Source organism: Haliscomenobacter sp. (genome assembly GCF_033763495.1).
In the GTDB taxonomy this organism is placed as follows: Bacteria; Bacteroidota; Bacteroidia; order Chitinophagales; family Saprospiraceae; genus Haliscomenobacter.
In genome coordinates this window covers 1-57671 of the sequence record NZ_JANRKL010000062.1, presented here as the reverse complement: position 1 = coordinate 57671, position 57671 = coordinate 1, and the positions used below count along the sequence as shown (strand labels likewise).

General features: G+C 45.3%; 48 protein-coding genes (1 of these 48 running past the window's edge). 25 read left to right on the top strand and 23 right to left on the bottom strand.

The window, feature by feature from the left end; genetic code table 11:
• The 8 genes from dnaG to SFV55_RS07060 all read left to right on the top strand — a co-directional run.
• Positions 1-979: the 3' portion of a DNA primase gene (dnaG, locus tag SFV55_RS07095; RefSeq protein ID WP_320028785.1), read on the top strand. It extends 965 nt beyond the left edge of the window; only the last 979 of its 1944 coding nucleotides appear in the window; the start codon falls outside the window, past its left edge; it ends in the stop codon at positions 977-979.
• A 131-nt stretch (positions 980-1110) separates the two neighbouring features.
• The gene (locus SFV55_RS07090; protein ID WP_320028784.1) at positions 1111-1455 is read left to right on the top strand and encodes a 2Fe-2S iron-sulfur cluster-binding protein; all 345 of its coding nucleotides are present in this window, start codon (positions 1111-1113) and stop codon (positions 1453-1455) included.
• A 29-nt stretch (positions 1456-1484) separates the two neighbouring features.
• Complete coding sequence (iscX, locus tag SFV55_RS07085) at positions 1485-1730, top strand: Fe-S cluster assembly protein IscX (RefSeq protein WP_320028783.1); 246 nt, start codon at positions 1485-1487, stop codon at positions 1728-1730.
• A gap of 6 nt (positions 1731-1736) precedes the next feature.
• Entirely contained in the window at positions 1737-2240 is a 504-nt protein-coding gene (locus tag SFV55_RS07080) for a KdsC family phosphatase (RefSeq protein ID WP_320028782.1), read from the top strand.
• A gap of 106 nt (positions 2241-2346) precedes the next feature.
• Positions 2347-3261, top strand: coding sequence for a geranylgeranylglycerol-phosphate geranylgeranyltransferase (locus SFV55_RS07075; protein WP_320028781.1), 915 nt, complete (start codon positions 2347-2349; stop codon positions 3259-3261).
• A 10-nt stretch (positions 3262-3271) separates the two neighbouring features.
• Complete coding sequence (locus SFV55_RS07070) at positions 3272-3844, top strand: Maf family nucleotide pyrophosphatase (protein WP_320028780.1); 573 nt, start codon at positions 3272-3274, stop codon at positions 3842-3844.
• An 18-nt stretch (positions 3845-3862) separates the two neighbouring features.
• Positions 3863-5764: an ATP-dependent DNA helicase RecQ gene (locus SFV55_RS07065; protein WP_320028779.1), complete on the top strand. Its 1902-nt coding sequence runs from the start codon at positions 3863-3865 to the stop codon at positions 5762-5764.
• Positions 5761-6858 carry a glycosyltransferase gene (locus SFV55_RS07060; protein WP_320028778.1) on the top strand — a complete coding sequence of 366 codons (1098 nt, stop codon included), beginning with the start codon at positions 5761-5763 and terminating at the stop codon, positions 6856-6858. Before SFV55_RS07065 ends, SFV55_RS07060 begins: the two co-directional genes overlap by 4 nt.
• A gap of 76 nt (positions 6859-6934) precedes the next feature.
• Here the strand turns inward: SFV55_RS07060 and SFV55_RS07055 are convergent, their stop codons facing one another.
• The 6 genes from SFV55_RS07055 to SFV55_RS07030 all read right to left on the bottom strand — a co-directional run bounded on the left by SFV55_RS07055 (position 6935) and on the right by SFV55_RS07030 (position 13361).
• Positions 6935-7129 (bottom strand): hypothetical protein, encoded by a 195-nt coding sequence (locus tag SFV55_RS07055; protein WP_320028777.1) that lies wholly within the window; start codon positions 7127-7129, stop codon positions 6935-6937.
• 45 nt (positions 7130-7174) lie between these two features.
• The gene (locus tag SFV55_RS07050; RefSeq protein WP_320028776.1) at positions 7175-7483 is read right to left on the bottom strand and encodes a hypothetical protein; all 309 of its coding nucleotides are present in this window, start codon (positions 7481-7483) and stop codon (positions 7175-7177) included.
• A gap of 128 nt (positions 7484-7611) precedes the next feature.
• Positions 7612-9039 (bottom strand): hypothetical protein, encoded by a 1428-nt coding sequence (locus SFV55_RS07045; RefSeq protein WP_320028775.1) that lies wholly within the window; start codon positions 9037-9039, stop codon positions 7612-7614.
• 21 nt (positions 9040-9060) lie between these two features.
• Positions 9061-11277 carry a DUF5916 domain-containing protein gene (locus SFV55_RS07040; protein ID WP_320028774.1) on the bottom strand — a complete coding sequence of 739 codons (2217 nt, stop codon included), beginning with the start codon at positions 11275-11277 and terminating at the stop codon, positions 9061-9063.
• A 75-nt stretch (positions 11278-11352) separates the two neighbouring features.
• Positions 11353-12390, bottom strand: coding sequence for a helix-turn-helix domain-containing protein (locus tag SFV55_RS07035; protein ID WP_320028773.1), 1038 nt, complete (start codon positions 12388-12390; stop codon positions 11353-11355).
• Between the two features lie 239 nt (positions 12391-12629).
• Positions 12630-13361 (bottom strand): head GIN domain-containing protein, encoded by a 732-nt coding sequence (locus SFV55_RS07030; RefSeq protein ID WP_320028772.1) that lies wholly within the window; start codon positions 13359-13361, stop codon positions 12630-12632.
• A gap of 274 nt (positions 13362-13635) precedes the next feature.
• On the opposite strand from SFV55_RS07030, the gene SFV55_RS07025 reads away from it, so the two are divergent.
• Complete coding sequence (locus SFV55_RS07025; RefSeq protein WP_320028771.1) at positions 13636-14034, top strand: hypothetical protein; 399 nt, start codon at positions 13636-13638, stop codon at positions 14032-14034.
• 129 nt (positions 14035-14163) lie between these two features.
• Here the strand turns inward: SFV55_RS07025 and SFV55_RS07020 are convergent, their stop codons facing one another.
• From SFV55_RS07020 to SFV55_RS06995, 6 genes are all read right to left on the bottom strand, one after another.
• Complete coding sequence (locus SFV55_RS07020) at positions 14164-15168, bottom strand: NAD(P)/FAD-dependent oxidoreductase (protein WP_320028770.1); 1005 nt, start codon at positions 15166-15168, stop codon at positions 14164-14166.
• Positions 15169-15324: 156 nt separating this feature from the next.
• A complete protein-coding gene (locus tag SFV55_RS07015; protein WP_320028769.1) occupies positions 15325-16050 on the bottom strand; it encodes a phosphoadenylyl-sulfate reductase in 726 nt (241 codons plus the stop codon).
• 145 nt (positions 16051-16195) lie between these two features.
• A complete protein-coding gene (locus SFV55_RS07010) occupies positions 16196-16861 on the bottom strand; it encodes a bifunctional precorrin-2 dehydrogenase/sirohydrochlorin ferrochelatase (RefSeq protein ID WP_320028768.1) in 666 nt (221 codons plus the stop codon).
• The gene (cobA, locus tag SFV55_RS07005; protein WP_320028767.1) at positions 16842-17702 is read right to left on the bottom strand and encodes a uroporphyrinogen-III C-methyltransferase; all 861 of its coding nucleotides are present in this window, start codon (positions 17700-17702) and stop codon (positions 16842-16844) included. The genes SFV55_RS07010 and cobA overlap by 20 nt, the downstream gene beginning before the upstream one ends.
• A 110-nt stretch (positions 17703-17812) precedes the next feature.
• A complete protein-coding gene (locus tag SFV55_RS07000) occupies positions 17813-19969 on the bottom strand; it encodes a HEPN domain-containing protein (RefSeq protein WP_320028766.1) in 2157 nt (718 codons plus the stop codon).
• A 446-nt stretch (positions 19970-20415) separates the two neighbouring features.
• Positions 20416-21930 (bottom strand): S8 family peptidase, encoded by a 1515-nt coding sequence (locus tag SFV55_RS06995; RefSeq protein ID WP_320028765.1) that lies wholly within the window; start codon positions 21928-21930, stop codon positions 20416-20418.
• Between the two features lie 231 nt (positions 21931-22161).
• On the opposite strand from SFV55_RS06995, the gene trxB reads away from it, so the two are divergent.
• The 5 genes from trxB (at position 22162) to SFV55_RS06970 (ending at position 28011) form a co-directional block, all read left to right on the top strand.
• Complete coding sequence (gene trxB, locus SFV55_RS06990; protein ID WP_320028764.1) at positions 22162-23106, top strand: thioredoxin-disulfide reductase; 945 nt, start codon at positions 22162-22164, stop codon at positions 23104-23106.
• A gap of 166 nt (positions 23107-23272) precedes the next feature.
• Entirely contained in the window at positions 23273-24352 is a 1080-nt protein-coding gene (fbaA, locus tag SFV55_RS06985; RefSeq protein ID WP_320028763.1) for a class II fructose-bisphosphate aldolase, read from the top strand.
• A gap of 190 nt (positions 24353-24542) precedes the next feature.
• A complete protein-coding gene (locus SFV55_RS06980) occupies positions 24543-24947 on the top strand; it encodes a hypothetical protein (protein WP_320028762.1) in 405 nt (134 codons plus the stop codon).
• A 610-nt stretch (positions 24948-25557) separates the two neighbouring features.
• Positions 25558-26955 (top strand): dihydrolipoyl dehydrogenase, encoded by a 1398-nt coding sequence (gene lpdA / locus SFV55_RS06975; protein ID WP_320028761.1) that lies wholly within the window; start codon positions 25558-25560, stop codon positions 26953-26955.
• 72 nt (positions 26956-27027) lie between these two features.
• Entirely contained in the window at positions 27028-28011 is a 984-nt protein-coding gene (locus tag SFV55_RS06970; protein WP_320028760.1) for a GTP-binding protein, read from the top strand.
• A 50-nt stretch (positions 28012-28061) separates the two neighbouring features.
• On the opposite strand, the gene SFV55_RS06965 is transcribed toward SFV55_RS06970, so the two are convergent.
• Complete coding sequence (locus SFV55_RS06965) at positions 28062-28763, bottom strand: RNA pseudouridine synthase (RefSeq protein ID WP_320028759.1); 702 nt, start codon at positions 28761-28763, stop codon at positions 28062-28064.
• 11 nt (positions 28764-28774) lie between these two features.
• Between SFV55_RS06965 and SFV55_RS06960 the strand changes: the two genes are divergently transcribed.
• Positions 28775-29614, top strand: coding sequence for a 1,4-dihydroxy-6-naphthoate synthase (locus tag SFV55_RS06960; RefSeq protein ID WP_320028758.1), 840 nt, complete (start codon positions 28775-28777; stop codon positions 29612-29614).
• Between the two features lie 289 nt (positions 29615-29903).
• The gene (locus SFV55_RS06955; RefSeq protein WP_320028757.1) at positions 29904-30071 is read left to right on the top strand and encodes a hypothetical protein; all 168 of its coding nucleotides are present in this window, start codon (positions 29904-29906) and stop codon (positions 30069-30071) included.
• A gap of 9 nt (positions 30072-30080) precedes the next feature.
• Here the strand turns inward: SFV55_RS06955 and SFV55_RS06950 are convergent, their stop codons facing one another.
• On the bottom strand, positions 30081-30944 hold the full coding sequence (locus SFV55_RS06950) for an AraC family transcriptional regulator (RefSeq protein ID WP_320028756.1): 864 nt from the start codon (positions 30942-30944) through the stop codon (positions 30081-30083).
• 184 nt (positions 30945-31128) lie between these two features.
• On the opposite strand from SFV55_RS06950, the gene SFV55_RS06945 reads away from it, so the two are divergent.
• From SFV55_RS06945 to SFV55_RS06930, 4 genes are all read left to right on the top strand, one after another.
• Positions 31129-34104: a TonB-dependent receptor gene (locus SFV55_RS06945; protein WP_320028755.1), complete on the top strand. Its 2976-nt coding sequence runs from the start codon at positions 31129-31131 to the stop codon at positions 34102-34104.
• Between the two features lie 35 nt (positions 34105-34139).
• Complete coding sequence (locus SFV55_RS06940) at positions 34140-35858, top strand: RagB/SusD family nutrient uptake outer membrane protein (protein ID WP_320028754.1); 1719 nt, start codon at positions 34140-34142, stop codon at positions 35856-35858.
• Positions 35859-36161: 303 nt separating this feature from the next.
• Positions 36162-37496, top strand: coding sequence for a Gfo/Idh/MocA family oxidoreductase (locus tag SFV55_RS06935; protein ID WP_320028753.1), 1335 nt, complete (start codon positions 36162-36164; stop codon positions 37494-37496).
• A 238-nt stretch (positions 37497-37734) separates the two neighbouring features.
• The gene (locus SFV55_RS06930) at positions 37735-38547 is read left to right on the top strand and encodes an SDR family oxidoreductase (RefSeq protein ID WP_320028752.1); all 813 of its coding nucleotides are present in this window, start codon (positions 37735-37737) and stop codon (positions 38545-38547) included.
• Between the two features lie 65 nt (positions 38548-38612).
• On the opposite strand, the gene SFV55_RS06925 is transcribed toward SFV55_RS06930, so the two are convergent.
• From SFV55_RS06925 to folD, 4 genes are all read right to left on the bottom strand, one after another.
• Positions 38613-43160: a hypothetical protein gene (locus SFV55_RS06925; protein ID WP_320028751.1), complete on the bottom strand. Its 4548-nt coding sequence runs from the start codon at positions 43158-43160 to the stop codon at positions 38613-38615.
• Positions 43161-43289: 129 nt separating this feature from the next.
• On the bottom strand, positions 43290-44132 hold the full coding sequence (prmA, locus tag SFV55_RS06920) for a 50S ribosomal protein L11 methyltransferase (protein WP_320028750.1): 843 nt from the start codon (positions 44130-44132) through the stop codon (positions 43290-43292).
• A 19-nt stretch (positions 44133-44151) separates the two neighbouring features.
• Positions 44152-44661, bottom strand: coding sequence for a hypothetical protein (locus SFV55_RS06915; RefSeq protein ID WP_320028749.1), 510 nt, complete (start codon positions 44659-44661; stop codon positions 44152-44154).
• A gap of 173 nt (positions 44662-44834) precedes the next feature.
• Entirely contained in the window at positions 44835-45713 is an 879-nt protein-coding gene (folD, locus tag SFV55_RS06910) for a bifunctional methylenetetrahydrofolate dehydrogenase/methenyltetrahydrofolate cyclohydrolase FolD (protein ID WP_320028748.1), read from the bottom strand.
• A 138-nt stretch (positions 45714-45851) separates the two neighbouring features.
• Between folD and SFV55_RS06905 the strand changes: the two genes are divergently transcribed.
• Positions 45852-47288: a glycoside hydrolase family 125 protein gene (locus SFV55_RS06905; protein WP_320028747.1), complete on the top strand. Its 1437-nt coding sequence runs from the start codon at positions 45852-45854 to the stop codon at positions 47286-47288.
• A gap of 97 nt (positions 47289-47385) precedes the next feature.
• Here SFV55_RS06905 and SFV55_RS06900 read toward each other — a convergent pair whose 3' ends face one another.
• From SFV55_RS06900 to dusB, 4 genes are all read right to left on the bottom strand, one after another.
• A complete protein-coding gene (locus tag SFV55_RS06900; protein WP_320028746.1) occupies positions 47386-48360 on the bottom strand; it encodes a hypothetical protein in 975 nt (324 codons plus the stop codon).
• Between the two features lie 10 nt (positions 48361-48370).
• Entirely contained in the window at positions 48371-49165 is a 795-nt protein-coding gene (locus tag SFV55_RS06895; protein ID WP_320028745.1) for an alpha/beta hydrolase, read from the bottom strand.
• A 74-nt stretch (positions 49166-49239) separates the two neighbouring features.
• The gene (locus SFV55_RS06890; protein ID WP_320028744.1) at positions 49240-50661 is read right to left on the bottom strand and encodes a CCA tRNA nucleotidyltransferase; all 1422 of its coding nucleotides are present in this window, start codon (positions 50659-50661) and stop codon (positions 49240-49242) included.
• An 11-nt stretch (positions 50662-50672) separates the two neighbouring features.
• A complete protein-coding gene (gene dusB, locus SFV55_RS06885; protein ID WP_320028743.1) occupies positions 50673-51674 on the bottom strand; it encodes a tRNA dihydrouridine synthase DusB in 1002 nt (333 codons plus the stop codon).
• A gap of 254 nt (positions 51675-51928) precedes the next feature.
• Here dusB and SFV55_RS06880 point away from each other — a divergent pair, with 254 nt between their 5' ends.
• A complete protein-coding gene (locus SFV55_RS06880) occupies positions 51929-52309 on the top strand; it encodes a lipocalin family protein (RefSeq protein ID WP_320028742.1) in 381 nt (126 codons plus the stop codon).
• A 24-nt stretch (positions 52310-52333) separates the two neighbouring features.
• Here SFV55_RS06880 and SFV55_RS06875 read toward each other — a convergent pair whose 3' ends face one another.
• Positions 52334-53050, bottom strand: a complete 717-nt coding sequence (locus tag SFV55_RS06875) for a DNA alkylation repair protein (protein ID WP_320028741.1) — start codon at positions 53048-53050, stop codon at positions 52334-52336.
• 144 nt (positions 53051-53194) lie between these two features.
• Between SFV55_RS06875 and SFV55_RS06870 the strand changes: the two genes are divergently transcribed.
• From SFV55_RS06870 to SFV55_RS06860, 3 genes are all read left to right on the top strand, one after another.
• Positions 53195-54529 (top strand): sigma-54 dependent transcriptional regulator, encoded by a 1335-nt coding sequence (locus SFV55_RS06870; RefSeq protein ID WP_320028740.1) that lies wholly within the window; start codon positions 53195-53197, stop codon positions 54527-54529.
• A gap of 397 nt (positions 54530-54926) precedes the next feature.
• Complete coding sequence (locus tag SFV55_RS06865) at positions 54927-55889, top strand: YitT family protein (RefSeq protein WP_320028739.1); 963 nt, start codon at positions 54927-54929, stop codon at positions 55887-55889.
• Between the two features lie 193 nt (positions 55890-56082).
• On the top strand, positions 56083-57285 hold the full coding sequence (locus SFV55_RS06860; RefSeq protein ID WP_320028738.1) for a hypothetical protein: 1203 nt from the start codon (positions 56083-56085) through the stop codon (positions 57283-57285).
• Positions 57286-57671: the final 386 nt, after the last annotated feature.

Sequence of the window (57671 nt, the reverse complement as noted above, 5' to 3'; positions counted from 1 at the left end):
GCTGGCCGAGGATATGAACGTGCGCCTGGTGCTCTTGCCTGACCAGGAAGACCCGGATTCGTACATCCAAAAGGTAGGCTCAGAAGCTTTTTTAGCTTACCTGAAGGAAAAAGGTAAGGACATCGTGCAGTTTGAAACCGAACTGCTGCTCAAGGAAGCGGGCGATGACCCCACCCGGCGGGCGGGTGTTTTGGGCCAAATTGCCAATACCATCTCCAAAATCAAAAATCCCCTGCGCCGCGACGAGTATGTGAAGGTGACTCGACAGGTACTGGGCGTCGACGAGGGACGAATGATTTTTGAGGTGAACAAACTGCTGCGCCGCGATTTGGAAAAACACCAGGCGCTGGAGGGTGTCACGCCGCCAAGTTCGGATGATTCATTCCCGACTGAGGAGTACCCCTCCAATCCCGTGATGGCTGAAGCGGAAATGAGTGTGGGAGATGAATTTCAGGAGAAACACATCGCCCATATCCTCATCAATGCGGGAGCTGAATGGTACGATCAGGTGCACAACACCACCGTAGCCCAATACGTGTGGATCAACATCGAAGACGTCATCGACTATTTCGACAGCAAGTTGTACAAAAAAGTAGTGGTCGAAATTATGCAGAGGGTTAACCAAGGACTAGACATCTCGGCACAATACTTCATCAACCACCCCGACACGGATGTACGTCAATTGGCCTCCACTGTGCTCACCAGCCCCTACGAATTTAGCGAAAATTGGGAGCTAAAACACGAGGTTTTCCTCAATCAGCGCAAGCCGGAGGACAACTACTTCAAAGACGCTGAAGCGGCGGTCAAACGCCTGAAACTGCGCAAACTTGGGCGGATCATTGCGGACAATCACGCCAAAATGAAAGCAATCAATCAGGACGATGTGGAACAGTTACTGCCGCTGATTAAGCTGGATCAGAAGTTGAAGGCGATGCGGAATCAGTTGGCGGGGGAATTGGGGATGGTGGTGGTGAAGTAATGCTATGAACCAAATCTATTTGTAAAATCGCCCTTCCTCTTTTTCTTTTCATCAAACTCTTCCCCGCATTAGTTGTTTACCAATCAACAAAGCACTACTTTTGCCCACGTTTTTACAAAACCTGCTTTTTAATGGCTACTGTCAAGTTTACTTTTGAAGATAAAAAAATAGCCCAACCAATTGTGGTGGAAGGAGTGGCGGAAGGCACCTCGATTTTGGAAGTAACCGAAGATCACGACATCCACCTGAATCACAACTGCGGCGGCGTGTGTGCATGCAGTACTTGCCACGTGTATGTGCTCAGGGGAGAAGATGACCTGGAAGAAATTTCCGACAAAGAGGAAGACTTCATTGACCGGGCCCACAACCCCCGCCTGAATTCCCGTTTGGGTTGCCAATGTGTAATCCTCGACGAAGAGGCCTACATTGAAATCGAAATTCCCGATCAGAGCCGGATCATTGGCCACGAACATTAATCTTAACCAGCCCTCAAATCCTCATCATAATGGCATTTGACCAATTTGACAACCTCCCCATCAACTGGGCGGATCACGAAGACATCGCAATGAAACTCTATGAGCGTTTTGGCGATGATTTTACAGAAGGAAAAATTTACCGCATCCGCTTTACCGACCTGATTGAATGGATTCTGGAAATCCCCAATTTTGCAGGCACGCGTGAAGGCTGTACCGAAGCACACCTGGAGCAAATTCAGGCCAAATGGGTGTATGAATGGCGCGACAATCAATAATCGAGCATGAATCACCTGGAAGTTTTCAGTACCATCCATACTTTCATTTTTGATGTTGATGGAGTTTTGACCAACAACGAAGTGCTCATTACCGAGAATGGAGAGTTGCTGCGCAAAATGAATGTCCGCGACGGTCTGGCCATCAAAATTGCCATCGAAAAAGGGTATAAAATTGCCATCATCACCGGTGGGCGTTCGGAAGGGGTCAAAAAACGCCTGGAAGCCCTGGGAATCAAGGACATTTATTCGGGCATCAGCGACAAACTGGAGGCCTTTGAGGAGTTTGTGGATACTTATGAACTAGACCCGGTAGGCATCTTGTACATGGGTGATGATTTACCTGACTACCCGGTTATGCGACGGGTTGGCTTGGCAACCTGCCCCAAAAATTCAGCGCCGGAGTTGTTTCCCATTGCCAACTACGTATCTCCCTACAGCGGCGGCGAAGGCTGTGTCCGGGATGTGATTGAAAAAGTTTTGCGTTTGCAAGGTAAGTGGTCTGAAGATTAAACAAAATAAGTGCGCAAAATAAGTAGTCTTAATCAATACATATTTTGTGCACTTATCTATATTTGTGGGGAATAGAATACTGGATACTTTCATACAAATGGTTCTAATGTCCCTCTTCCGCTTACTGAGGCTGCCCAATTTGTTAATTGTGGCACTGGTCCAATCCTTGCTTTACTTCTACTTATTGTTGCCCACATTTGCACAAGAGGCAATAAACCCACGACTGAAAACCCTTGATTTTTGCTTTTTGGTTCTGGCTACCCTCTGTACCACTGCTTGTGGTTACATCATCAATGATTTGTATGATTATGAGATGGATTTGCACAACCGCAAGTCCAAGGTCATCGTTAATGTAAAAATCAGCGCCAAGAGCTGCATTTGGATTTATGCCCTGCTGGGCTATTCTGGTTTTTTGTTGTCACTTTACCTCGCTTTTCGCATTGGACAAGTTTACATGATCAGTCTGTACATTTTGTCCTTTGGGTTGTTGTATTTGTACACCAAAACCCTCAAAAAACGACCTTTGCTAGGCAATATCTTGGTCTCGTTGTTTTGTGCAGGAGTGGCGGGTTTAGTCTGGTTGGCAGAATTACCAGGTTGGAGGGCCCTGCAAAATGTTGTACCACAAACAGCTCAAGCTTTGCAGTCGGTCATCATTTGGTATTGTGCCTTTGCTTTTTTGAGCACCCTTTTCCGTGAAATTGTCAAGGATTTGGAAGATAAAATTGGCGATGAGGCAGCGGGTTGCCGCACATTTCCCATTGCCGCAGGGGATAACGCGGCAAAATACCTGGCAATTTCCGTAGCAGCATTGTTGCTGATCTCACTTGGTGGCTTATACATTTATCAGTTTCCTGGTTTTAGTACTCGTTTTTTTCTTGGAGCATTGATTGGTGTAGTGGCCCCTTTGATTTATGCAATTTACCTGCTGCAAAAGGCACAAAAGCCCAGCGATTATCACCACATCAGCAATCTGGCCAAGGGCGTCATGCTGGCTGGAGTTTTGCTGCTCCTCCTTTAAAACCATTTGAATGAATCCATTGTCCCTAAACATTATCCTGGCTTCTACCTCACCCCGACGTAGTCAGCTCCTGCGAGAAGCAGGTTTCAATTTTACAATCAAAACTACCGAGGTAGAGGAAACATACCCACCTGATACTCCAGTAGATGAGGTAGCAGCGTATTTGGCACGCAAAAAAGCCTACGCTTCCCGCGAGTTTATCCAAGAGGACGAAATTATTCTGGCTGCCGACAGCGTGGTCATTCTGGATGGAATCATTTATGGCAAACCGATCGACGCAGTGGATGCCCGGCAGATGTTGCAAAAACTATCCGGGCAATTGCATCGGGTCATTACCGGAGTTTGTTTGTTGTCCAAAGAGCGGGAAAAAGTTTTTTCTGCCGAATCCCGGGTACAATTTGAACCATTGAGTGAAGCAGAGATTGATTTTTACGTCGAAAAATACCGCCCATTTGACAAGGCTGGCTCTTATGCCATTCAGGAATGGATCGGGCTTTGTAAAATCTCCCGAATTGAAGGTACTTTTACCAACATTATGGGCTTGCCAGTGGATCGGGTGTATCGGGAGTTACTGGATTTTTAAGTTGATCGAAATGCAGAAATGAGAGAACCCATCGATATTTTGCGCCAGTATTGGGGACATGAGCAATTCAGGCCCCAGCAAGAGCACATCATTCAGTCGGTTTTGGAGGGAAGAGACACCCTGGCACTGCTGCCAACGGGTGGAGGGAAATCTATTTGTTTTCAAGTCCCGGCCCTTTGCCAGGAAGGAATCTGCATCGTTATTTCGCCACTGATCGCCCTCATGAAAGATCAGGTGCAAAACCTGCAAAAAAAGGGCATTTCGGCTCTGGCCATCTACGCTGGAATGGCTTATCGAGATATTGACCGTTTGTTGGACAATTGTGTACACGGCGATGTAAAATTCCTTTACCTCTCACCCGAACGGCTGGTGAGCGACTTGGCTCGAGAGCGCATCAAACGGATGAAGGTCTCTTTTTTTGCAGTGGATGAAGCGCATTGTATCTCGCAATGGGGCTACGATTTTCGCCCCCCATACCTGGAAATCGCCAAAATCAGGGATTTTTTCCCTCAGGTGCCCATCATTGCCTTGACTGCCACGGCAACCCAAGAAGTGGTGCAGGACATTCAGGCCAGATTGGATTTCCACGACCAACAGGTTTTTCAATCCAGTTTTGCCCGACCCAACCTCGCTTACATTGTGCGCCCCAGTGAAGCCAAAGAGGAACAACTTGTAGCTATTTTGCAAAAAGTCCCCGGCAGTGGCGTGGTTTACGTACGCAATCGACGGCGGACCAAAGAAATCGCCCAATTGCTGCAAAAGAAACGCATCTCCGCCGATTTTTACCATGCAGGTCTCACACCCGATGAGCGTTCGGCCAAACAAGACGCCTGGGTCAATGGGCGCACCCGGGTAATGGTCAGCACCAATGCCTTTGGTATGGGTATTGACAAGCCGGATGTACGCACAGTGGTGCACCTGGAATTACCCGATAGCCTGGAAGCTTATTTTCAAGAGGCAGGGCGGGGCGGCCGCGATGGGCTCAAATCTTTCGCAGTACTGTTGTACAACCAAAATGACCGTCGCAGTTTGGAATACCAATTCGAGCAGGCCTTCCCCAGTTTGGACGAAGCGCGGCAGGTTTATCGGGCACTGGGCAGTTATTTTCAATTGGCGCTGGGCGGTGGCCAGGGTGAAAGTTATGATTTTGACATTTCCGATTTTTGTAAAAAGTTTCAATTGGAACCCGTACGCACCTTCAATTGCCTCAAATTGCTGGAACAGGAAGGTTGGATCAGTTTATCTGAAGCGGTTTTCACCCCTTCTACCCTACTCATCAAAGTGGATAAGGAGCGTTTGTACGATTACCAGATCAAAAACCGCGAATTGGATAAAGTACTGAAGATCATTTTGCGTAGTTATCAGGGTGTTTTTTCCAGTTATGTTGCTTTTAGCGAGAGAAAGTTGGCGGAGTATTGTAAAATTTCAGCTGAGCAGTTGCAACGGGCGCTGTTGCGCATGCAGGAAGACCACATCATTGAATACAACCCGCAAAAGGACAAACCCCAATTGAGCTATCTGCGCGAACGGGTGGATGCTACCTACCTGATTTTTGACACGCAATTGTACAATTTCCGCAAAACCCGTCACGCGGAACGCATCCAAAAAGCCATTGCCTACGCGGAGGAAAAAATCTGCCGCAGCCAACAGTTGTTGCATTATTTTGGGGAAAAAGACGCTCCGTCTTGTGGCGTTTGTGACGTCTGTTTGGAGCGCAAAAAACAAAGCCTGGATGGAGAGGCCTATGAGCGAATCCGCCAAAAGATCCAACGCTTGTTGGAGCAAGAAGCCCTACCCGTCAAAGCTGTAGTCGATTCCTTCGCGCCTAAAACCCAAAAGCAAGTTCTGGAAGCACTCACTTTTATGCAAAATGAGGGTCTTCTGATTGAAAAAAACGGTAAACTCCAGCTTAAAACATGAAACTGGTTTTCACGGTCACCAATGATTTGTGCTACGATCAACGGATGCAGCGCATTTGTGGTACGCTGAGTGCAGAAGGGCACGAGGTGACCTTGGTGGGCCGCTTGCGCAAAACCTCTCCGCTCCTACCCCCTGCTCCTTATCGACAAGTTCGCCTGGCCTGTTGGTTTGAAAAAGGGAAACTGTTTTACCTGGAATACAATTTCAGGTTGTTTTGGTGGCTGTTGTTGCAAAAAAGCTTTGATGTATACACGGGCATCGACCTGGATACCATCATGCCTTGCTTGGGTGTAGCCCGTTTAAAAGGCAAGAAGTGCTATTATGATGCGCATGAGTACTTCAGTGAGGTGCCCGAGGTCGTTGGCAGGCCGTTAACCAAGTGGATTTGGGAAATGGTCGCCCGAATTGGTATTCCCCATGTTGATAAGGCTTATACGGTAGGCCCGGCACTCGCCCAAATTTTCCAACAGCGCTACGGCATTCCCTTTGAAGTTGTGCGGAACATGCCATTCCAAAACAGCAACCCTTCCTCAACTCCTCCCCCCCTCAACTCCTCAACTCCGCCCATTATCCTCTATCAAGGTGTACTCAATGCTGGCCGGGGCCTGGAGACAGCCATTGCAGCGATGCAAAAAATTGAAGGGGCAGTGCTGTGGTTGGCGGGTGAAGGGGATTTATCACAGGAATTGCGACAATTGGCTAAGGATTTGCAAGTGGAATGCAAAGTGCGCTTCTTGGGCTATTTGAACCCTGTGGAACTACGTTCGGTCACGCAACAAGCCAGCATAGGCTTAAATCTGCTGGAAAACCGTGGTCTGAGTTATTTTTATTCCCTGGCGAACAAGGCTTTTGACTATGTACAGGCAGGAGTACCCTCGATTCAGATGAATTTCCCGGAATATTTGGCGCTGCAAGAAGAGCACCGGGTATTTTATTTGATCAATCGTTTGGAGGTGGAGGTGTTGGTGCAGGCGATTGAGCACTTGTTGGGGGATGGTGAGTTGTATTTGGCACTGGAGGAAAATTGTCGGAAGGCGGCAGTTGAGTGGTGTTGGGAAATGGAGAAGGTGAGATTGGTAGAAATGTATCGATAAAGTCTAAACTATGTAGCTATGAAAACTTGGAAGATATTTCTTGGCTTTGAGGATGCCCCTTTGTCTAGACCTATATCTAAACCACCATCTTCTTCCCACCCTTCTTCTTCACCTGCTCCGCTTCCTGAATGGCCACCCCTTCTGCCATCATCCTACATTTTTTCAGGATGGCGTATATTTTATACAAATCATCGTCAGAAGCATGGTAAGCATTGCTCAGGTAGTAATTTTTTCCATCCTGCATCACAAAAAACCAGTTCCGCCCTTGCATGTCAGGTAATAAATCATCAGCAATTGATTGACTAGCTACTTAGCATTACTTACCTTTTTCAGCTCTATTCTTCCGCTGCTCCCATTCTTCCTTCGCTTTGTACCAGTCTTTGTTGTCGTAATAATCGTACTTTTTTACGATCTTACCTTGCTGAAAATGAAAAATAGTCACGAACCGCATTTCGTAAGGTACTTCACCATACTTTGCTTGCAACAAACCCTCTACTACCAAGATATTGCCCTGCAGAACCTGCTGGTCAAGTGGCAGAGGTAGAATTTGTGCTTTTAGCTCAGCGGAAACCATTGCTAAAACAGCAATAAGAAGGGTGTAAAATCCAGTTTTTAAATCCTTCATGATTATAAATTTAAAAGTTTTAGTAAGTAAGCTCAGTTGACTACTCAAATGGGTGAATTCTGCTGCAAGATTTGTGCTTTTACCTAGCTAGGCCTCCATTTTCATGATTTTGGAAAAGATTTTTAGGATCATTTTTTGATGGTATCATCTACAAGAGATTGATAGGTATAATGTCGGGTCGTCTGTTTGAACTCCTCATGGATTTTTTTCTGCAAATCTGGTTTTTGTACATAATCAATGATGGTCATCGCCATAATTTTGGCTGCTTGCAACATCCCCTTGTGGCCAATGGCATGAGCAGTAAATGCGGTCCCCTGCCAATGGTGCATTTTCATGCCCAGTGGTAGGCATTTTACCACAAAATAAATTTCAGGAGCGAACCAACTTGCCTCGCCAATATCACTTGAATGACCGTAAAGTGTGGTATCCGCAGACACATCCTGGAAAGGGATTAATTGATCCACAATGGTGTCGTTTTGCTTTTTTAAAAAAGCTTGCAGCTGTTGGGTATAAGCCAAGTCTTCTTTGGAGTACATTATGGGGCCTAGGCTTTGCATGTTTACAAAAACCTGTTTCATGGCGGTCACATTGGGTAAAAATTGATGGTGAGCCCTCTTTAGCTCAAGCGCACAAGTCACATTCGAGTCGCTCAGTGTATTTAGCTCCTTTTTTATTTTGGAAAAGATTTCCAGTGCACTGGATTGCCTGGAACATTGTATGCGCACATCAAGCAGTACTGTATCGGGGGGTGATCCCAATTCATTTTTCCAAGAAGCAATGCTGTAATTCACTTTATTGCTTGAAGCTGCGGCTTGCTTTGTTTGAATGATAGTGGATAAAATCCTTTCTGCGGCACTTTGGCAATGGTGGGCATTGGCATCCTTCCGGAGCACATCCACTTTTTTTGAAGTGATTAAAACATTGAAGTCAATGAGTGCATCCCAAGTACGCGTAGATGCAGCTGTCACTGGTGCAGGGTGCCAATACAAACTCAAGTCCAGGTCTTTGAAAAACCCACCTCGTGCAAGCCATGCCCGGGTACCTAAAGTACCTTCGGCAGTGCTGCCATAGTAGCGAATGGTGCACGAAAGTTTTTTTGTATCCATCAATGCTTTGATTGCCAATGCAGTGGCTAGGCTCCCAACACCTAAAAGGTTGTGGGCGCCACCGTGCCCCATGCCTTCTTTTACCAATTCCTCTCGGCGGGGTACCGTCTTGTTGGAGGCATTGAAGTCGGCATCGTATTCGCCATAAAGTCCAATTATTGGCTTTCCTTCACCGTATTCAGCCATAAATACCGTTGGGAAAGCTTCAATGCTTCCGCTGATTCTAAAGCCCTCTTTCCTCAGCGTCTCAATGATGAGCCTGGATGATTTGTACTCTTTAAACGAAGGTTCAGCATAATGCCAGATGCTATCACTAAGTCTCGTCCAATGCTCCTTGTTGTGGTCAATGAACTGGATCGCTTCATTCTTTAAGAAGGACAGGCCTATTTGTGATAAAAGGCTCGGCATATTGAGCAGCAAGAATACGAATGGTAAAATATTTCTTTCCATTTTGGGAGGATTTAAACCCAGTTATAAGTTTAACCAATAGTTGATTTTAAAGACCAGAGCTCGATTTTTGGCATTAAAAAAGGGGGTGGCCGTATAATTATCCGTATACACCAGATAAAGATCCGACATGGGCCGGTAGCGCCATTGCAGCCTACTGTTGATGTTGAAATTGTTGGCTTGGGTGTTGTACTGGAAAAAAGTAGTCCAGAAAAGATTGTTGCTAAAGTTAATTTCCGTTTTGGGACTGATCAGCAGGATGTTTTCGCTGATGCCTTTCAGTCGGATTTGATTGTATTCGCTGATCAACGAAAAGTTGCCCCAAGGTTGGACTCGATAATTCAGGTTGAATTTTAGCGTGTTGATTTTAGCGCCATAATATTCGCCAGTTCCAAGGTTGAGCGTGTAGTAAAATGGCTTGATGTTAGAGGAAGAATATTGCAGGCTTAGTTTTGGAAAATGGTACTCCGCTTTATCCACACGCAGGTCTTCGGATATGTCGAAGGCGTAGGGCAAGTTAATATTGCTATAATTTATTTTAAGCAAAAAACTGCTTCTGTTTTTAAAACCAAAATCGGCATTAAAATCGATCACATGGTCGGTTCTGAAATACTCCGGATTCCAAACTTGGCTATCCCAGGCTATCAAGGTAATGGTGTTGATTTTACTTTCTTTTGGTCGGATGTAATAATCAAAACGATTGAACCATTCTTTAAAACCCACCTGGAAGCTCGTATCGCGCTCAATGTCATAGGTTTTCAACCGGGTTGAAAAACCCATATCCGCATAATAATTGGTGCCAACATTGATGAAATCAGTAAAAACCTGGTAGCTCCGTTTGCGGTAACGGCCCTGGAAGTTATAAAACCAGTTGTCTGATTTGATGCCTTCTTTCCAGGAATAGTGAAAAGAGGGATTTAGGGTTAAACTTCCTGAATTGTTGATGTATTGCAGCTCGCTGCCTGCATTTCTGCCATAAGCGAGCAGAGGGTCTAGCTTGCTTTCGTTGGAAGCCGACAGGATTGTACGGTTCAAAAAATAGGTTTTTACGGTGGAGCGTTTAAAAATCCTTTGGTTTAGGGATAGCGCTGAATAATTTTGAGCAGGCGTGCCGCCTTGCTTACTGGTTTGCATGTCCATTGCGCCAATTCTCAAGGTAGGTGTAAGGTTCCCCGACAACCTCGCTCCAAACAAAATGGGAATGGCATTACCGTCTTCATCCAAGCCAATTTTGCGCGAATAGAAGGGGGTCATAAAACTGGGGATGGCGTAATCACCAAAAATGTCGGAATTCTCCAGAAAAAAAGTACGTTTTTCAGGGAAGTACAAATTGAATCGCCCCAAATTGGTCTGTTGGGCGTCTACCTCAATTTGCGAAAAATCGGGGTTAATGGTCAAGTCTACATTCAGCGCGGGGGTAATGGCGTAACGCGCATCCAGTCCTGCGTTCATTTTTAGGTCATTTTCCTGATTTTCCTGGTCTTGTGTGGCATTCCCTGTTGCATATGGAATGACAGCAATATTCTTTGCGGGTTTGGGTGGCGGGGTATTCCACACCAAGGTGCCGGTTTGGCCGAGGTCAATGGGCCAAAAATTCACCGGAACTTTCGTCCAGGTGGTGATCTGATTGTTATTAAAATCGGGGCGGACAAAATTAATTCCCCACTCCAGCACGTCTTCTTTGTAGGGCAAAATCCGAAGGGGAATGGCCATTTCAAGCGTCCAGAAACCCTCTTGAACCTGGGTTACCGAATACCATTTGGTATCCCAGGCAAAATTCATTTCACGGAATAAAGCACTGCCCAGCAAATCCTCGCACTGTACATTATTGGAGGTCAACCCAAAGAAAAACCCATTTGATTGACGGTTCATGGGATCAAGTATCACTGCAAACGATTCACTCTCCCAGAAAAATTGATCTCTTTTGCGGGTTTGACTCACAAAATTGCTGCCTTCTATTTTGGCAGAGATGTAGAGGTATTTGGAATCGTAAGCAACTTGTACGATAGTTTGCGTTTTGGCCAGGTCTTTGTCATTGGGTTTGCTTTCCCAAAATGGCGTCGTTTTTTCGGCTTGTTGCCAAACGCTTTCGGCTAAATCTCCATCAATTTTGATTTCATTTTCGGCTGCTTTTTGCGCAACTAAACGAAATTTAGCTGGTATAAGGTCTTGGGCTTGGAGCGACCCTAAAGCAGTGAGCATGTACAGGAACACTAAACTTTGCTTGTAAATGGATTTCATGATTTTTGAATTGTGGCTCAAAAATCACGATCATCCTAAAGTCTGGCTTCCATTTTCACGATTTTGGAGATGATTTTAGTTCAAATTTTCGGTAGTGTTGACATTTCGGTACTCCGTGGGGGTATAACCGGTCTTGTTTTTAAAAGTCGCATTGAATGAAGAAAGCGTATTGAAGCCAGAGTCAAAAGCTATCGCGGCGATTTTTTGATTGCGGTATTCACGGGAAGTAATTTTTCGTTTGGCTGCTTCGATTCTAAAACCATTGATCCAATCCGAAAAATTGGTCTGGGTTTGTAAATTAATCACCTGGGAAATTTCTCTAGCGGTAAGTCCTACCATTTCTGCTAATTTTTGGAGCGTTAAATCAGCATCCAAATAGAGCTGTTGGGCTTCCACTGTCGTGCAAATACGGAAGTATAATTCTTCAATTTTTTCGCTGGGCACCTTTGAGTTTTTGTACTTCTCTGCCTTCGGAAGAGCGAAAATAAATTTTTTAGATAATATAGATAAAGTGAGCAACATGATCAAGGAAGAATAGGCAAAAATGGAGCTTCTACACAGAAAAAAAATACTCCCATCGTAAAGAAAGGCAAAAACATAACAACCAATAATCATACTCATTGATACTGTAAGCAATACGACCCAGTGGTATACCAAGGTATGGTGTTGCTGGTGATGGCTTATAATGGTGAACACACTAACGCCCACATAAACCACATTTTGAACCAGTAGAAAAGCATAAAGGGTTCTATTAAAGGGTTGATCAAGAAAGGGCAAACACAAATAGATCAACGGGACTAGGAAGTGCAGGTAGTCCAATCGTTTAATGTCTCGTTTATTTTCTAAAACCGCCAGAATATAGAAGAGCAGTAAGGGTGCCGATACGGCCATGGATGTCCTGGCCAGGCGATCCAACCATTGAGGAAGTTCAGCATACACCAATAGCAATGGCTTGACTACCCTCAATGAAGCGGTCAGCAACAGGATTGACAATAAGATATTGGAGAATTTACTGGTTTGTGTTTGAGCTTTGGGAAAGTACATGGCCAAACCAATGCTCAGTAAGACGCCAAAAGCGCTCACGGACGATAAAGTAAAAGTCAGGATGTTCATTTTATCGAATGATTGATCAAATGACGATTAAATATACTTTCTAAACCTATGACAGCAAAATTTATTACATCCTTAAAAAGATCGCCAAAAATCTGTTTTTATTGCTTGAATTTTTTCAAAAATCGTTACGGTGGAGAACTTTGCAAAAAAATAAGGCAGCACCATCAACACCCGCCTAACGCCCTCAGCGCCTAACTTTGTGTCCTTGGTGCTACCATAGGAGTTTCTTTGTGCTCAACTTATTCCCTACTCACCACATCCCCCGAACCCGAAACCTTCTGGCTCATCCGTGGCCGGCCTTTATAATATACATCTCCGGACCCACTGATGCGGACATCCAGGTTTTCGGTGCTGTGGATGGATGTATTGCCGGAGCCGGAAATATGCACTGTGGCTGCTTCCACCTGAACACCAATAGCAGAAATGTTACCTGAACCTGAAATACTGGAATTCAGAGACTTGGCAGTTCCTTTCAGGCTCATGTCCCCGGAACCACTGATTTTGGCTTCCAATTCGGTAGCTTCAAAATCCAGGTTCATGTTGCCGGAGCCAGAAATACCCAGGGCCAATGCGCCCAGGTTTTTGAATGCGGTTTCCCCTTTCACATCACCGGAGCCGCTAATTTTTACAGCATTCAGGGTAGGTACGGTGATGTATACGTTGAATTTGTCATAGCGGCCTACATTTTCAGTAAAACGAATTTTCCAATGTTTGTCGACCACTTCTTTGGAGAGCAAACTGATCAGATTTTCGTGCGATTCTACCTCTACTTTTTGTTCATTGCCCTGGCGTACATAAACGTTGCCAGAGAAAGTCAGGCTGAAGCCTTCCAAAGAGGAAATATCCAATGTTTTGCGGACAATTGGGCCTTTGCCTTGTACCCCATTGCCCCAGCCCCACCAGCTTTGGGCAGATAGGGATAGGCCAGTCAGTATTAAAGTCAGGGTGAAAAATGAGCTTAATGATTTCATCGAAGTGTTTTTTGATTGGTGATCTCTTCAACAGATGATCAAAAGGACGAGTGCCCCCTAGGGTAGGTTGCTTTTTTTCGAAAAAATCTTTCCCATGTTGAAAAAAATTTGGTTAAAACAATTCTAAAATTTGCAGCAATTCAGTGCTTTTTGAAGGGTATTGTTAACAAAAACCAATCGTCATGTTAAAGTAAAGTTACACCTGTAAGGTCTTTTTAAACTTGTATTTTTCGAGCCAGTCTAATGGACAAATAACCAAAAAATCCTGTTTACTATGAAAAAGTTGATTGCTCTGCTGGCGCTGATTGCGCCGATGTTCTTGCTCGGAATGGTTGAGGCACAAGCACAAGGCCGCTGGGAATTTTTAGGCAAACGTGCCGTCAATTATGGTTTGGATCGCGATGTGATCCCTGTTACCTGGCGGGATGGCGCTTTTGATGGGCTCAAAATTGAGGTCAAAGGAGGAGCGCTGAACATGCGTAGGTGTGTGGTCCATTTCGAGAACGGTGGAAAACAAGAAATTGAACTGCGGCACAATTTTGGCCGTGGCAGTGATTCAAGAGTAGTGGATTTGCGTGGCAACAATCGTTTGATTGAAAAAATTGAATTCTGGTACGATACCAAGAATATTGCACGCAACAGAGCGGTGGTATTTGTTTACGGAAGGCATTAATTGCTAAAAATAGACTGCTTTTAAGTCGGGTTTAAATGGTGAAGGCAAGTTCAGGTTAACTGACTTGCCTTCTTTTGTATCACCTCAAATGGTGTAAATAAGCGAGAACGATTTTAGAGCGATCGAGGTTTAAAATGCATTCACCCCATTAACGGTGGTGTATTTAAAGCTCAGCTTTTTATCTGGATTTACCCGTTTGAAGGCAGATTGGCACATCAGAGTAGCTTCGTGGAAACCACACAAGATCAGCTTCAATTTACCCGGGTAAGTATTGATGTCACCGATGGCGTAAACCCCGGGAATGTTGGTGCTGTAATCAAAGGTATTTACCTCGATGGCATTTTTATCCACGTTCAAGCCCCAGTTGCCCAATGGACCAAGTTCTGGAGACAAACCAAAAAGCGGGATAAAATAATCCGTTGAACGAACCACTTCCCCTTTTTCCTTGGTGTCAATGACTACATCCGTCAACACACCATTGCCACGCAGACCAGTTGTTTGTGAATCAGTCAACAAGTCGATCCGGCCACTGTGCGCCAATTCATGCACTTTTTCTACTGAATCGGGTGCTCCACGGAAATCCTTACGGCGGTGGATCAGGGTCACTTCACTGGCTACTTCAGCAAGGAAAATGGTCCAATCCAGGGCAGAGTCACCTCCCCCAGCAATTACAACCCGCTTGTTGCGGTATTTTTCTGGATCGCGGATGATGTAATCGATGCCTTTGTCTTCAAAACGCTCCAGGTTTTCGAGTGGTGGTTTGCGGGGTTCAAAGCAGCCTAAGCCACCTGCAATCGCAATCACTGGCGCCTGAATTTGGGTACCTTTGCTGGTGGTCAGTACAAAGTGGCCATTTTCGAGTTGCTCAAATTTTTCAGCCCGCTCGCCCAAGGTAAAGCCTGGCTTAAATGGAGCAATTTGTTCCATCAGGTTATCAACCAAATCCCCGGCCAAAATGGAAGGAAATCCGGGGATATCGTAGATTGGCTTCTTTGGATAAATTTCAGCCAATTGCCCACCGGGAACTGGCAGTGAATCCACCAAGTGGCAGCGCATTTTCAACAATCCGGCCTCAAATACTGTAAAAAGCCCTACTGGCCCTGCTCCTACAATGAGAATGTCTGTCTGGATCATTTGTTTGGATCAATTTAAACAGAAAAAGTACACAAATTTACAACTATTCAGGAATCAATTTGGGTGATATTTGGCATCTGTTGGGGCAAACCGTTGGGGGCATCCCCTTGTGGATGCCCATTACGATTGGGCACTCACGAAGGGGTACCCCTACTGTTATTTGTGTTTGTTGACAAAAAAACCGGGGTGTAATCCACATTCCGTTTTTCCAGTTCCTGCCCAGCGACCTTCACGGCCCTTGCCTTTTTGGGTACAATGAGTACATCCGATTGAGCCATAGCCCTGGCTTTCCAGTGGGTGTTGTGGCAACTTGAACCAGGAAGCCCAGTACAAGAAATCCCCTTCACTCAGGTCGATCAATGGATGGAATTTTATGATATCGCCCTGCTGTTCAAAAATGCGCAGGTGCGAACGAAAATCAGTTTGGTAGGCCATCAACCCCGAAATCCATACCTTGTGTTCTTCCTTCAGTGGCTCCAATGGAACGACCTTGTTGATGGAACAACACATTTTGGGGTGGTCTTTCCACCACTCCTCATCACGGGTGAGGGCATTTTGGGTGGGGTCGGGAAGAATATCGATCACATTGAGTCGATACAACTCGGTGAGTTCTTCCTTGTAGGCAAGGGTTTCGGAAAAATGGTAGGTAGTATCGATGAAATATACCTTCTGGCTGGGTCGGTGCTCAGAAATCAACCGCAGCAAAAACGCAGCGCTCGCTCCAAAAGAGGAAGTCATCAAGACTTCATTCTCATCGAAAATTTCATACAACTTCTGAATACGCTCCTCAAAATTCAGTGGCTCAAAAATCTCATTCAGGTACTCTACACTATACTCCTCTACATCGAGTTCAGGAGTAGGTAAGGCTTGTGATGTCGACATACTATTGGTTGTGTTGAGGAAGTTGAGAAGGTTGAGGAGGTTTAGGAAGGTTTAGGCTACCGCGAGCGAATTTGACAAAGTCCTTGTCTAAGTTGCTTGCGGTAGCCTAAACCTTCCTAAACCTCCTCAACCATCTCAACCTTCATTATTTTTTCAAAAATTCAATACAATCTCCTGTACAGTTGCCCCCACATTCACATCCCGCCATACCCGTTAGTAAGGTTGAAGTAATTTGATTGAGCATCCGTACTTTATGCGCAAAGTCGCCACCGAGGCGATCGCGGATTTCGTTGAGTTTGGGCAGCAGATCTTCCACTTCTTCGGGCAACGCTGCCTCCAAAACCTGGCGGAAACGTTTGGCAAAAGTGGGCGACTGCCCATTGGTTGAAATTCCAATTTTCAAAGGTCCTCGGGTCACGATTGATCCGAGGTAAAAATCGCAGAGATCAGGAGTGTCGGCCACGTTGATCAATTTACCCGCTGCTTTGGCAGCCAGTTGCACTTCACGATTCAGCTCAGGGATGTTCGTGGCCGCGATGATCAGGTCATGCCCTTGAATATCCTCGATCTGAAAAGCTTTGTGCTGGATGTATACAAAGTGGCTTCCGATCTGGCTCAGCAATTTTTCAATCTCCGGGTTTACCCAAGTGGCTACCATTGTAACCTGGGCTTTGGGGCTGCTTTTGAGGATGAACGAGAGTTTTTCGTAACCCACTTCTCCCGCGCCTACAATAAGGGTACGCAGTGTGTGTAGTTTCAAAAAAACTGGATACAACTCGTTCTGCTCCATCTTAGATGCTGATGTGCTCATTGGTAACTTTCCCTGTTTTAAACGGCTCACTCAAAGTCCGGTCGCTGAGCGTAGGTTGCTGAGCGGAGCCGAAGCAAGCCGAAGCCTGGTCGCTGAGCGTAGCCGAAGCGAATTGAGGGTGTAAAGCTACTACATCTCCAATAACAATAATCCCTGGGGAGTTGGCGTCAGCCATTGCTACGCGTTCGGCCAGGTTGTGTACCCGCCCCAGAACAACTTTTTCCTCGGGAGTTGATCCATTTTGAACCACCATCGCTGGGGTATCTTTTTTACCTAGGGCAGTATAGATGTCCATGATATCCCCCAATTTGCGCATGCCCATCAGGATAACTGCAGTGGCACTGGACTGAGCAGCCAGTTCAACATCCTTGGAGATGCTGCCCGAGCGCGTTGTACCCGTTACCACCCAGAAGCTTTCATTGATGCCCCGGCAGGTTACTGGCACCCCTTGCAAACCAGGAACTGCAATGCAGGAAGAAAGCCCTGGAACGATGTCCACTTTGATCCCAAACATGGCTGCATGCGCCATTTCTTCATAACCACGGCCAAAAACAAAAGGATCTCCTCCTTTAAGGCGCACCACATGACCATGATTCATGGCGTATTCCACCAACATCCAATTGATGTCTTCCTGAGGGTGGGTGTGTTTGGCCGCACGTTTGCCTACATCTACCAAAATAGCACCTGGGCGCACCAAATCGAGCACTTCTTCACTTACCAGAGCGTCGTACAGAACGACGTCGGCTTGCTGGAGTGCTTTCCAGGCTTTGATCGTGAGCAGTTCTGGATCTCCAGGGCCTGCACCAACGAGGGTTATTTTGGGTATGATTGGATTGATCATCTTTCATTTTTTCCCCACGAATAAATTCGTGGGCTGGTGATGTTGGCATGCTTTACCCACGAATAAATTCGTGGGTTGCGCGACGTAGGGGCATCCCTTCGTGGATGCCCCTACGCGCGATAATAATCGCCAACTACCTTTTTATCAATGCCGTTGCTTTCTTCCAATTGAACTTCGCGCTGTGCGATCACTGAGCGAACGAAAGTTTCTGCCTGGGCCACGTAGTCGCTGGCGAAGTTTTCTTCGGGTTCGTATTGGTTGATTTGCAAAACCGTTGCGGTGAAATCCGTCAACAGGGTATAATCTCCAGTAGCAACAAAATGGGTTTGGAAGTCGTCAATAATCCCCTTTTGGGTGTTGCACTTCACGTCCTTGCTCAGCAACATCCCTTTTGCGGCAACCACGAAAGCGGCATAACTGGAATAAATGGCATCGGACCACAGGCCTTGTTCCAAAGATTCTTTAGCTGCAGCAATTTTGTCAATGGCATCTTTAAGGATCACCCCAACCATGTCCAGCATAACCCCGGCACACTCTCCTACCCCAATTTCCTGCTTGTATAGGCGATCCTGACCCCAGTCAAAATATTCGTCTTGGGTCATGGTTTTGAGATCAGCCAATGGTTTCAGCAGGGCATAGAAGTACTTGTCGCCCTGGCGCAGGAAATAGTCGTTGTAGTATTCCCCTTCAGCGCCGTTTTTTTCGAAGTCATCCAACACATACCTTACCACATCGGGGATACGTTTGGTGGGTACTTTGACAATTTTGTCGGCGATGAAGCCACGCCCATCGGGAGCGACTCCACCGCCTAAAACGACCTGCATAGCTGGAATAACCAAATCTCCGTGTTTGAATGAACTACCGTGGAAACCCAAATTAGCAGCCATGTGCTGGCCGCAGGCGTTCATACAACCACTTATTTTAATCTTAAAAAACTTTTCATCAATCAATTCGGGATACTCTTCCCGGATCAATTCTTCCAAAATTCTGGACAATCCGGTACTGTTGGTTACCCCCAAGGCGCAGGTGTCGGTACCTGGGCATGCAGTAATGTCAGCAGTGGAATCAGCACCTGGCAAAGCCAGCCCCAACTCATGCAACTTGTTGAACCAAAGTGGCAATGCCTCAGGGCGCACAAATTTCAGCAAAATGCCCTGGTTGATGGTAAAGCGGATGTCGTCAGCGGCGTATTGTTTAATGACCGCCGCCAAGGCGCGTGCCTTATCAGAAGGCAAATCACCCAATACTACCCGAACGAATATACCGTAATAACCTTTTTGCTTTTGTTCAAAAGTATTGGTCCGCTTCCATTCCTGGTACCAGTGTTCGTCTACGGGGACTATATCAGCAGAGATGGTACCTTGTCCAATTGGAGCCGCTTCTGGCACCAGGTTGCGGTCAATCGCGACCGATTTATTTTTCAGGGCTTTCCATTCTTGTTTGACCAGCTCCATCCAGGCTTCAAAGCCCAATTTTTGGATGAGGAACTTCATCCGCGCCTTCATGCGCTTTTCGCGTTCGCCGTAGCGGTCGAAAATGCGCAAACCAGCTTCCATAAAAGGAATGATTTGGTCTTCAGCCAAAAATTCGTAGGCAACCAATCCTGTGATAGCTTGCGCACCCAAACCACCACCAACCAGTACTTTAAAGCCACGCTGCTCCTGACCATCCACTACTTGTACTTTGGGGATAAAGCCATAATCGTGGAAATAGGTGAAGGCAGAATCTTGCTCACTAGAAGAAAAGGCGATTTTGATCTTGCGGCCCATTTCCTGGCAGATCGGGTTGCGCAAAAAATATTGGAAAGATGCCTCAGCATAAGGTGAAACATCAAAAGGTTCTTTTGGATCGATCCCGGCGGTTGGAGAAGCGGTGAAGTTCCGCACGGTGTTGCCACACGCTTCCCGGGCAGTGAGGTTCATCTGCGCCAACTCAGTCCAAACTTTGGGTGAATTTGCCAGTTTCACGTAGTGCAACTGAATGTTTTGGCGGGTAGTAATGTGCAGATTACCAGTGGCATAACGATCCGACACATCGGCTATACGCACCAATTGGTCAGAATTAATGCGGCCATAAGGCAATTTAAGGCGAAACATTTGCACCCCTTCCTGGCGTTGGCCATACACACCCCGGGTCAGACGATACAGGCGAAAGCGCTCGGTATCTTCTTTGCCACGCTGAAAATCATGGATGCGGCGCTCCAATTCCTGGATGTCTTTTTGATCTGCTGCACTTACGGTAGAAAAGTCGTGTTCGTAATTGCTCATGGTTTTTGTGTATGGCCCACGATTGTAGCGTGGTTTGTTTTGGATTAAAAAAAGCCCTGTCGGGTAGAATCCGGCAGGGCTTTTATGCTAAAGGACAATATATGTACACATCAAGCTATACCCCTGCCAGTCGGCTACAACAGCACGCACAACAACAACCCAGCATCGGGTTATTCAGTGTGGACAGTGGCTTGGATATTGCGAGCATATTTTTGTGTTTTAGACTAGTTGCATCGCAATTGGTATCTGGTCTTTGCTTGCACTAGCGTGATTTCACAGTGCAAGTATATGGGCATTTTTTTTCTCGTGCAATTATTTTAAGGAAATTTTATCATTTTTTTGATGTCAAAAAACTTGAACATATATTCATATGTCCCTTTTATCGTGGATTTTGAGTATTGAGAGTGCTGAAAAGCACCCTCAATATAACTTATTTGATTACAAAATCATTTTAATCGTTTTACTACGGCAAGTGGTTGAATGAATTTGCCAGTTAAGTTGGAGTTGCGGGTACTGATACCGGTTTCGGACAAAATTTTATGGGCTTGCTCAGTGGTCAACTTAGGGTCAATACTTTTCATCAAACCCAGTAAACCCGCTACATACGGCGTAGCCATCGAAGTGCCATTGTAAGTCTCATACCTGTTGTTGGGAATGGTAGAATAGATGCTTACCCCGGGAGCAGCAACGCCAAATGGAATATCCTGCACAAAATTGGAGAATTCCGCCCGATTGAGTTCATTATCGACAGCAGAAACCCCGATGACCCCTTTAGAATTGACGGGGCTAAACTGCGCGGCATTGCGGTTGGAGTTTCCGGCTGCAACTACCACAATTGCACCTTTATTATTGGCATACTTGACCGCTTTGTCGTAAGCTCTTTGCCGACTTTGGTTGCTCGGGCCGCCAAGGGACAAAGAAATCACATCTGCATTCGCATCTGCCGCTTTGATGATGCAATCAATGATGATTTCCTGAGTACCAAAACCCTGATCACTCAAGACCTTTACACTGGTGATGGTCGTAAAGCGATTGTCCCGGGAATAAGAGGCCACCCCTACCCCATTGTTGGAAACGGCACCTGCAATTCCGGCACAATGGGTACCATGCCCTTTAAAGTCGCGGTTGGAAGTAGCGTCAATGGATTTAAAATTGGCTTTGAGGTCCTCATGATTGGCGTCCACTCCGGTGTCCAGAATCGCGATTAGGGCTTTGCGCACGGGTTGCACCTTATTTTGATCCAAATAATTGTACAATTGGTCCATCTGCATGCGCTCGAACCCCCAGAGATTGGCAACACCGGGGTCGTTGATCCCAAACTTGGAGGGCAACTTGGCCGGGTTTTCGGCTTTGCGCAGCGGCTCCACTCGAAGGATTTCGTTTTCTTCAGTCCATACTACAGCGCTGGAACGGCTCAGCTCTCGTTCAATGCGTACAAGATTTTTGGCCTTGGCATCCGGGATATCGACCAGGTAATAATTGTCCAGCTCGGTAGAACTGGCATCTTTAGGGAAAAAGGCCCGCCGCAGGTTTAAACCGTATTTATTGGAGATTTTGTTCAATTCAGCAACCTGATGTCCCTCTTTTAACTCCAACAAAATTTCCCCCTGAGCATCCAGTGGAATTGAGTTATGGTAAGGGAATGTTGTGCTTACAAATTGGCGGTAGAACCAAAACAGTGCCACTAAAGCCAAAATCACCCCCGCCCAAAAACCTTTGGTCCAGCCCGCCATGCGGCTAAAAATTGCTCCAAATACCCCCAAAAAGAGCATGTCTCGGAAAACCGTCTGAAATTTGTACACCATAGGGGCAGCGACAGTCACCATACTTATTGAGTACAATACCAGCGCCAAAAACATCAAGCGGCTAAAGTATTTTTCAGCCAATTCGCGCTTTAAAGCGAACCAAAGTGCCAGTGCCACGAAGGCTACGACAAAACTTAGACCATATAACGCGACCATAGTCAGGATTTAAATTTTGGTGAAATTTAAGCTTTTCCACCTTACCATGCCACTCTATCTTGGAATAATCGCCTAACGGACATTATGCCAGGATAAAACCTTTCTTTTCAACCGATCCTGATTGGGATATGTTTGTTTCTGGCAAGTCTGTGATGAAAATTACAGCCTACATATTGATTGCTTGATTAAATTTGCGCACAATTCCACAAAGGGACAAAAAAACAGTTAAAAATGGCAAATACAGCAGAACACCTGCACTGCGTCATCATCGGTTCCGGACCTGCCGGGTACACCGCCGCCGTTTATGCAGCCAGAGCAAACATGAACCCCGTGCTCTTCACTGGTAAAGATCCCGGTGGCCAGTTGATGATCACCAACGATGTGGAGAACTACCCTGGATATCCCAGCGGCATCATGGGCCCAGAAATGATGGAAGATTTCCGCAAACAAGCAGAGCGCTTTGGCACCCAGATTCGTTATGAAATGATCACCAAGGTAGACTTCAGTGGCCCGGTGCACAAAATCTGGACGGAAAGTGAGCAGGAAATTCACGCCGACGCTGTAATCGTTGCCACGGGCGCCAGCGCCAAATGGCTGGGATTGGAGTCTGAGAAAAAATTCTGGAGCAAAGGAGTATCTGCCTGCGCCGTGTGTGATGGTTTTTTCTTCCGCGGGCAAGAAGTTGCCGTGGTAGGTGGCGGTGATACTGCAGCAGAGGAAGCCACGTATTTGGCTAAACTTTGCCCCAAAGTGCACCTGATTGTGCGCCGTGATCAACTGCGCGCCTCGAAGATTATGCAGGAAAGAGTTTTAAATGCTGAGAATATCGTTATACATTGGAACTCTGAAACGCAGGAAGTCCTCGGCGAGAACGAGGTGGAGGGTGTAAAACTGCTCAACAACAAAACCAGTGAAACAACCGTGATTCCTGTCAAAGGATTCTTTGTAGCCATTGGCCACCAACCCAACACCGATATTTTTAAAGGTTGGTTGGACATGGATGAAACCGGCTACCTCAAAACCGTACCAGGTCGTACCCTAACCAATATAGAAGGAGTTTTCGCCAGTGGCGACGCCCAAGACAACATCTACCGCCAAGCTGTAACTGCTGCTGGAACTGGTTGTATGGCTGCATTGGATGCAGAGCGTTACTTGGCCGCCAAAGGAGTGATTTAAAGTTGAGGGTGGTTGAGGAGGTTGAGGAAGGTTGAGGCTACCGCAAGAATTGGTGCGAGTGTGATGTGTGGGTGTGATGTGTGCCCAAGTCACTGCGGTAGCCTCAACCTTCCTCAACCTCCCTCAACCCTCCTCAACTCAACAAAAACACACAAACACTTTAACCATGTCAACAGCTACCCGTTTTCGCGCTGGGGTACTCTTTGGAGAAGAAGTAACCGAGTTGCTGAATTATGCCAATGAAAACAACTTTGCATTGCCAGCCGTCAATGTAATTGGTACCAACTCTGTCAATGCCGTTTTGGAAACTGCCCGGGAAGTCAATTCTCCTGTAATCATTCAGTTTTCAAATGGAGGTGCTTCCTTCTTTGCCGGAAAAGGCCTCAGCAATGCTGGACAAAAAGCATCTATTATTGGTGGTATCTCTGGTGCAATGCACGTTCACCAGGTCGCAGAAGCTTACGGTATTCCAGTGATCCTGCACACGGACCACTGTGCCAAAAATATTTTACCCTGGGTGGATGGTTTGCTGGACGCCAGCGAAAAACATTTTGCCGCCACCGGCCAGCCATTGTACAGCTCACACATGCTCGACTTGTCGGAGGAGCCCCTACATGAGAACATTGAAATCTGCGTGGAATACTTCAAGCGCATGGCCAAAATGGGCATGACTCTGGAAATCGAATTGGGTGTAACCGGTGGAGAAGAAGACGGAGTAGACAACTCAGATGTAGACAACTCAAAGTTGTATACCCAACCAGAAGAAGTGGATTATGCTTACCAACACCTCAAAGCAGTTAGTCCAAACTTCACCATTGCGGCAGCTTTCGGTAACGTACACGGTGTATACAAACCCGGTAACGTACAACTGACACCTAAAATCCTGAAAAACTCCCAGGATTTCATCAAAGCCAAACACAACTTGAGTGGTGACACTCCCGTTAACTTTGTGTTCCACGGCGGTTCTGGTTCTACTCGTGAAGAAATTCGCGAGGCAATTGAATACGGTGCCATCAAAATGAACATCGATACTGATATTCAATGGGCATACTGGGCCGGTGTGAAAGATTACTATATAAAAAATGAAGCTTACCTCCAGGGCCAAATCGGCAACCCCGAAGGTGACGACAAACCAAATAAAAAATTCTACGATCCACGGGTATGGTTGCGGGAAGGTGAAAAAAGCCTCATCTCACGCCTGAAAGTGGCATTTGAGGATTTGAATTGTATCAACCGCAACGTTTAATAGTGATGAGTGATAAGTGATGAATGATGAATTGGTACTGGAATTTATATCAATTCATCATTCATCACTTATCACTCATCACTCATCATTTCCTATGCTTCGACTCACCACTCTCTTCGTCCTCTTAGCGCTAAGCGCTTGCCAAAATAACGGGAACAAAGAAACGGATTGTAAAACCAAACCGCAAGCAATGCTGCGTGAAGGTATGCGGGGCGTAGCAGAACATAAGTTTACCGTAAATGGGATTGAAAGTGAAGAATTCGTAAGATTCGTCAATGGAAAAACCCTGACCATTTTACAAAGTGGCTGCGAAAAGATCCGCCAGGAATTTCGTTTCGAGTTAAAAGAAAAACCCAGCCAAGACGATGCTGCCTTTTGGACCGATCAGGCCATTTTAAACCTGGCAGCTTTGGCAGTTTTGGACCCACAACTCATGCCATTGAGCAATTGGGTCATGATGATCAGGGCACAAAAAGATGACATTAGACTTGCCGAGACCAAAGCGCTCGAAGGAGGTTTTTACACTAAAATCGATCGCATTACCAGCAATGACAGGGTTTACCTCATCATAACCCTTTCCAACTACCCAAGCTAGGGTTTCTCCGTTCGTCGAAAAAATCAAAACACTCACAATCAGTAATTTGCAATTAAAATCAATATGTTTTTTTCTTTTTTTAAAAATAGGGGCTATCCATAATCAATTATTGTTCAATTTTTTAAGCAAAAAAATGATAGCTTCAGCAAAAGATGAACTGACAAATTTGCATCTGGAAAAACTTGACTTCACTGCTGGCTTTTCCTACTTTTGAAAAAGTTTTTTATAGGCTTGTGTTACAAATTTGATTAAGCGAATTGTCAGGAAATGCAGTATTCAACAACACCTAATATCCTCTCAGTGTCCCACCTGAGTCAACGATTTCCAATCTCGTTGCTGAATTGGCCTATCGCTGGGAATTTTCCTGATCATCCTACAGAATAATCACTTAACAGCTCGAGGCTCCCGTAACCGTCTCCTTATCAGGATGACGCTGTTATGCCACCATATTAAGTATCAGTAAGTTAGTAAATTCGCTCCGCTACCCAAACAGGTCAGCGGAGTTTTTGTTTTGTATATAAGGCTAAGTATCTATCTTCGCGGGGCGAAATGGTCTATGTGACCCTATGCGCTCAACAAACTCTACTTTACATTAATTCAACCTTTCATCATGAATTTTGATCTTATCGTTATAGGTAGCGGTCCCGGAGGTTATGTTGCCGCCATCCGTGCATCTCAATTGGGTTTGAAAGTGGCTGTGGTCGAACGTGAATCATTGGGAGGAATTTGCCTCAACTGGGGTTGTATTCCCACCAAGGCACTGATTAAAAGCGCTCAGGTTTTTGAATACATTCAACACGCTGAAGATTACGGCATCAAGGTGGGTAGTGCCAAAGCTGATTGGGAAAGTATTGTCAAACGTAGTCGTGGTGTTGCTGATGGCATGAGCAAGGGTGTCAATTTCCTGATGAAAAAAAATAAAATTACCGTCATCAACGGAAATGGTGTATTGACTACTGATAAACAAGTAGAGGTAACCGATGCCCAGGGTGCCAAAACCAAGTACAGTGCAACACACATCATTGTAGCCACTGGTGGCCGGGCCAAGGGTTTGCCCAATGTGCCAATCGATGGTGAAAAAGTAATTGACTACCGTAAAGCGATGGTACTGGAAAAACAACCCAAAAGTATGGTTGTCATCGGGGCAGGTGCCATTGGAGTTGAATTTGCTTATGTGTATGCTGCAATTGGTACCGAGGTAACGATTGTAGAATTTATGGAACAGGGTTTATTGCCCCGGGAAGATGTCGACGTTTCCAAAGAATTGGGCAAAATCTACAGCAAAAAAGGCATCCGGGTAATGGGCAACTCCGCAGTCGAGAGTGTAGACACTAGCGGGAAAGGTTGTGTGGTCAAGGTAAAAGACCGTAAAACTGGAAATATTGAAGAAATCAAGTGTGACATCGTTCTGTCCGCAGCAGGAGTAGCTGCCAATACCGAAAACATCGGACTGGAAGCCCTTGGCATCAAGACAGATCGTGGAATGATCCTGGTAGATGAATATTACCACACCAATGTACCAGGTATTTATGCCATTGGTGATGTGATTCCTACCGCAGCTCTAGCCCACGTTGCCAGTGCAGAAGGCATCATTTGTGTTGAAAACATCACCGGGCACCACCCCGAACCACTCGATTACAACAACATTCCTTCTTGCACCTATTGTGTACCGGAAATTGCTTCCGTTGGACTTACAGAACAACAGGCCAAAGACAAAGGCTACGAGATCAAAGTGGGCAAATTCCCTTTTAGTGCTTCGGGAAAAGCCAGCGCAGCAGGCGACAAAACCGGCTTTATTAAAGTCATTTTTGACGCCAAGTATGGTGAATTCCTTGGTGCGCACATGATCGGCCAAAACGTGACCGAAATGATTGCCGAGGTAGTCGCAACCCGAAAATTGGAAACTACCGGTCATGAAATCATTAAAACCGTTCACCCTCACCCAACCATGAGCGAAGCGCTGATGGAAGCAGCAGCAGCGGCGTACGGTGAGGTTATCCACATATAACCGTAGGGGCGACCCTCGCGGTCGCCCCCACATTATCCGTAATCCATTTCCGAGTTGCCCCAACCATTCAATATGCCCATTCCCGTAACCATCCTCACCGGGTTCCTCGGAGCCGGCAAAACCAGCCTGCTCAACCAACTCATTGCCAATCATCCTGAGAAAAAGTTCGCCATCATTGAAAATGAATTTGGAGAAGTCCCCATTGATGGTGATTTGGTGATTGGCGCAAGTGATGCTATTTTTGAATTGGCCAATGGTTGCATTTGTTGCTCGCTCAATGGCGAATTGATCGAAACCCTGGAAAAGTTACTCAATTCCGGAAAAGACTTTGACCATCTGATCATCGAAACGACGGGCATGGCCGAACCAGATGCTGTAGCAGCCGCTTTCGTGAGTGATCCAGGGATTCAATCCGCCTTTCAATTGGATGGTACCGTTTGTCTGGTTGATGCGGTCAGTGTGCAGGAAACACTGGCTGAACGGGAAGAGGCCGTTAAACAAATTACCTTTGCCGATCACATCGTCATTAACAAATCCGATGATGTCCAGGCCCATTACCTCGAAGCACTCCAAGCCAATTTAAGGGAGATGAATCCACTGGCCAGCATCAGTCTGGCCAATTATGGTCACACTGCCGCAGACCTAATCGCATTGCATGCTTACGAAGTGGGACAGTTGGAACGGCGCATCAAAGATGTAGTACAGGATAGTCATTCACATGAGCATGAGCATGTTCATGAACATCAGCACCATGCAGATGTCACTGCGCACAGCTTTACTTTCGAGCAAACTTTTAATTTGCTTGCCTTTATTCACTGGAGCAAGGTCCTGCTGATGATTCAGGGCAAAAACATCTACCGCATTAAGGGAATTTTGAACTTGGGCGAAGGAGAATCCAAAATGGTTTTCCAATCCGTACGCACCCAATCAGCCTTTACCAGAGCTGGAGATTGGCGAGAAGGAGAGCCTCGCCTGTCCAGGATTGTCATCATTGGAAAAAACCTGAAACGGGAGGCATTAGAAAAGGCATTGCGGAGTTGTTTGAAGAAGGGCTAATGCCTTGGCTACGCTCACCTCAGTCACTGAGCATAGCCGCGAGGCATCAACTAATTTTTTTGCTCCGCCAAGGCACTCATCTGATTCCACAAACGCTCATGCGGAGCATCGGCGACGACCTTCACCATTTCTTTGGTTACGGGATGCTGAAAAACCATAGCGCGGCAATGCAAATAAATGCTACCATCATTATTGGGTTGAGAATGACCATATTTTAAATCTCCCACTATTGGACAGCCAATTTTTGACAACTGGACCCGAATTTGGTGAGGCCTCCCGGTGATGGGTTTGACCAAAAGCAAATGTTTACCTTCCAACGCACCAATCAATTCATAATCCAGATCCGACTTTTTGGCATCTTTAGAGCGATTGCTCATTTGATCCAATGCCTTGGAGATATTTTTCTCGTGGTCTTTCAGGATATAGTGTGTCAAGTGCCCTACTTCCGGAGAAGGACGGCGCTCCGTAATGGCCCAATAGTGTTTTTCGACTTTCCGCTCCTTGAACAGTTCGTTCATGCGGGTCAAAGCTTTGCTGGTCCGCGCAAAAATCACCGCGCCACTTACCGGGCGATCCAATCGATGCACTACACCCAAGAAAACATCACCGGGTTTTTTGTACCGGAATTTAATGTAGTCTTTTACATAGTCGACCAAGGGGGTATCTTCGGTTTCGTCCCCTTGAACCAGAATGCCCGCGGGCTTGTTTACCGCGATGAGATGATTATCTTCGTAGATTACTTGTAAGTTCATACCGCAAAGTTATGAAATTAACGCTTGGCTTTTCCCCCTGTCCTAACGACACTTTTATTTTTGATGCCATGATTCATGGCAGAATCGATACCGAAGGGCTGGAATTTGAAGTTTTTTTGGGTGACGTAGAAGAATTGAACCGCCGAGCAGGACTTGCCGATTTGGACATTACCAAACTCAGTTACCACGCCTATGCTCATTTGACCGAAAAATACATCTTGCTGGATGCAGGAAGTGCATTGGGAAACAACTGTGGTCCTTTGCTGATTGCCAAGTCGCCGATTCCTCATGATCAAATTTCACACCTAAAAATAGCAATCCCAGGGAAGTTGACCACTGCTAATTTCCTACTCAGTCTGGCGTTTCCTGCTGCTACACAAAAAAAGGAAATGCTTTTTTCCGAAATTGAAACTGCGGTATTGAATGGTGTTGTTGATGCAGGGTTGATTATCCACGAGAATCGTTTCACCTACGCTGATAAAGGCTTGGTAAAATTGCTGGATCTTGGTGAATACTGGGAGCAGAGTACCGGTATGCCTATTCCCCTGGGAGGTATCGTCATCAAACGAAACTTGCCTGAAACCATCATTCAAAAAGTGAATCGCATCATCAGGCGTAGTGTTGAGTACGCCTGGGCCAATCCTGCCGCATCAGAATCCTTCGTTGCCCAACATGCTCAGGAGATGGATCCTCTTGTACGTCGTCAACACATTGACCTTTATGTGAATCATTTTTCCGCCAATTTGGGTGATCAAGGCCGTGCAGCAGTCAAGCATTTATTCCAGGTTGCAGAAGAGAAACAAATTATCCCGCTTCAAAAACAAGCAATTTTCCTATCTTTTACCCCCTGATTTCCCATAAACAAAATAGTTATAATATAAAAATGCAAAGAATTTACCAATATACTTTCATTTGTCGCCAAATTCAGGTATATTCGCTGAAATTTTATTGATTCCTTCAGCTGTAATACATCTCTTATTTCCCCTCATGTAATTTCCCTTAGAAACACTGTGATTGGTCAATGTGAACCTTGATGATGCTAATCCACGTCGTTTACATTGTGTTACTTCCACCTATTGGTGTCAAGTGACTTAATTATTCATTGTGCCTATGAAAAAGGACAAAAAAACAAGAGAAGAGATGAGTGACAAGAAACGGATGCAAGGTTTGGTTTGGGATGGCTTGTTTAATTCACTGGAGGACAAAGCAGTAGAAAACAAAAATTCCACCACGTCTAAGAAGACGAAAAAAGGCAAAAAAGCCGACAACAACAAAGATAAGCCAGATGACAATCCAACTACTGAATGAGTCTGATTGTCAACCGTTAAACGTGCTTCGATAAGCCAGTGGAGTGGTTTTTTTGAGCAGCTTAAATTGTCGGTTAAAATTGGAAAGGTTGTTGAAACCGCTCTCCAGAGAAATGGCTGAGATGCTCATTTTATCCTGAACCAACAATTTACAAGCATGTTCAATTCGAATCTCGGTGATAAACTGTGAAAAGGTACGGCGCGTCCTTTTTTTAAAGTACCTACTAAAAGCCGATTCACTCATGTTGGCCAACTTGGCAACATCGCTTAACTGGATTTCCTGTTGGTAATTCTGGACGATATAAGACAAAACTCCATTGATCCGGGCTGAATCTACTTCATTTTGTAGGGACATGGAATTGGTGGTCAATTCTTGCGCATCTTCACTTTCGCTCAAAATGGCCAACACGCCTATCAGTTCTAGTAATCGGTTAATCCCGGTAAGGTATTGTAGTCCTTCGATTTTGGAAGCCACTTTTTTAACCGTTTGGGGGCCAAAATTCAAGCCCCGTTTCGATCGCTCCAACAAATTTTTGATGGCCTGGCACTCCGGCAAATCAAAAAAATTCCCACCCATAAAGTCTTCTAAAAAATGAATGACTAAAGACCTTGCCCTCACTGTGCTGTCCTTGGCATAAAATCGCTCATCGTTGCGGTAGTAATGGGGCAAATAAGCCCCCATCATGCACAAGTCTCCGGGTTTAAAGTCGGAAATATTGCTTCCAACAAATTTCTTACCCGTGCTTTCCAACACCAAAACAATCTCGTATTCAGGATGATAATGCCAGGGGGTAGCAAAAAAAGCGGCGTCCTGTGCAAAAAAATTAAAGGACGAATTGGGCGGTGGTGTGATTTTAAGCAGTTGCGGCTTCATGGCTTAAATATCGCGAATTTTGCCTTAAAAATAATGGATTTTTTCCAGAACTACCCCCAATATGAGCATAAAAGTATCAGAAATCAACAAAATATCAGTATTCCATCTACTTGCAAATTCCGACATTTGTACCGCACTCATTAAATTTTTAGAATTTTATTTTAAACAAACAACATTTAGCAGCATGAAAAGTCCATTACACGGAATGATGCTCGTTTTGACACTTCTGCTGAGCTGTCAATTCGCATTTGCCCAAACCCGTCAAATCACGGGAAAAATTACCGACACCAACGGAGAAGGCCTGATTGGCGCCTCGATTGCGGTGAAGGGAACTACTACAGGTACTGTTACTGATGCCGACGGTGCATTTACCTTAGCAGTGAGCAATGAGTCTGTTTTGGTGATCAGTTACACCGGTTACAACACCAAGGAAGAAACGGTGGGCACCAGAACAGTGGTAGACATTACACTGGAAGAAAACATCGCTGACCTGGCCGAAACAGTGGTAGTAGGTTATGGTACCCAACGCAAAAGTCAATTGACCGGGGCCATTTCTTCGATCACTTCCAAACAAATCACCGAATTGCCGATTACCAACGCACGTCAGGCCCTACAGGGTCGGGCAGCAGGGGTGGATGTTGTGCAGGCGGGGAGTAGGCCAGGCTCTGCGCCAACAGTGCGGATTCGGGGTCGTCGTTCTATCCAGGCCTCCAATGAGCCACTTTATGTTGTAGATGGGATTCCACTTGCCGGAGGTATTGACGACATCAACCCTCAGGATATTCAATCCATGGAGGTGCTGAAAGATGCATCTGCTACGGCGATTTATGGTTCTCGGGGTTCTAATGGAGTTGTCTTGGTGACCACTCGAAGGGGGAAGGCTGGTAAATCCGTTGTCAGTTTTGATACTTATTATGGTATATCCGAAGCTTTGGGGAGTATCGACGTTATGGATGGGGCTCAGTTTGCGGAATACAAGCGGGAGTCGCGGCGAGCAGTTGGTGCTTACCCTGCTGGGCCAGCTACGGCAGCTGACGATGCTAAATTGTTTGAAGCCATCGAATTGGATGGTATTGCTAAAGGCCGTTCCACTGATTATCAAGACTATATTTTGCGCCAAGGCAACATCCAAAGCCACCAATTGGGTGTAACTGGGGGGGACAAAAACACCCAGTTTGCCATTTCAGCTAACTACTTCAATGATGTAGGGATCATTCACAACCAAGATTTCACCCGTTACACTTTCCGCTTGAACCTTGATCATCAGATAAATCAGCGTATGAAAGTGGGAACTTCGACTCTGCTAGTATACAGCGAACGCAATGGCGAAGTCTTTAATCCACTTGGGGTTACTCTTCGCGAAAACCCCCTTGGTAGGCCTTATGACGATAATGGCAACCTGATTTTTTTACCTACTTCCGACGGTTTGCAAACCAATCCAATTGCTGAAATCGCACCTGGAGCTATCATTGATTTGACGAAAAGAACTCGAATGTTCAGCAGCATTTATGGTGAATGGGAAATCATTCCAGGTTTAAAATATCGAGTAAATTTTGGCCCCGACTTCACCAACCGACGTTTGGGTCGCTTCACAGGCAGTCAAACTCAAGCTCGCCGTGGTGGGAACGCTGTAGCTAATACCTTCTATGAGTACGGTTTTAACTACACAGTTGAAAACATCCTGAACTATAGCAAAAGCTTTGGGGCAAATAATTTGAACATCACTGCCATGCAATCCTTACAAAAGGATGACGTGGAAACAGCCAGTATCAGTGTGGATGGAGTCCCTGCAGAAACACAGCAATTCTATGCACTTGGACAAGCTTCAACCATCAATAACCCTAGTACCAACCTCACCCAATGGGCATTGAACTCTTACATGGGGCGCATCAACTACGATTTCCAGGGCAAGTATTTGTTGACTTTGACGGGACGTTACGATGGCTCTTCTCGTTTCGGAAGAAATACCAAGTACGGCTTCTTCCCCTCGGTAGCATTGGGTTGGAACATCAGTGAAGAAGGATTCCTGAAAGGTTCCAAGTGGTTGGAGCAATTGAAGCTGCGCGCTAGTTATGGTTCGATTGGTAACACGGCGATCAACCCCTACCAAACCCAAACTTCTTTGAGTAGAACCACATACCTGTTTGGCACTACGGGTGCCTATGGTTATCGCCCTTCTATTTTAGGTAACCCTGACTTGAAATGGGAATCTACTTCTACGGCGAACATTGGTTTGGACTTTTCTCTTTGGGCTGGCCGGGTTTATGGTAACATCGAAGTATACCAGGCGGATACCCGCGACTTGTTGTTGAACGACCAATTGCCACTGACCAGTGGTTTTTCCAGCGTATTGCGCAATGTCGGCCGGACCCGCAACAAAGGTTTGGAAATTACCTTATCTACCGTTAACATCGACAAAGGGGATTTCCGCTGGAGCACCGACCTGCAATTCACCCACAACAAAGAAGCCATCCTGGAACTGTTCAACGGTAAAGTGGATGACATTGGCAACGCCCGTTTCATCGGCCAACCCTTGACTGCTTATTTTGATTTCAAAAAAATTGGCATCTGGCAAACCAGCGAATTGGATCAAGCCACCAAATACCAGCGTAAAGTTGGAGAAATCAAGGTGGAAGACGTGAATGGCGACGGCAAACATGATGCTTCAGACCGTACCATCCTGGGTTCTCAGGTTCCAAAATGGAGTGGTGGTATCACCAACCGTTTTGAATACAAAGGATTTGATTTGTCCTTCTTTGTTTTTGCGCGCATTGGTAGTATGTTCCAAAGTGGTTTCCATTCTACTTTCAACACCCTGGCAGGTCGTTACAACAACCTGGATATTGATTATTGGACACCCAACAATCCAACCAATGATTTTCCACGCCCCAATGTAAACCAGGAGGCACCAGTTTACCAGTCTACCTTGACTTATTTTAGTGGTACTTTTGTAAAAATCCGCAACATCAACTTTGGCTATAATATTCCAGTGAAAAAGCTCACTGGATTGCGTGTCTTTACGAGTATTCAGCAGCCCTTTATTTTCTCTGAGTATCGCTCTAAATATAAAGGGATCGACAATGAAACCGAAGGTACGGTTAACCAAGATCAGACGCCTTCGGTGCGTCAGATTACATTTGGTATCAACGCGAAGTTTTAATTTTTAATCACTCATTCAAACAAAATAGTCATAACATGAAAAAAGTGCATGTTATTAAATTAATAACCTTTGCAACGGTGTTGTTGTTTACACCTGCTTGTGAAGATCTTTTGGAAGAAGTTCCGGTGAGTCAGATCAGTGGTTTGTACCTTGATTCCAAAGCAGGTTTTGAAGATGCCGTCGAAGCAACGTACTCCACCCTGCGCGACTGGTATGGCCGCGAAGGAGCGTTTACGCTTACTACTTTTGGCACGGATACTTATACCATGGGGGCTGATGGAAGTTTCAAGTTTGTGAATCAGTACACTTCACAAATGGATAGCCGTCTATCGGTCACCCGGGATTTTTGGAATTATTTCTATACAGCAATCAACACTGCCAATGCCGTAATTGACCGTGCTGGCACTACCATCCCTGGTTTAGATGCTGCCACCCAAAAAATCAGGGTTGCTGAAACCAAGTTTTTGCGCGCACACGACTATTTTTTGCTGGTGCAAATGTTCGGGGCAGTACACTTGACTTTGAAGGAAAATAAAGAGGTACAAAAAGCTGCTTCACGTACTCCCGTACCTGAAATTTACAAGGCTATTCTAGCCGACCTGGAATCTGCATTAGCAGATTTACCCGTTAGCCAGGCTCAGTATGGTCGGGTGACCAAAGGAGCATGTGAGCATTTGCTGGCTCGGGTTTATTTGACCAAGGCAACATCTGAAGCCAAAGCTGCTGACGACTTTGCCAAAGCTGCAACCCATGCTCAGAATGTGATCAAAAACTACAGTTACAGTTTGGTGCCCGATTTTGCGAAACTTTGGGAACAGGGTGCTGCCGAGGTCAATAGTGAAGTGATCATGTCTTGTCAGTACTCTACCGACCCATTGACCAACTTTGGACCTACCGTAGGTACAAATAACGTGGGTAGCGGCTTGGGTAATAATGCCAGTGGTAACGGCAACAATGCTCACCTTTACTTTGGTATGGAATACGACACCCAACCTGGTATGCAACGTGATGTATTCTATGGCCGTCCGTTCAAACGTTTCCGCCCAACAGATTATCTATTGAATGTGGTGTTCAAATTTGAAGATCGGGTCAATGATTCCCGTTACAAGAAAACTTTCCGTGATACATGGCTGTGTAATAAGCCAGGAACATACAATACTACTTGGGACACATCTAAGAAGTCTTTGACTTTTGCCTCCGGTGATACCACCATGTTTATCCCGGGTTATGAAATGCCTGTAGAAGAGAGAGCCAAGAAAAAATATCAGGTGTTGGTGCCTAGCTTATATAGAGCTAACCTCTTCCCTACCCTGGTTAAACACATGGACCAAACCCGTCCAGACCGTACTTACGAGCAAGGTAGCCGCGACTTCTTTATGTTCCGCCTGGGTGAAACCTACTTGATGGCTGCTGAGGCGCTCATCATGCAGAACAAAGCTGCAGAAGCAGTTCCCTTCATCAACGCCGTACGTCGCCGTGCCGCCTGGCCAGGCAAACAAGCCGCGATGGAAATCACCGAAGCTCAAGCAACCATGGACTTCATCATGGAAGAAAGAGAACGTGAGTTGTTGGGTGAAATGCACCGCTGGTTTGACCTGAAGCGTTGGGGTAACCTCGTTCAGCGCGTGCGGACTTACAACCCTGATGGTGCACCAAACATCAAGGATTTCCACGTTTTGCGTCCGATCCCACAGGATCAGATCGACCGGACTACGGGTGGAGCAGCTAGCTTCCCTCAGAATCCTGGGTATTAATCTATTGCTTTTCATAATGAGTGCGTAACCACAGAGGCGCGGGCATTTCCCAAACCTCTGTGGTTGGCGCTGCTGCAGTTGTTCCTACTACTACTTTTACAAAAAACAGGCTTTCCCCTTGGGGTAAAACCAATTTCAGCCGTCTAATTACTATCAAACAATTTGAGTGTATGCCAAAATCGGGGCAGCTCAAAAATGACGGAAGATACGGGTTGTAGAGACGCACGGCCGTGCGTCTCTACCATGCCTTGCTCCGATTTTATCATGCACCCAAACTATTTTCAACCTTTCAATTTGTCAAATATGGCATCACGCAGAGAATTTATCATCAAATCAGCTATGGCTGGTGCAACGGTTGGAATTTCGGCCAAGAGCTACGCCAGGATACTTGGTTCCAACGATCGGGTTAGAGTGGGTTGTGTAGGTTTTTCGGATCGTTTCAGGTCTTCTCACGTCCCTCCTTTCAAAGCTTTGATGAAAGAGATGAACTTCGAAATGGTGGCCTTGTCAGATATCTGGAATCGCCGCCGGGAAGAAGGAAAAGCCTTTATTGACAAACAATTGGGCAGTGACGTCAAGGTTTTTAACAACAATGACGAACTGTACGCCTCCAAAATGGTAGATGCGGTATTCATCAGTACCGCCGACTTCCAACACGCGCTGCATACCATCGAAGCAGTAAAAGCGGGTTGTGATACCTACTCTGAAAAACCCCTGGCTGAAACCATGGAAGACAACCGGGCAGTGCTCAAAGCTGTACGGGACTCAAAAAAAATTGTACAAATTGGTTCACAACGCCGGAGTGGTCCCAACTACCACGCCGCAGCGGATTACATCAAGTCGGGTAAATTTGGTCCCATTGTGATGGTGGAACTGATGTGGAATGTCAATCAGCCTGGCCGTTGGCGCCGGCCTGAACTGGTCAAAAACCTTAAAGAATCCGATGTGGATTGGAAGCGGTATTTGATGAACCGTCCTTTTGAAGCTTTTGACCCACGCAAATATTTGGAATACCGCTTGTTCTGGCCTTATTCTTCTGGAATCCCCGGGCAATGGATGAGCCACCAGATCGATACTGTGCACTGGTTCAGTGGTTTGCCCCATCCACGTAGCGTTGTTGCCAATGGTGGAATTTACCAGTGGAAAGATGGCCGTAAAAACGCGGATACCCTTACGGTGGTGTTTGACTATGGGCCCCTGAATGATCCTACTTCTGGCTTTCAGGTTCAATTTACGTCCAGGTTCTCAAACGCTGCCGGAGATACCAAAGAATTGTACTACTCAAATGGTGGGATGATCAATTTGGATACCAATGAAATCTCTTCTACCGGAGGCTTGCGCGAACGGGAAGCCGCTGCGATGGGTATGAAAGCAAACTTGTTGCAACCGCTGAAACTGGAAGGCATCAAGGTAGAAACAGACGCCAATACGGGTGGTGATAGCCTCACTTTCAACCACATCAAAAACTGGATGGAATGTGTGCGCAGCCGCAAAGAGCCCAATGCACCAATCGAAGCTGGTTACCAACACTCGATTGCGACCATCATGTCCAATGCAGCCTGGCGCACGGGTGAAAGAGTCACTTTTGATGCCAAAAAGCAGGAAGTACTGGCTGGAGGGAAAGTGTTTAAGTACTAAATAGGTTGAGAAAGTTGAGATGGTTGAGAAGGTTTAGGCTGCCGCAGTGGCTTAGACAAAGTCCTTGTCAAAATCGCTGCGGTAGCCTAAACCTTCTCAACCTCCCTCAACCTCCTAAACTTCTCCTAAATATTTTTTGTCATTGAATTGGGCAGGGTATACAAATTCTATACCTTGCCCTTTTCTTTTGGCATCAATTAAATATTGGTCCGATTCAAACTATAAGCAACAAACATTTATGAATGCACAGTTTTCACTACAAGGTAAGGCCGTAATTGTTACCGGAGGTACTGGGATTTTGGGCAACTCTTTCATCAAAGGTATTGCCGCTGCAGGTGGAGCCATAGGTATTTTAGGCAGAAATGAAGAAGTGGCTCAGGCCAGAGCCACCGCCATCACCCAAACGGGAGGAAAAGCTATCGCCCTGATTGCAGATGTCATGCAAGAATCCCAACTCAATGCAGCCAGGGATAAAATGCTCGATGCTTTTGGCCGCATTGATGGCTTGGTGAATGGAGCCGGTGGCAATATGCCAGAGGGCGTTGTTCCGCCAGGTGGCGACATCTTTAACCTGAACATGGAGGGCATGCGCAAGGTAATGGACCTAAATTTGTACGGCACTTTAATGCCGACTCAGGTTTTTGGCCGCACGATTGCCGAAAACGGGGGCAGCATTGTCAATATTTCTTCAGTATCTTCCACATCTGCCATTACCCGGGTATTGGGCTACAGCATGGGAAAATCGGCGATCGACAGTTACACACGCTGGTTCGCCCTCGAAATGGCCAATCGCTATGGTGATAAGGTGCGGATGAATGCCCTGGTGCCCGGTTTTTTCCTGACCGAACAAAACCGCACTTTGTTGACAAATCCTGATGGCAGCTTTACTTCTCGTGGTGAATTGATTGTGCAAAACACCCCTTTTAAACGCTTGGGAGACCCGGATGAACTCATTGGCGCACTCGTTTGGCTGTTGAGCGACGCTTCCTCTTTTGTGACTGGAACAACCATTAATGTGGATGGTGGATTTTTGGCTTTTAGTGGGGTGTGATGATTTCAGGTTTCAAGATTTCGGATTTCGGAGCACCTCCGAAATCCGAAATCCCCATTCCGAAATTATTTCTTCCCCGCCACCTTCACCCGTTGGACAAAAGCCTGGGCCCGGTTATTGTCTACAATCTGGATTTCGAAATTCTCTCCATCCTCCATTTTGAGTACCAACTCGGTTTTTTTCATCTTATTGGCCTCATCCATGAAGCGGCTGTCGTTGGAGGTCATTTCCAAAATGCCTTGCTTGTACCCGTAGTAGTAATAAATATCGTTGGGTAACTTGAGGTAAAAGTAAACCCGATCATCGTCGTTACTTGGCATTTTGTACTCCACGTAGGAAGTCATTACTTTATTGACCATGGTACCATTCATAGAGATTAGGCCAATCTTATCCTTGGTGCTGACAAAAGATTGGTAATCCATGTCCCAGCGCATCTTCAAACCCGAGAGCAGGAAGTTGTAGGTATTGTACTTTTTAGGCAGTTCTGCCAATCCTGTGCTGATTTCTGCTATGGCTTTGGTAACACTTTCATCTTCAGGAAAAAGCATGGTCATTCGCCGTTGGTAGTAAGGTAAATCGGTGAGGTAATTGACCGTTTCTGAACCAAAACCTGCGGCTTCGATTTCGTTTTGCATGATGCGCATCAATTTGTCGGGAATGCGCATACTCAGCCCCGAAATCACATCGATATCGACAGGTGGCGGGGGTGTTTTCCCAATCAGACTGTCAGGAATATTGGCAAATTCTCCGGTAATACTTCCAGCTGCATCAACCTTTACATATTTGAGCGCTGAGCCGATGTTGATTTTTCCTTCGCCCTCTACTTTGCCCGTTTTGTTGTTAAAAATCAAGCGTGAGCCCTGCAGGCTGTTCGCGATAACCTTGATGGAATCTCCAAAGGTAAATTGGTCTTTGGTCGCATCATATCTAAATATTCCTTTGGTTGGCAGAATAGGTCGGTCTTTGCGGAAATACAAAGGCATCATCACCGTGGGATAGGCAAAACTCATTTCTTTGCTCAGGTAAAAACCAGTTTCCAGCGGCACACCATCGATGCTTTTTGGAGAGTCGTATTTAATCGCCAGATTACTTTTGTCGCCCTCACTTTTTAGCGTAAACCAATACCTAACCGGCAATTTATCTGCTTCCAGGCGGGCAAAACCATTAAACTTCAGGTTTCTGGATTCTGAAGACAAATTGATCGTTCCATAAAAGGAGGTTTTCCGATCAATGATGAAACTGTCTTCCTCTGCAACGGTACCCTCCGCCCGGGTGGCGGTTGCTTTTTCGCTGGCTTTTCCCTTGCCAATGCGTTGACCTACAATGCTGCTGAATTCAATTTCCTGTTTTTTATTGGCTACATTGTACTCATAAAAACCGTGAGCCCGGTAATCCTTTCGACCATTGATGCTCACCGTAGCGCGATTGATTTTATGGTTTTTGTTCAAAGTGTCACAAATGATGGTGGCATTGTGCAGGGAATCCATAATGGCCTTTGGCTGAATGTAAACTGTGCCACTATCGGGGATAATCATGGCATCTGCCGATTTTATAAAGGGTACATCTGTGACTTTCAGAAGATAAGTTTTGAGGTCGTAGGATGCTCTTTTCCCCTTAAACCGCAGAGAATCCTGATCAGGATGCACGGAGGTAAAGGTGCCCATTTTGGTCGAGTCCGATTTAAAACGAATCATCGAGTTGTTCATTTCCCAGATGAATTCGTTCATGGAAGTCACGTATTGGTTGAGGGGCAGTTTGGTTTCGAGGTACTCGTCAAGGGCTTTGAAGCGACCAAGTTGTTTGTCAAAATCTACGTCACTGCGCAGACGGTCTGATTGGATGGCAATTGCACCTGCTTCTTCTGCTTTGATTTTCAAGGCAGTGGTGTCTGCTTTAGCTGAAAATGCCCCAAAGTTAAACTGCTTGGAACTCAGAGCAGCTTGTGGCCAGTCCAGCAGACCATTGCCTTTCAAACCACCTGGCGTCAGTGCCAGGGTACCGGTCAAAGTGTGTTCACCAGTTTTAAAAATCTGAAAGGCGTTCTTTTCTGAACGCACATACATGCTATCGCGGTAAGGTTTCCAGTTCAGGCGTACTAATTCGCCATGCACCTGGGGAACTTCTTCCTCCTTGCTGCGCTTTTCGGCCAGGTCAAAGTCTTTGGCTCCGGCGGTCATCAGTTTGGGCAAAAAGTGTACATCCTCAGATTCCAGGGTTGCCCCCAGGTATTGAATTTTGCCTTTGCCCCAAAGCCCTTTGTTGCTCAGATCAAGTTCACCAGCAAAACGCCCTTTAACTTTGTAAACCGGGTAACCTTTTTCCGGTGTTTTGTGCAAAAATCCGAGGGAATAATCATGCTCCCGCACTTTGAGGGTTTCTTCAAAGTCCGGGAAAATTTGGGCGGAAACCAATTTGCCCCGGAAGTTGACCATTTCCTTGACGTAATTGTCCAAACTATTGAAAAAGAAAGGTTTTAGTTCAAAATAAAAAGAATCACGTTTGTACAAAGTATCCTTGACAAAGGGATTTTTTTTGCCATCGTAATATTTACCGTCATAATAGACATAGCTGGCAGATCGGCTGTTGAGGTTGGGGAAAATGGGGACATCGTTTTTGCCACTGCGGTTCCCTTCAGCATCGATGATCAGGGTAGCTTTGAAATTCTCAATGTCGGAAGTCAATGCAAATGGGTTGATTTCCTCCATTTTATGCGTCTTGGGCAATTTATCGGGCACAAACAAACGCCAATATTTGAAGGAATCACTACTCACCGAAAACTTGCCGTAATCAAAATGTAGTTTATTGCTCCGCAATTCGCTGAATCCCGCTTTGAGCAGACCTTTGGAGTCGATGTCCCGGTTTTGGCGCATCACAATGGTGGAGCTGTCTGGTAGTACACCTACTTGCTGCAAACGACTGAATTCAAGCCATTTTACCCCAATTATCCGAATCGAATTGTCTTTTAGGTTCAAAGTGGCATTTGCACTGTCGGTTTTGGATAAAATCCGCAATTGGTCATAATCCGAACGTTGCATGTAAGAATTGTAGTAGTGTTGTACTTTATCCTGGACATGAATGAGCAAACTATCGGCATCATACCGGATGAATCCCTGCCCTACCAAATCATAAATCAGGGAAGTGATGTTTTCTACCTTAAAGGTTGGATTAAGCTTTCGGGCATATTCATCGGCGTAAATGTCTTTAACCCCGATTTCATCCGTCAATTGTTTCAATTTAGCCAATGGATTAGAAGTAGAAATGCTTTGCAATTGGTCATAATCCTTCTTATTGAAATACTGTAAGGACTCAAACTTGACCGGCTCTTTGCGCGCGAAACTCACAGACCGATCTCCAATCACCACCGAATCCTTGGCCAGGTAAGCTTTAAAATTGTCTGCGTCGAAATTGATTTGGTGATTGGAGCTAAAAAAAGGATTTCGGTCGCTGCCCCGCTCACCCCGGTACAAATGCAAGACCTGATCTTTGATGGTGTAACGAAAGTTAACCGAAGGGTGATAAAGTGAATCCTTTTTGTAATAAAACACGGATTCTACCCCTTCACCTCCAATTTGTTGTCCTCGACGCACCGAGAAACGCCGGGCAGTTCCTTTAAAAATACGCTGGTTCTTTTTATCGTAGATCTCCAGAATGGCCCTCCGATTACCCGAACCCGTTCCATAAATTGTAGTCCCTTCCAGGTTGAAACCTCCCCTGAAGCGAACTCCATCGGCGAAGTTTTTGATTTCCATATCCTTATTCGCCGAATTGAACCGGGGGTAGGAGCCTTGACCATCGGTGGACACTTTATCGCTGAACTGGCCGGGAATCTTTTGATTACCAAAGTATTGTGGGTAAACCAAATATGCCTGATCGGTTTCGTAAAGGCCTTTGTTGACGTCCAGTTTGTAGTTACCCAATTCGGTTATTACTGTGGAGTCCAACCCAACCCTTTGCCACCCGACCTGGCCACCTTTCCCAACCCATTCTCCCTTTAGCGGGTAATAGGTCCCACTGGTATTGGCCAAACGAATGGAGTCGTTTTTACGCGATGCCACTAGGTTCCCTTCCTCCATCATCAGATAGGGCTGCTTGTTTTTGTAACGAAGATGGATTTTATCTGAGTAAATTTTCCAAACCGTACTTGCTGGTTCGGCTTTATTAAAAGCTTTATTTTTAAAAAACTGGGTGGAAAACGAAATATAGTCGCTGAACTGGGTAGTCTGATGGTTTCCTGATAAAAGCAGGGAATCAAGAATGAGGTGCCATTCTCCAAATTTCTGCTCATCGGGCATGGTTCCTTTGAAAGCCATCAAGGCATTGAGGTAAGCCTGAAAATGTGGATTGGGGCTGAGTCGCCTGGTAAGCATGTAATTACAAGTGCGAATCACCCGCTCTCCTTCCACGGTGCTGAAACTTCCAGCCCGGAAAATTCCATCAAATTCTTTGTAGGTTTTTTCCAGGACCTCATTTTTTGAAGAGGACATGAATGCCCCAAGTTGGGACAAAAATTCGGGTGTTTCTACCGCAAATTTTTCTGGTCGTTGTGCAAAGAGCGCCAGGCAAAAGCCCAGGAAAAAAAGGGTGGCAATCGAGTGGCGAAAAAAGATTTTCATGAAACCGTGTTTGCCCGGGAAAAAGTTGAGGGATTGGGCAATTGAGAAAGCTTGAGAAGTTGAGAGGATTGAGGGGTTGAGAAGTTGAGGCTGCCACGAGCGACAAGATTAACGTTACTAGCGGCAGTCTCAACTTCTCAACTCCTCAACCCCTAAACTCTTAATTGCCAACCAATTGCCTCTCTCTAAAGATTGTACCAGAGAAAAACCATGTTGGCGTGCTTCCGCTTCGACCAATTCCCGATCTGTCTTAAGAATCCCGGAAATGAGCAAAATACCGCCTTGTTTGAGTTTTTGATGTAACGTTGGAAAAGCCTCCAAAATTACACCTCGGTTGATATTGGCTAAAATAATATCGTAACCGTTTCCATCTACAACGCTCAGATCGCCCAAAAGTGCATGTATAGCTCCCGACACTCCGTTAATTTTCGCGTTTTCCAGGGTATTTTCATAGGATGGTGGCTCAATGTCCACGGCATCGATTAATCGTGCACCCAATTTGGCGGCCAAAATGGCTAAAATCCCGGTGCCACAGCCAAAATCAAATACGTATTTATCCTGAAAATCAAGATCAGCCATCAACTGCATTACCATATGGGTCGTTTCGTGGTGCCCGGTACCGAAAGCCATTTTGGGGTTGATGATGATCTCGTGTTCGACCCCCTGCATTGGTTCATGGAAGTCGGCTCGAACGCCACAAAAATTGCCTACAGTAATGGGTTGAAAGTTGGACTCCCAGATGCTGTTCCAGTTTTGATAGGGTATTTCCTCTACTGAAAAATCAAGGCCGAGGGGAGCTACAATCTCCTGCACTTCGCTGCTGAATGCATCCACATCCGCAGGTAAAGGCACAAAGGCTTGTAGGGCCTCGCTGCCTTCTTCAAAAGTGTCAAAAGGAAGTTCACCCAACAGGGCTACCAAAATTTCTTGCAGCTCTGCTGAGGCAGGAAAGGTGTATTGTAAATAATTCATTGGAACTATTGAAAGAGGATTAGGCTTCTTGCTGGCGGAATTTTACCGTTGAAGGAGCAACCCCAAAGGTATGGTCTTTGATCAATTCTGGTGCTTCCATTTGTAAACCAATTTTAATGATTGCCAAATGATGCACTGCATGATCGTGTAAAAAGGTGATTTCGCGGCCTATAGAGGATGGATATTCGGGACGGGCTGCGTTGTTTTGCGTGGAAAAATCTCCACGCACCCTCACTGGTGTGTACTCTTCGAGCGTCAACAAGGATTCTAGTTCTTGTACAAACGCACTCATGGCAAACAATGGATCCTGCTCAATACGCACATCACGGTCGCGTTGGGCGTAGTCGACGGTATGTTGGGATGCGCCACGAGCCAAACAACGAAAAAAATCGTAAATGTGCCGAAAGTGCTGGCCAATCGAAGATCCGTTGTAAATGGCCAGAGGAGCTTTGTAGAGCTGATCCTCAATGCTAGTCAGGATCCCATTGATTTGATTGACGATGTTGATAATGCCTTCTTTTCCGTTCATTTTTGTGCTTTTTCCCACGGATATACCCGCGGCTTCCCCACGAATAAATTCGTGGGCTGATGTTTTGGGTGGCCTCCCACGGATAAATCCTTGGGTTGGCTTAGTTCCGGGAGGAATGAAAAGTGGTTTTGTCACACCCACACTTTCACACCTCACACTCACATCTTTTCTTCTTAGTATACCTCGTTCCGGGCAGACTTCAGCGTATTGATCAACAAGGCGACTACCGTCAATTGACCTACGCCGCCAGGTACCGGGGTAATCCAAGCGGCCTTGGGCGCAACTGCTGCATAATCTACATCTCCTACGAGTTTGTAGCCCGATTTGGATGTTGGATCTTCCACCCGGTTGATGCCTACATCAATGATGACGGCGCCCTCTTTAACCATATCTCCCTTCACAAATTCGGGTGCCCCGATGGCCGCGATCAAAATATCAGCCTTGCGGGTATGCGCAGCCAAATCAACCGTACGGCTGTGGCAAACCGTTACAGTAGCGTCGCCGGGATAACCTTTGCGCGACAATAAGATGCTGATCGGGGTTCCTACAATGTTACTGCGTCCTACCACCACCACTTCTTTGCCCGAAGTTGGAATGTCGTAACGCTTTAATATTTCCAGGATTCCCATGGGCGTTGCTGGCAAATAACAGGGAAGTCCTTGTGCCATTCTTCCGAAGTTGACTGGATGAAAACCATCCACATCCTTGCGTGGCTCTATGGCTAAAGTCACCTTGTGCTCATCAATGTGTTTTGGTAGAGGCAATTGTACGATGAATCCATCAACTGAATTGTCGCCGTTGAGCTGTTCTACAATTTCAAGCAATTCTTTTTCTGAAGTGTCCGCCGGGCGATGAATCAAAGTGGATAAAAAACCTACTTCTTCACAGGAGCGAACTTTATTGCGCACATAGGCCTGGCTGGCTGGATTGTCACCGATCAAAACAGCGACCAAATGGGGAATTTTGCCGCCTTGGGTTTTGATCTGTTCTACTTCTTTGCGGAGTTCCGCTTTGATGGTTTGGGCCAATTGTTTCCCGTCAAGAATTGCCATTGTTGATGATTGGTTTAAAAAGTCAAAAGTACAAGTCTTTGTTGGAAGGAGTTCCTTTAGTGCAAGAAAAAAATCGTAGCAGAGAAAAAATCACTTTCATCACCACTGCCTTATCTTGGGGGCTAAATCGCTTCAATCATGCAATCCAGAAGAAAATTCATCCAACAAGCCGGTTTGTTGAGCACTGGGGTTCTGTTGAATCAAGCTCCCGCCTTGGCTTGGAATACCCCTAGTTTTGAGAGCAAAAGGCCTGTCCTGGCTGAGCGAAAATTCAGCAGCAAAGCCGTCGAAGCGACCATTGATCGCTTAAAAAAACAAATCGCTGATCCTGAGCTGGCCTGGTTGTTTGAAAACTGTTTTCCCAATACCCTTGATACCACCATTGAATTCGAAATCATCGATGGCAAACCAGACACCTACGTCATCACTGGCGACATCGATGCCATGTGGTTGCGCGATAGCACTGCTCAGGTCTGGCCTTATTTGCCCTTAATCAAGGAAGACAAGGCGCTACAAGAGCTGATCGCTGGCGTCATCAATCGGCAAAAAAAATGCATCATCCTCGATCCTTACGCCAACGCTTTTTACAAAGATGTGAACAAGGAAAGTGAATGGAAAAAGGACTATACCACGATGAAGCCTGGCATCCACGAGCGCAAATGGGAGATCGATTCCTTATGCTATCCTATTCGCCTGGCTTATCACTACCACAAAACGACCGGAGACACCAGTGTTTTTGACGCCGATTGGGTTCGGACCATCGAAATGACCCTGCAAACTTTCAAAGAGCAGCAACGCAAAGAGGGCAATGGCCCCTATACCTTCCAACGCAACACCTACTGGGCTACCGATGGGGTCCCACTTTCTGGTTATGGTTATCCGGTGAAACCAGTAGGCTTAATTTGTTCGGTCTTCCGCCCTAGCGATGACGCGACCATTTATCCATTCCTTATTCCAGCGAATTTCTTTGCAGTAGTGTCTTTACGTCAGGCTGCCGAGTTGTTGAATAAAGTGCTCAACAATGCCGCACTTGCTTTGAAATGTACCGCCCTGGCCATGGAAGTTGAAAAAGCGCTGCAACAACATGCCATCATCAACCACCAAACGTATGGGCGGCTGTATGCATACGAGGTCAATGGTTTTGGCAGCTTCAACCTGATGGACGATGCCAACGTTCCCAGCCTTTTGTCCCTACCCTATCTGGGTGCGGTCAAAAACAGCGATGTCGTGTACCAAAACACCCGTAAGTACTTGTTGTCGACTAACAATCCTTTCTTTTTCAAAGGAAAAGCAGCCGAGGGCATTGGCGGGCCACATGCCGGGATGAACATGATTTGGCCTTTGAGCATCACCATGCGCGGCCTGACTTCCAACAATGAAGCGGAGGTAAGGCAATGTTTGCACAACTTAAAACTTACCCACGGGGGTACAGGCTTCATGCACGAGGCCTTTCACAAGGATGATGCGAGTAATTTTACGCGGAAGTGGTTTGCTTGGGCGAATACGCTTTTTGGGGAATTGGTAATGCATACCAGTGCGAAGTATCCAGCGATATTGGCGAATAAAACAATTTAAATACCGAAAATTTTGGTTATTTCCTATAATTGGCTAAAATTTTGATTTTTCACCCCACTATTGGACGTGTATTATATTGCTCGTCCAGTAGTGCGTTTTATTTTGTATTAAAAAAATAATCTTCAAAAGGTTTGGCCCATTTAATATTTAAAATATATTCAGCATCATCTCTAGCATCATTAAGGGATGCATTCAAATGTTCTATCACTTCCTTATCCATGTAAGCTTCTTCTGTATTTATATTTAGTTGTTGATCCTTTAAAACATCATATCTGGTATCAATTAGTGATTTTTTAATGTTTTCAAAAACTTCATCAAAAAAAGATTTCATCTGTATATTCAAGCGGTTTAAGTAATACCCATGAAATAGCCACATTCCTGACTGGATCAATAGGTGGCCCTCTGCTGACTGCATTAACTCTCTTAGTTGCCCCATAAACCCAGCATATTTAATAAATCCTCTGATCCCCATACTTATATTTGACTCAGGACTGTTATTGAGAATTTCTCTAGTCTTTTCAACCGATAAGAGTGTCGCTTTTAATTGATTAAGGCCATTTTCACCATACAGTACAAAGTCCAGCATTCCTAGAAACCTTTCAATATCTTCATCGTTTTTTATGGCTCTATTTAGAGATGCAAACTGATTGAATAGTAGTTGAATTTTAGGAGAATCTTGTGGTTCAAACCATTTTTTATTTGCAACATAGCACGATGTGCACGAAATTATCAAATCTGGATAATTTACTTCGTAGTAAGTTTTTACAGACTTATGGTTTAAAATCGTCACAATTTCATTTCTCAGTTCCGGCGTAAAATCATTAGGTATATAGCCTGTTAAAGCAGCAATTAACAACAGATTGTAAAATTCAATCAAAGTGTCAATTTCAAATCGTTTAATTAATTCTTCTTTATAAACAGATATAGGATCATGGTATCTTAACAAATAGTCGAGTTTATCGATTTCCTGGTTAGCAATCAATGGAATGAGGTGATTAAATCCTTTTGACGCCTTACCTCTGTTTCTGAATTCTGCTACAAGAGATTGCAGGTTTTTGTATTGATAGTCCATAATAGGCTTTTTACAATAGCTTTTTAAGTAATTCAACTGGCATATAGAAATTTTCTTTAGGCTTACAAACTGACATATGAGTTTGCCCGTCGATGACCTTGGGAGGCAAATCTTTAAGGTAAGGGATGTTTCTTACAACTTTATCCCCTTTTGCAAATACAACAAGTTTCGCCTTAGTTGGTTCTCCTTCAGGAATTTCTTGTAGTTGTTCTGTTCGATCTTTGATACTTTTCCAAATTCCATCATCTTCTGAATCTAAATCCCTTAAAATAGGGTACCTATATTTGATAAACAATCCTAATAAAGACCACAAACCAGGTAACGCTTCCATCATAAGTGGTAATATTTGAGCCCCATTATGAGCAGGGGCGAATAAAATCAAAGACGACTTTTTTAGCCAATTACTACCGCCATCAAATGCTAATATTTGAGCCTGTCTGGCCAAAATCGCACCAAGGGAATGAGCCACTAATACTATTTTTTTGTATGCCCTTTCTGGTAGGTTTTGTTGACTTGGCAAGATTCCATTTCCAAGTGGTTTTTCCATCAAATTAAGAAAGTCATAAAGTTCGGATGCATGATCTCCAGCCTGACCACCAAAAGTATCATAACCATAGAAGATCAAATCGCTTTTACTAAAATCCTTATCGGGCAAAATAAATTGCGGGAAATTGTTCCAAGTAATAATTGATTTTCCTGCAAACCCGTGTATAAAAATTATGACTGTTTCAGGCGTTTTAAAACTAAAAAAGCCTTGAGTATTTAGACCCTGTTTTATTTCTATTGTGGTTGTATGATAGTTCATGTCTAAGTTCTAAAATGTTAGAGGTACTTAACAAACGTGAATAAAATTACACTATATAACTTAATTACAAAATCTTAATTGTTTTTTTTCACCAGCCCCATTTCCCCAGCCTTTTCCAACATCAAGCCATAAGCTGCGTCAAACTCATTAGGGATAAGCCCATCGAGAATAGCTTCCCGTACATAGTTTTTGATCTCACCTACTTCGCGAGAAGGGCCAATTCCAAAGGTTTCCATGATGATTTCCCCGGTAATTGGTGGTTGCCAATTGCGAAGTTGATCCCGTTCTTCTACAACTTGTAGGCGCTGACGCACCAGTTCGTAGTTTTCCAGGTAACGTTTGACTTTATCCGGATTCTTGGAGGTGATGTCCGCTTCACAAAGCAGCATCAGGTCTTCCAAGTCCTCATCCGCATCCACCAGCAAGCGGCGCATGGCCGAGTCGGTGATTTCTTCCTTGGTCAAACTGATTGGGCGCAAATGCAGGCGAACCAGTTTTTGCACATACTTCATCTTGTGGTCCATGGGCAGTCGGAAACGGCGGAAAATATTCGGGACCATATTGGCACCCAATATTTCATGCCCATGAAAAGTCCAACCCTGTTCAGGGTGAAACCGTTTGGTCGGTGGTTTTGCGATATCGTGAAGGATGGCAGACCAACGCAACCAAAGGTTTTCGGTCTTTTTACTCAAGTTGTCCAGAACCTGAAGGGTATGGTAAAAATTATCCTTGTGGCCCCGGCCATTGCGAATTTCCACTCCGTGTAAGGCCGTCATTTCCGGAAAGATGATGTGCAACAATCCCGAATCGAACAAGAGTTTGAATCCCACCGAGGGTTTGGGGGCCTGGATGATTTTGTTCAACTCAATCGCAATTCGCTCCGCAGAAATGATCTTGATGCGTTCTTTGTAAACAGAAATCGCTTTGAAAGTAGCAGGTTCGATGGCGAAATCAAGCTGAGTAGCAAAACGAATGGCCCGCATCATCCGCAGTGGGTCGTCGGAGAAGGTTTTGCCCGGGTCCAGAGGGGTACGAATGATTTTTCGCTCCAAATCTCCTAGTCCATCAAAAGGGTCGATGATGTTCCCAAAATCCGGTTCATTCAAACTGACCGCCAAAGCATTGATGGTGAAATCACGGCGGTTTTGATCATCTTCCAATGACCCATTTTCAACGGCGGGTTTGCGCGAATCGTGGCGATAGGATTCTTTCCGCGCTCCAACGAACTCCACTTCCAGATCGCGATGTTTGATCATGGCGGTACCAAAACGTTGGAAAATCGCGATGCGGGGCACCGGATGCAATTCGCCAGCCACCCTTTCAGCGAGTTCGATGCCACTGCCAACACAGACGATGTCGATGTCCTTGGATGCCCGTGCCAACAAGCGATCGCGTACATATCCGCCTACCACGTAGGCAGGCACCTGCATCTTTGCGGCTGCATGGCTAACGATCTCCAGGATCTTGCGTTCGTTATCTTGAATCTTAAAGACCACTACGTTTCAGGTTAAAATACCGATTCAGCCTCGACAGTGCTGTACTGATCTTCCAAACGGTCGAGTATTTCAAATAGGATTGCAGGTGTTTCTTCGGTCACCAATTGGCCCCGAAACTCCTTGATGCCGGGGAATCCACGGAAGTAGTTGGTGTAATGCCGACGCATTTCTACCACCCCTAATTTAACACCTTTCCAATCAATGGAATGTTGCAGGTGCTGGCGTACCGCATCTACCCGCTCGTGAATATTCGGTGGAGGTAAAAGTTCACCCGTAGCAAAGTAGTGCTTGATCTCCCGGAAAATCCAGGGGTAGCCAATGGTAGCCCGTCCAATCATGATGCCATCCACCCCATAACGCTCGCGGTATTCTTTGGCTTTTTGGGGGGTATCGATGTCTCCATTGCCAAAAATGGGGATGTGGATGCGTGGGTTGTTTTTCACCTTGGCGATCCAGCTCCAGTCCGATTCTCCCTTGTACATCTGTACCCGGGTACGTGCATGGATGGATAAGGCTTTGATGCCAATGTCTTGAAGTCGTTCGGCGACATCTTCAATAAAAATGGTATTGGAATCCCAGCCCAGGCGGGTTTTTACGGTTACTGGCAGGTTGGTCGATTTAACCACGGCCTCGGTCAATTCTACCATCTTTTTGACATCCCGCAGGATGCCTGCTCCAGCCATTTTACAAACCACTTTTTGGACCGGACAGCCATAATTGATGTCCAGTACTTCTGGTTTGGCCGCTTCAACAATTTCGGCAGCCCGCATCATGGAGTCGAGCTCGGCACCAAATATTTGTACCCCAATCGGGCGCTCCTCGTCGTAGATGTCCAGTTTTTGCAAACTTTTGGTAGCATCCCGAATCAACCCTTCTACCGAAATAAACTCGGTATACATCATATCTGCACCTTGCTTTTTGCACAATGCCCGGAAAGGTGGGTCACTCACATCTTCCATCGGTGCCAAAAGCAGGGGAAATTCTCCCAATTCAACTTGCGCAATCTTTACCATATCCCTTTTGTGCATTAGTAGAGGGCAAAATGAGTACTGATTTCCTTTCACCTCTTTCGCAGCCTTACTACAGTGCCGCAAAAATAGATTGATTTAACCAATCGGGCTTCAAAAAAATTCCAATTTGTGGAATTAAATCGGCTTTTTACTTAAAATCCTGTTAATTGTAGTGAGGATAAACACCTGGGGCTTTACTTTTGTGTTTTCTTATTCAAAACGGGGTAAAACCCTAATTATTCACAAGTAGTCAGAAAATGTACAAATCCTTTGCTAGTCCTGTTTTGATCGGTATGCTGTGTCTGTTGTTAGGCTGTTCGCCCTATCGCCAACGTGATTTGATTGGAGAATGGCAGGCCGTGGTTATTTCACAAGAAGGCGATTCCCTGCTGATAGACCCCAAGGTAGTTCAATTTACCTTCAACAAAAACGAAGGCTATACGTTCAAAAGCACCCTCAACTATCAGGAATCTGGTACTTATTATATCCTCAATAAACGGCTGTTCACCATAGATACCCTCAACCGGGCTTCCACAGAAAAATCGGTAGAAATTCTGCTGCTGACCCCCGATTCGCTGCACCTCAAAATGAGCGATGCAGGCAAAGGGCGGATGATGAAATTGGTTAAACAAAAATAATCAGCTCCTTGGCCCAGCTTTGGATCAGCACCTTACCATTTTTTTCTTTTTACCGATGGCCCCCTTTTCCTGGATTTTGTAAATGTACTCTCCGGCATCCGGTACTTTACAAGAGGTACCTCCCATGTCTACAAAAACCGTACCCAGGGACTCTGATAGTTCAATGCAGGGTTCGGTCATTTCCGGAAATTGTGAGCCAACCATGATGATAAATCCATTCATGGTATATCGGACCCGGTTTTGCGCCTGGTGGATGTTTTTTTGCACCCTATCCAATAATTGTTGGTACAAACTCAGGTCTAATTCATTGTTGGGTCGCAATTGAGCCCAATAAGCCAGGGTGGCCCAACCCGCTGAAGCCACGGTTTCTTCGGGAGACTCGATCCACTCCAGGCCCAGTTCCAGACCATGGGGTGATTCTGCTGCAACCCAAGCTACCGTAAAATCGTGGATCATGTACCAATAAGCTCCCTTTACCCAATGCCGCAGATCGTCTTTGCTGATTTTTTTTTCGTCAACAATCAAACCAGCCAAGTACATGGCATCGGAGTTTCCGGTATCATAAAGGTCTAGCGCTAGCTGGTACTCTTTTTTGAGCTTTAGCTCTTTGATGATGGTTTTCATGTCGCCCACTTTTACACCAAAAAATGGCTCACGAGCGCCATGCTTCATCAAGGTGTTTTTGGTACTTGGGCTGTTGTAGCTTTGCAGCGATTGCATGACTTCGTTGAGGGTAGGCATAACATTTGGTATTTGAAGCAAGGTAAGTTTTTTTAGCCATATTCCAATAAAAAATTTATCACAAAAAAAATCAACACTTTTAATGGTTTTAATTCTTGTGCGCTTTTCCGCTTACTGTTTTACTTTTGAGCCAAGATTCAGGATATGAAAACTGCCGTACTCATCATCGACGACGAAGTCAAACTTCGCAGTTTGCTTGCCCGCCTTTTGCAATTGGAAGATTACGAAGTAAGCGAGGCGGGTGATTGTCAGTCCGGGCTCAAAAAGCTGGCTCAGCAAGACTTCCCGGTGGTACTTTGCGACGTCAAACTGCCCGACGGCAATGGGGTTGAACTTACTGCCGAAATCAAACAAAAATACCCGCTCACTGAAGTAATCCTGCTCACGGCCTACGGCAACATTCCCGATGGAGTAAAAGCCATCAAAAATGGTGCTTTTGACTATCTGGTAAAGGGCGATGACAACAACCGCATCATCACTTTATTGGCTCAAGCTACGGAAAAAGCCTTGCGCCAGAGGTCTGGCTCCCGCATGAGTGTTCAAGGTAAAATTCCTACTGATTTTCAAAATATCATCGGTCGATCTCCTGCCATCCAAAAAGCCATTGAATTGGCTGAAAAGGTAGCACCTACCAATGCGAGTATCCTACTGACGGGAGAGACTGGCACCGGAAAAGATGTTTTTGCGCAGGCCATCCACCAGGCCAGTATGCGCAAGGATAAGGCCTTTGTTGCGCTCAACTGCGCGGCTCTTTCCAGAGAAATCATTGAAAGTGAATTATTTGGCCACAAGGCTGGCGCCTTTACCGGAGCCATTAAAGACAAAAAAGGTTTACTGGAAGAGGCACATGAGGGTACGCTATTTTTGGATGAAATTGGAGAAATGCCTCTGGATTTACAGACCAAACTGCTACGAGTACTCGAAAATGGGGAATTTCTGAAAGTTGGCCAAACCAAAACCCAAAAAGTGGACGTCCGCATCATTGCCGCCACCAATCGCAATATGGAACAAGAGAGCAACAATGGGCAGTTCAGGATGGATCTGTACTACCGCCTGGCCACTTTTGCCATCCATTTGCCTTCACTCAATGAAAGGCTTGAAGATATTCCCTCACTCGTCCAGCATTTTATGGAACAATTCAGCCAAAAGCTGAATAAAAAAATCAGCAGGGCCCACCCCGAGTTTTTAAAAGCCTTGCATCAACACCAGTGGCGGGGCAATATCCGCGAGTTGCGCAATACGATTGAGCGCGCTTGTATCCTGAGTGAGACCTCGCAATTGGAAAGTGATAGCCTGCCCTGGGATTTTTTGCAACCAAGCAGCAACACCACTAGCGGCATCCTATCTTTAAGGGAGGTAGAAAAACGGCACATTTCGCGGATGCTGGAACATACCCATGGCAATAAGACCCAAACGGCGGAGTTATTGGGCATTGGCTTGACCACCTTGTATGCCAAAATCAAGGAATATCAATTGTAAAGCAGGATATCGTCCAAACTTCAAGGCAAACTTTTCTTACGATCGGAGCGTTAAGTTTTTTGAACCTACCATTAATACATTAAGGCTTAAAACACCTTTGTGGACATTTCGCTCGGAGGACATCAATTGCCCCTGGCTTTAGCCTGGGGTATAGGAATACCATGGAATCTGGGCTTTAGCCCTAGCCTGAAAACTTGGGTTTGGGCTAAAGCCCGATTAAAAAAGGAAACTGGATCCACGCGCTAAAGCACGTGGCAATTGATGTCCTCCGAGCCAAATGTTCAATCGCATGGGCTTAAACAAACGTTTTTGACGATTACTCAACAATTTCCCACACTCAAGTATAACCTGAGTAATGGGGTTACCATTGTTTAACTGCAACAAACGTATCGCAACCATGAATTCACTATGGACCAAAATTATCCTGAACACCACTCTACGCAAAAAGAAGCTGAGCAAATACAGCAATTATGTACTTGCCAAAGGTTTGAAGCAATTCCAGATCTTATTCAAACGTCGCCTCATTCAGCTGTTTTTGTTGAGTATGGGCGTTTTGTCGGCTGGATTTGGCCTGAAAGGTTTTTTGTTACCCAATCATTTTATTGATGGAGGGGCGGTAGGGATCTCCTTGTTGATCTCCGAGGTTACGGATTGGCCACTTTCGCTATTGTTGCTCCTTGTCAATTTTCCTTTTGTTCTGCTAGGGCTCCGCACCATTGGCCTTGATTTTGCGGTCAAAACAGCCATTGGCATCGTTACCTTGGCGCTTGCCGTTGAGGTCATTCCTTATCCGCAAATAACGGAAGATAAGTTGTTGGTCTCAGTTTTTGGTGGTTTTTTTCTGGGAGCTGGCATCGGGCTCTCCATGCGTGGCGGTGGCGTGATCGATGGCACCGAAGTGCTAGCGCTCAACATCAGCAAACGTTCTGGACTTTCCGTTGGGGATTTGATCTTGATTTTTAACATCATCATCTTTTCGGTTGCGGCTTATTTGCTGTCCATCGAAACGGCCTTGTATTCCATCTTGACTTACCTTGCCGCCTCTAAAACGGTTGATTTTATTGTAGAAGGCATCGAAGAATATACCGGGGTGACCATCATTTCCCCCAAATCAGAAGACATCCGCCAAATGATCATCCACGACATTGGCCGGGGGGTGACCATCTACAAGGGGGAACGTGGATTTGGTAGAACGGGGCACCGCGACAATGACATCGACATTATTTTTACAGTGATTACCCGTCTGGAATTGAGTAATCTCAAGGCCGAGGTCGAGAAGATCGACCCCAACGCGTTTATTTTGATGCACAGCATCAATGATACAAAGGGCGGGATGATTAAGAAGAGGCCGCTGCATTAGAGGGAATGACGAGTTTTTCGAATGACGAATGACGAATTGGGAGCGTTGGGATTAAAAAAGGGGGTTCAACACTAATCCTTTTGTAAAGCTGCGGTTTTGCAAAATTCTAAAAAATTCTCTCCGCTTCATTTCTTTGGAACTTCGTAAAGCTACAGCATGTTAAGTCTTGTGTTACCATAGACAATATCAAACAATGACACCAACAGAAAAAATATTATCAGAGTTATGCAAAGGCAGTTTTCTCTCTTTTTGGAGTTTTCCAAACCCATTTAGCAAAAAAGGGAAGGAGCTTTGTGACTTGCTTGTTGTTTGCGACCCTGACATTATAATCTTCTCAGTAAAGGATATTTCAATAAAAGAAAGTGGCGATCTCAATGTTGATATTGATAGGTGGCTTAAAAGAGCTATCGAAAGTTCATCTGATCAAATTTATGGTGCAGAAAGAATTATAAATTTAAAAGAAGAAATTTTTCTATGCGACCAAACCACTAAAATCAAACTACCCGAAAAAGGAATAAGGAATATTTACCGCGTGGCAGTTGCTTTTGGGAGGGGTGACAAGTTTCCCTTAAAATATGGTGATTTCGGGAAAGGCTTTATTCACGTTTTTGATGAAAAATCAATTCATATACTTCTGCGTGAACTTGATACTATAACAGACTTTACAGACTATTTAAAAGCAAAAGAAGAATTTCTTAAATCAGGGACTGGGCACATTTCATTTTCAAGTGAAGACATGCTTGCTCTTTATATTCAAAATGGTTTTTCCTTTCCTGATTCTGATGAAACATCATTGTATTTGTTTCATGACCTTTGGGAAGGGTATTCTAATTCAGATGAGTACCTAAAGGAAAAAGAAGAAAATGAACCCAGTTATCTTTGGGATAGTATCATTGAAACGCTACACAAAGACTTCGAAAATGGACAGACAATTTATTCAGAGTCAAGAGAGGAAATTGAATTATCAGTTCGTCAAATGAACAAAGAAAATAGATTTGGTAGACGACAATTAAGCAAATGTTTACAAGAAGTAATCGGACAGGATGATGGGATAAAAACTCCAAGTTCAAGAATTGTCAAGGCACAACTTGAAGGCTCTCCTGTTTATGTATTTCTCGCAAGGCCATTTGAACAAAGGGAAGACAGACTAAAGGAATTACAGCTAACATGTATGATTGGGAGACAAATGCATATGGACGCCTCGGTAATTATTGGAATAGCTACTGAGAAATATAAAAAGGATAAGGGGTTTTCACTTGACATTTGCTATTTTCATCTTCCTGAATGGACAAAAGAAATGGAGGAAAAGACCAATCAAATAAGGGAAGAGTTGGGTATATATAAAAACCCACAACGGACGAGGATATCACCCGATGGAACAAAATACTCCGATTAACAGCTATTTACCTTAAGTGACGCTGGCTTGATTACCTTGAAAATTCGTACTTCTATTTTACAAAATGTGGTCCAATTTGGCTCGAAATTAGACCACAAGCAAAGGGGCGTTGTCCCCAGGGCAAACGCATTAAAATTTGAGGGTATTTTCTCTATACTTGTCCGACAATGCACATCGGTTCATTCTACGATTAATGCTGACTTTAGGTTTGTCACCATTTGTTTTGAGTAGGTTGAGCGCCATTCGGCGGGAATGTTCAATGAAGTGTGTCAAGAATTAAAAAATATTGACGAAACCCTAGTTTTGTTCCCCGCGTAGCGACCAGCCATCAATTTGCCGGAGCGAAAGTCAAGGTTGCGGTTCAAAAAATTTGTCCGCTAGGCAAA

Bases quoted from the DNA above. Each gene is read 5' to 3' on its own strand.
- SFV55_RS06880 (WP_320028742.1), top strand. From the start codon at position 51,929: ATGTACAAATCCTTTGCTAGTCCTGTTTTGATCGGTATGCTGTGTCTG.
- SFV55_RS06865 (WP_320028739.1), top strand. From the start codon at position 54,927: ATGAATTCACTATGGACCAAAATTATCCTGAACACCACTCTACGCAAA.
- iscX (WP_320028783.1), top strand. From the start codon at position 1,485: ATGGCATTTGACCAATTTGACAACCTCCCCATCAACTGGGCGGATCAC.
- SFV55_RS06870 (WP_320028740.1), top strand. From the start codon at position 53,195: ATGAAAACTGCCGTACTCATCATCGACGACGAAGTCAAACTTCGCAGT.
- SFV55_RS06900 (WP_320028746.1), bottom strand. From the start codon at position 48,360: ATGGACTATCAATACAAAAACCTGCAATCTCTTGTAGCAGAATTCAGA.
- dusB (WP_320028743.1), bottom strand. From the start codon at position 51,674: ATGGTAAAGATTGCGCAAGTTGAATTGGGAGAATTTCCCCTGCTTTTG.
- SFV55_RS07035 (WP_320028773.1), bottom strand. From the start codon at position 12,390: ATGAACATCCTGACTTTTACTTTATCGTCCGTGAGCGCTTTTGGCGTC.
- SFV55_RS06995 (WP_320028765.1), bottom strand. From the start codon at position 21,930: ATGGTCGCGTTATATGGTCTAAGTTTTGTCGTAGCCTTCGTGGCACTG.
- SFV55_RS06875 (WP_320028741.1), bottom strand. From the start codon at position 53,050: ATGCCTACCCTCAACGAAGTCATGCAATCGCTGCAAAGCTACAACAGC.
- fbaA (WP_320028763.1), top strand. From the start codon at position 23,273: ATGTCAACAGCTACCCGTTTTCGCGCTGGGGTACTCTTTGGAGAAGAA.
- SFV55_RS07090 (WP_320028784.1), top strand. From the start codon at position 1,111: ATGGCTACTGTCAAGTTTACTTTTGAAGATAAAAAAATAGCCCAACCA.
- SFV55_RS07065 (WP_320028779.1), top strand. From the start codon at position 3,863: ATGAGAGAACCCATCGATATTTTGCGCCAGTATTGGGGACATGAGCAA.
- SFV55_RS06925 (WP_320028751.1), bottom strand. From the start codon at position 43,160: ATGAAAATCTTTTTTCGCCACTCGATTGCCACCCTTTTTTTCCTGGGC.
- SFV55_RS07040 (WP_320028774.1), bottom strand. From the start codon at position 11,277: ATGAAATCCATTTACAAGCAAAGTTTAGTGTTCCTGTACATGCTCACT.
- SFV55_RS06965 (WP_320028759.1), bottom strand. From the start codon at position 28,763: ATGAACTTACAAGTAATCTACGAAGATAATCATCTCATCGCGGTAAAC.
- SFV55_RS06970 (WP_320028760.1), top strand. From the start codon at position 27,028: ATGCCCATTCCCGTAACCATCCTCACCGGGTTCCTCGGAGCCGGCAAA.
- SFV55_RS06955 (WP_320028757.1), top strand. From the start codon at position 29,904: ATGAGTGACAAGAAACGGATGCAAGGTTTGGTTTGGGATGGCTTGTTT.
- trxB (WP_320028764.1), top strand. From the start codon at position 22,162: ATGGCAAATACAGCAGAACACCTGCACTGCGTCATCATCGGTTCCGGA.
- SFV55_RS07070 (WP_320028780.1), top strand. From the start codon at position 3,272: ATGAATCCATTGTCCCTAAACATTATCCTGGCTTCTACCTCACCCCGA.
- SFV55_RS07075 (WP_320028781.1), top strand. From the start codon at position 2,347: ATGTCCCTCTTCCGCTTACTGAGGCTGCCCAATTTGTTAATTGTGGCA.
- SFV55_RS07055 (WP_320028777.1), bottom strand. From the start codon at position 7,129: ATGCAAGGGCGGAACTGGTTTTTTGTGATGCAGGATGGAAAAAATTAC.
- SFV55_RS06940 (WP_320028754.1), top strand. From the start codon at position 34,140: ATGAAAAAAGTGCATGTTATTAAATTAATAACCTTTGCAACGGTGTTG.
- SFV55_RS06860 (WP_320028738.1), top strand. From the start codon at position 56,083: ATGACACCAACAGAAAAAATATTATCAGAGTTATGCAAAGGCAGTTTT.
- SFV55_RS07025 (WP_320028771.1), top strand. From the start codon at position 13,636: ATGAAAAAGTTGATTGCTCTGCTGGCGCTGATTGCGCCGATGTTCTTG.
- SFV55_RS06930 (WP_320028752.1), top strand. From the start codon at position 37,735: ATGAATGCACAGTTTTCACTACAAGGTAAGGCCGTAATTGTTACCGGA.
- cobA (WP_320028767.1), bottom strand. From the start codon at position 17,702: ATGATCAATCCAATCATACCCAAAATAACCCTCGTTGGTGCAGGCCCT.
- SFV55_RS07080 (WP_320028782.1), top strand. From the start codon at position 1,737: ATGAATCACCTGGAAGTTTTCAGTACCATCCATACTTTCATTTTTGAT.
- folD (WP_320028748.1), bottom strand. From the start codon at position 45,713: ATGGCAATTCTTGACGGGAAACAATTGGCCCAAACCATCAAAGCGGAA.
- SFV55_RS07060 (WP_320028778.1), top strand. From the start codon at position 5,761: ATGAAACTGGTTTTCACGGTCACCAATGATTTGTGCTACGATCAACGG.
- lpdA (WP_320028761.1), top strand. From the start codon at position 25,558: ATGAATTTTGATCTTATCGTTATAGGTAGCGGTCCCGGAGGTTATGTT.
- SFV55_RS07030 (WP_320028772.1), bottom strand. From the start codon at position 13,361: ATGAAATCATTAAGCTCATTTTTCACCCTGACTTTAATACTGACTGGC.
- prmA (WP_320028750.1), bottom strand. From the start codon at position 44,132: ATGAATTATTTACAATACACCTTTCCTGCCTCAGCAGAGCTGCAAGAA.
- SFV55_RS07010 (WP_320028768.1), bottom strand. From the start codon at position 16,861: ATGAGCACATCAGCATCTAAGATGGAGCAGAACGAGTTGTATCCAGTT.
- SFV55_RS06945 (WP_320028755.1), top strand. From the start codon at position 31,129: ATGAAAAGTCCATTACACGGAATGATGCTCGTTTTGACACTTCTGCTG.
- SFV55_RS06915 (WP_320028749.1), bottom strand. From the start codon at position 44,661: ATGAACGGAAAAGAAGGCATTATCAACATCGTCAATCAAATCAATGGG.
- SFV55_RS07045 (WP_320028775.1), bottom strand. From the start codon at position 9,039: ATGGAAAGAAATATTTTACCATTCGTATTCTTGCTGCTCAATATGCCG.
- SFV55_RS07000 (WP_320028766.1), bottom strand. From the start codon at position 19,969: ATGAGCAATTACGAACACGACTTTTCTACCGTAAGTGCAGCAGATCAA.
- SFV55_RS06935 (WP_320028753.1), top strand. From the start codon at position 36,162: ATGGCATCACGCAGAGAATTTATCATCAAATCAGCTATGGCTGGTGCA.
- SFV55_RS06960 (WP_320028758.1), top strand. From the start codon at position 28,775: ATGAAATTAACGCTTGGCTTTTCCCCCTGTCCTAACGACACTTTTATT.
- SFV55_RS06950 (WP_320028756.1), bottom strand. From the start codon at position 30,944: ATGAAGCCGCAACTGCTTAAAATCACACCACCGCCCAATTCGTCCTTT.
- SFV55_RS06905 (WP_320028747.1), top strand. From the start codon at position 45,852: ATGCAATCCAGAAGAAAATTCATCCAACAAGCCGGTTTGTTGAGCACT.
- SFV55_RS07050 (WP_320028776.1), bottom strand. From the start codon at position 7,483: ATGAAGGATTTAAAAACTGGATTTTACACCCTTCTTATTGCTGTTTTA.
- SFV55_RS07015 (WP_320028769.1), bottom strand. From the start codon at position 16,050: ATGTCGACATCACAAGCCTTACCTACTCCTGAACTCGATGTAGAGGAG.
- SFV55_RS07020 (WP_320028770.1), bottom strand. From the start codon at position 15,168: ATGATCCAGACAGACATTCTCATTGTAGGAGCAGGGCCAGTAGGGCTT.
- SFV55_RS06895 (WP_320028745.1), bottom strand. From the start codon at position 49,165: ATGAACTATCATACAACCACAATAGAAATAAAACAGGGTCTAAATACT.
- SFV55_RS06980 (WP_320028762.1), top strand. From the start codon at position 24,543: ATGCTGCGTGAAGGTATGCGGGGCGTAGCAGAACATAAGTTTACCGTA.